54 protein-coding genes (2 of these 54 cut by a window edge) are annotated in these 57,671 nt (G+C 60.5%); 24 read left to right on the top strand and 30 right to left on the bottom strand.

The features are described 5' to 3' along the window. Positions 1-41: the 5' portion of an AraC family transcriptional regulator gene (locus QTL96_RS08290; RefSeq protein ID WP_289727373.1), read on the bottom strand. It extends 568 nt beyond the left edge of the window; only the first 41 of its 609 coding nucleotides appear in the window; its start codon is at positions 39-41; the stop codon falls past the left edge of the window. Positions 42-328: 287 nt separating this feature from the next. Here QTL96_RS08290 and QTL96_RS08295 point away from each other — a divergent pair, with 287 nt between their 5' ends. The 3 genes from QTL96_RS08295 (at position 329) to QTL96_RS08305 (ending at position 3,247) form a co-directional block, all read left to right on the top strand. Then, the gene (locus QTL96_RS08295; protein ID WP_289727374.1) at positions 329-634 is read left to right on the top strand and encodes a UBP-type zinc finger domain-containing protein; all 306 of its coding nucleotides are present in this window, start codon (positions 329-331) and stop codon (positions 632-634) included. A gap of 89 nt (positions 635-723) precedes the next feature. Then, a complete protein-coding gene (locus QTL96_RS08300; RefSeq protein ID WP_113197932.1) occupies positions 724-1,341 on the top strand; it encodes an NAD(P)H-dependent oxidoreductase in 618 nt (205 codons plus the stop codon). Beyond that, on the top strand, positions 1,334-3,247 hold the full coding sequence (locus tag QTL96_RS08305) for a monovalent cation:proton antiporter-2 (CPA2) family protein (protein WP_289727375.1): 1,914 nt from the start codon (positions 1,334-1,336) through the stop codon (positions 3,245-3,247). Before QTL96_RS08300 ends, QTL96_RS08305 begins: the two co-directional genes overlap by 8 nt. Before the next feature lie 39 nt (positions 3,248-3,286). On the opposite strand, the gene QTL96_RS08310 is transcribed toward QTL96_RS08305, so the two are convergent. The 4 genes from QTL96_RS08310 to QTL96_RS08325 all read right to left on the bottom strand — a co-directional run bounded on the left by QTL96_RS08310 (position 3,287) and on the right by QTL96_RS08325 (position 7,317). Then, on the bottom strand, positions 3,287-4,984 hold the full coding sequence (locus QTL96_RS08310; protein ID WP_289727376.1) for an FAD-dependent oxidoreductase: 1,698 nt from the start codon (positions 4,982-4,984) through the stop codon (positions 3,287-3,289). Positions 4,985-5,205: 221 nt separating this feature from the next. Beyond that, the gene (locus tag QTL96_RS08315) at positions 5,206-6,072 is read right to left on the bottom strand and encodes a 3-deoxy-manno-octulosonate cytidylyltransferase (RefSeq protein ID WP_289727377.1); all 867 of its coding nucleotides are present in this window, start codon (positions 6,070-6,072) and stop codon (positions 5,206-5,208) included. After that, complete coding sequence (locus tag QTL96_RS08320) at positions 6,069-6,614, bottom strand: acyltransferase (RefSeq protein ID WP_289727378.1); 546 nt, start codon at positions 6,612-6,614, stop codon at positions 6,069-6,071. Before QTL96_RS08320 ends, QTL96_RS08315 begins: the two co-directional genes overlap by 4 nt. Before the next feature lie 4 nt (positions 6,615-6,618). After that, positions 6,619-7,317, bottom strand: a complete 699-nt coding sequence (locus tag QTL96_RS08325) for a glycosyltransferase (protein ID WP_289727379.1) — start codon at positions 7,315-7,317, stop codon at positions 6,619-6,621. Between the two features lie 384 nt (positions 7,318-7,701). On the opposite strand from QTL96_RS08325, the gene QTL96_RS08330 reads away from it, so the two are divergent. Continuing rightward, the gene (locus tag QTL96_RS08330) at positions 7,702-8,169 is read left to right on the top strand and encodes a GNAT family N-acetyltransferase (protein ID WP_289727380.1); all 468 of its coding nucleotides are present in this window, start codon (positions 7,702-7,704) and stop codon (positions 8,167-8,169) included. Positions 8,170-8,215: 46 nt separating this feature from the next. Here QTL96_RS08330 and QTL96_RS08335 read toward each other — a convergent pair whose 3' ends face one another. The 3 genes from QTL96_RS08335 to QTL96_RS08345 form a co-directional block, all read right to left on the bottom strand. Next, complete coding sequence (locus QTL96_RS08335) at positions 8,216-8,473, bottom strand: hypothetical protein (protein WP_289727381.1); 258 nt, start codon at positions 8,471-8,473, stop codon at positions 8,216-8,218. A 124-nt stretch (positions 8,474-8,597) separates the two neighbouring features. Next, on the bottom strand, positions 8,598-9,752 hold the full coding sequence (locus QTL96_RS08340; protein WP_289727427.1) for a YcaO-like family protein: 1,155 nt from the start codon (positions 9,750-9,752) through the stop codon (positions 8,598-8,600). 115 nt (positions 9,753-9,867) lie between these two features. After that, positions 9,868-10,311: a helix-turn-helix transcriptional regulator gene (locus QTL96_RS08345; protein ID WP_289727382.1), complete on the bottom strand. Its 444-nt coding sequence runs from the start codon at positions 10,309-10,311 to the stop codon at positions 9,868-9,870. A gap of 334 nt (positions 10,312-10,645) precedes the next feature. Between QTL96_RS08345 and QTL96_RS08350 the strand changes: the two genes are divergently transcribed. Together QTL96_RS08350 and QTL96_RS08355 are read left to right on the top strand one after the other, a co-directional pair. Beyond that, complete coding sequence (locus QTL96_RS08350) at positions 10,646-10,861, top strand: hypothetical protein (RefSeq protein ID WP_289727383.1); 216 nt, start codon at positions 10,646-10,648, stop codon at positions 10,859-10,861. 289 nt (positions 10,862-11,150) lie between these two features. Next, complete coding sequence (locus tag QTL96_RS08355) at positions 11,151-12,470, top strand: O-antigen ligase family protein (RefSeq protein ID WP_289727384.1); 1,320 nt, start codon at positions 11,151-11,153, stop codon at positions 12,468-12,470. A gap of 66 nt (positions 12,471-12,536) precedes the next feature. Here QTL96_RS08355 and QTL96_RS08360 read toward each other — a convergent pair whose 3' ends face one another. The 5 genes from QTL96_RS08360 to QTL96_RS08380 all read right to left on the bottom strand — a co-directional run bounded on the left by QTL96_RS08360 (position 12,537) and on the right by QTL96_RS08380 (position 17,743). Continuing rightward, positions 12,537-13,115 (bottom strand): sugar transferase, encoded by a 579-nt coding sequence (locus QTL96_RS08360; RefSeq protein ID WP_112819024.1) that lies wholly within the window; start codon positions 13,113-13,115, stop codon positions 12,537-12,539. Position 13,116: 1 nt separating this feature from the next. Next, complete coding sequence (locus QTL96_RS08365) at positions 13,117-14,067, bottom strand: NAD-dependent epimerase/dehydratase family protein (protein ID WP_289727385.1); 951 nt, start codon at positions 14,065-14,067, stop codon at positions 13,117-13,119. 43 nt (positions 14,068-14,110) lie between these two features. Next, positions 14,111-16,027: a nucleoside-diphosphate sugar epimerase/dehydratase gene (locus QTL96_RS08370; protein ID WP_113200358.1), complete on the bottom strand. Its 1,917-nt coding sequence runs from the start codon at positions 16,025-16,027 to the stop codon at positions 14,111-14,113. Positions 16,028-16,108: 81 nt separating this feature from the next. Then, positions 16,109-16,924, bottom strand: coding sequence for a glycosyltransferase family 25 protein (locus tag QTL96_RS08375; protein WP_112941995.1), 816 nt, complete (start codon positions 16,922-16,924; stop codon positions 16,109-16,111). Positions 16,925-17,275: 351 nt separating this feature from the next. Further along, positions 17,276-17,743 carry an Lrp/AsnC family transcriptional regulator gene (locus QTL96_RS08380; RefSeq protein ID WP_289727386.1) on the bottom strand — a complete coding sequence of 156 codons (468 nt, stop codon included), beginning with the start codon at positions 17,741-17,743 and terminating at the stop codon, positions 17,276-17,278. 130 nt (positions 17,744-17,873) lie between these two features. Here QTL96_RS08380 and alr point away from each other — a divergent pair, with 130 nt between their 5' ends. From alr to lpdA, 8 genes are all read left to right on the top strand, one after another. Beyond that, positions 17,874-18,992 (top strand): alanine racemase, encoded by a 1,119-nt coding sequence (alr, locus tag QTL96_RS08385; protein WP_354669122.1) that lies wholly within the window; start codon positions 17,874-17,876, stop codon positions 18,990-18,992. A gap of 28 nt (positions 18,993-19,020) precedes the next feature. Beyond that, on the top strand, positions 19,021-20,298 hold the full coding sequence (locus tag QTL96_RS08390) for a D-amino acid dehydrogenase (RefSeq protein ID WP_289727388.1): 1,278 nt from the start codon (positions 19,021-19,023) through the stop codon (positions 20,296-20,298). A 328-nt stretch (positions 20,299-20,626) separates the two neighbouring features. Beyond that, positions 20,627-21,814, top strand: coding sequence for an acetyl-CoA C-acyltransferase (locus QTL96_RS08395; protein ID WP_289727389.1), 1,188 nt, complete (start codon positions 20,627-20,629; stop codon positions 21,812-21,814). A gap of 21 nt (positions 21,815-21,835) precedes the next feature. Beyond that, positions 21,836-22,963 carry an acyl-CoA dehydrogenase family protein gene (locus QTL96_RS08400; protein ID WP_289727390.1) on the top strand — a complete coding sequence of 376 codons (1,128 nt, stop codon included), beginning with the start codon at positions 21,836-21,838 and terminating at the stop codon, positions 22,961-22,963. 62 nt (positions 22,964-23,025) lie between these two features. Continuing rightward, positions 23,026-24,258 carry a thiamine pyrophosphate-dependent enzyme gene (locus QTL96_RS08405; protein ID WP_289727391.1) on the top strand — a complete coding sequence of 411 codons (1,233 nt, stop codon included), beginning with the start codon at positions 23,026-23,028 and terminating at the stop codon, positions 24,256-24,258. A 1-nt stretch (position 24,259) separates the two neighbouring features. Continuing rightward, on the top strand, positions 24,260-25,273 hold the full coding sequence (locus QTL96_RS08410; protein WP_289727392.1) for an alpha-ketoacid dehydrogenase subunit beta: 1,014 nt from the start codon (positions 24,260-24,262) through the stop codon (positions 25,271-25,273). 2 nt (positions 25,274-25,275) lie between these two features. Then, positions 25,276-26,535 carry a dihydrolipoamide acetyltransferase family protein gene (locus QTL96_RS08415; protein ID WP_289727393.1) on the top strand — a complete coding sequence of 420 codons (1,260 nt, stop codon included), beginning with the start codon at positions 25,276-25,278 and terminating at the stop codon, positions 26,533-26,535. Positions 26,536-26,540: 5 nt separating this feature from the next. Continuing rightward, on the top strand, positions 26,541-27,938 hold the full coding sequence (gene lpdA, locus QTL96_RS08420; RefSeq protein WP_289727394.1) for a dihydrolipoyl dehydrogenase: 1,398 nt from the start codon (positions 26,541-26,543) through the stop codon (positions 27,936-27,938). A gap of 42 nt (positions 27,939-27,980) precedes the next feature. Here lpdA and recX read toward each other — a convergent pair whose 3' ends face one another. The 6 genes from recX to QTL96_RS08450 all read right to left on the bottom strand — a co-directional run bounded on the left by recX (position 27,981) and on the right by QTL96_RS08450 (position 33,033). Further along, the gene (recX, locus tag QTL96_RS08425; protein WP_289727395.1) at positions 27,981-28,532 is read right to left on the bottom strand and encodes a recombination regulator RecX; all 552 of its coding nucleotides are present in this window, start codon (positions 28,530-28,532) and stop codon (positions 27,981-27,983) included. A gap of 99 nt (positions 28,533-28,631) precedes the next feature. Further along, positions 28,632-28,847 (bottom strand): hypothetical protein, encoded by a 216-nt coding sequence (locus QTL96_RS08430; RefSeq protein ID WP_112819013.1) that lies wholly within the window; start codon positions 28,845-28,847, stop codon positions 28,632-28,634. A gap of 139 nt (positions 28,848-28,986) precedes the next feature. Further along, complete coding sequence (locus QTL96_RS08435; RefSeq protein WP_112819012.1) at positions 28,987-29,829, bottom strand: ABC transporter permease subunit; 843 nt, start codon at positions 29,827-29,829, stop codon at positions 28,987-28,989. Positions 29,830-29,831: 2 nt separating this feature from the next. Continuing rightward, a complete protein-coding gene (locus QTL96_RS08440) occupies positions 29,832-30,710 on the bottom strand; it encodes an ABC transporter permease subunit (RefSeq protein ID WP_289727396.1) in 879 nt (292 codons plus the stop codon). Then, on the bottom strand, positions 30,707-31,789 hold the full coding sequence (locus QTL96_RS08445; RefSeq protein ID WP_289727397.1) for an ABC transporter ATP-binding protein: 1,083 nt from the start codon (positions 31,787-31,789) through the stop codon (positions 30,707-30,709). The genes QTL96_RS08440 and QTL96_RS08445 overlap by 4 nt, the downstream gene beginning before the upstream one ends. A gap of 68 nt (positions 31,790-31,857) precedes the next feature. Continuing rightward, positions 31,858-33,033: an extracellular solute-binding protein gene (locus QTL96_RS08450; protein ID WP_112819009.1), complete on the bottom strand. Its 1,176-nt coding sequence runs from the start codon at positions 33,031-33,033 to the stop codon at positions 31,858-31,860. Between the two features lie 211 nt (positions 33,034-33,244). On the opposite strand from QTL96_RS08450, the gene QTL96_RS08455 reads away from it, so the two are divergent. Together QTL96_RS08455 and uxuA are read left to right on the top strand one after the other, a co-directional pair. Continuing rightward, positions 33,245-33,967 (top strand): GntR family transcriptional regulator, encoded by a 723-nt coding sequence (locus tag QTL96_RS08455; RefSeq protein WP_289727398.1) that lies wholly within the window; start codon positions 33,245-33,247, stop codon positions 33,965-33,967. Between the two features lie 42 nt (positions 33,968-34,009). Then, complete coding sequence (uxuA, locus tag QTL96_RS08460) at positions 34,010-35,197, top strand: mannonate dehydratase (RefSeq protein ID WP_289727399.1); 1,188 nt, start codon at positions 34,010-34,012, stop codon at positions 35,195-35,197. Between the two features lie 18 nt (positions 35,198-35,215). Here the strand turns inward: uxuA and QTL96_RS08465 are convergent, their stop codons facing one another. From QTL96_RS08465 to QTL96_RS08500, 8 genes are all read right to left on the bottom strand, one after another. Then, positions 35,216-35,983 carry an SDR family oxidoreductase gene (locus QTL96_RS08465; protein ID WP_289727400.1) on the bottom strand — a complete coding sequence of 256 codons (768 nt, stop codon included), beginning with the start codon at positions 35,981-35,983 and terminating at the stop codon, positions 35,216-35,218. A gap of 79 nt (positions 35,984-36,062) precedes the next feature. Further along, positions 36,063-36,836, bottom strand: a complete 774-nt coding sequence (locus tag QTL96_RS08470; RefSeq protein ID WP_183794274.1) for a FadR/GntR family transcriptional regulator — start codon at positions 36,834-36,836, stop codon at positions 36,063-36,065. A 4-nt stretch (positions 36,837-36,840) separates the two neighbouring features. Further along, positions 36,841-37,902, bottom strand: a complete 1,062-nt coding sequence (locus QTL96_RS08475; RefSeq protein WP_289727428.1) for a four-carbon acid sugar kinase family protein — start codon at positions 37,900-37,902, stop codon at positions 36,841-36,843. After that, entirely contained in the window at positions 37,899-38,891 is a 993-nt protein-coding gene (locus QTL96_RS08480) for an oligopeptide/dipeptide ABC transporter ATP-binding protein (RefSeq protein ID WP_112819003.1), read from the bottom strand. The genes QTL96_RS08475 and QTL96_RS08480 overlap by 4 nt, the downstream gene beginning before the upstream one ends. Then, the gene (locus QTL96_RS08485; protein ID WP_289727429.1) at positions 38,891-39,898 is read right to left on the bottom strand and encodes an ABC transporter ATP-binding protein; all 1,008 of its coding nucleotides are present in this window, start codon (positions 39,896-39,898) and stop codon (positions 38,891-38,893) included. Before QTL96_RS08485 ends, QTL96_RS08480 begins: the two co-directional genes overlap by 1 nt. A gap of 11 nt (positions 39,899-39,909) precedes the next feature. Then, a complete protein-coding gene (locus QTL96_RS08490; RefSeq protein WP_018901279.1) occupies positions 39,910-40,869 on the bottom strand; it encodes an ABC transporter permease in 960 nt (319 codons plus the stop codon). Between the two features lie 2 nt (positions 40,870-40,871). Next, positions 40,872-41,828 (bottom strand): ABC transporter permease, encoded by a 957-nt coding sequence (locus QTL96_RS08495; RefSeq protein ID WP_026283501.1) that lies wholly within the window; start codon positions 41,826-41,828, stop codon positions 40,872-40,874. 158 nt (positions 41,829-41,986) lie between these two features. Further along, positions 41,987-43,636 (bottom strand): ABC transporter substrate-binding protein, encoded by a 1,650-nt coding sequence (locus QTL96_RS08500; protein ID WP_113010663.1) that lies wholly within the window; start codon positions 43,634-43,636, stop codon positions 41,987-41,989. A gap of 304 nt (positions 43,637-43,940) precedes the next feature. On the opposite strand from QTL96_RS08500, the gene QTL96_RS08505 reads away from it, so the two are divergent. From QTL96_RS08505 to QTL96_RS08530, 6 genes are all read left to right on the top strand, one after another. Next, the gene (locus QTL96_RS08505; protein WP_289727401.1) at positions 43,941-44,846 is read left to right on the top strand and encodes a dihydrodipicolinate synthase family protein; all 906 of its coding nucleotides are present in this window, start codon (positions 43,941-43,943) and stop codon (positions 44,844-44,846) included. A 12-nt stretch (positions 44,847-44,858) separates the two neighbouring features. Beyond that, positions 44,859-46,043: an exo-alpha-sialidase gene (locus QTL96_RS08510; RefSeq protein ID WP_289727402.1), complete on the top strand. Its 1,185-nt coding sequence runs from the start codon at positions 44,859-44,861 to the stop codon at positions 46,041-46,043. A gap of 349 nt (positions 46,044-46,392) precedes the next feature. Continuing rightward, positions 46,393-47,526: an iron-containing alcohol dehydrogenase gene (locus QTL96_RS08515; protein ID WP_289727403.1), complete on the top strand. Its 1,134-nt coding sequence runs from the start codon at positions 46,393-46,395 to the stop codon at positions 47,524-47,526. Between the two features lie 30 nt (positions 47,527-47,556). Further along, positions 47,557-48,546 (top strand): 4-hydroxythreonine-4-phosphate dehydrogenase PdxA, encoded by a 990-nt coding sequence (pdxA, locus tag QTL96_RS08520; RefSeq protein ID WP_289727404.1) that lies wholly within the window; start codon positions 47,557-47,559, stop codon positions 48,544-48,546. Positions 48,547-48,620: 74 nt separating this feature from the next. After that, the gene (locus QTL96_RS08525; protein ID WP_289727405.1) at positions 48,621-49,586 is read left to right on the top strand and encodes a hydroxyacid dehydrogenase; all 966 of its coding nucleotides are present in this window, start codon (positions 48,621-48,623) and stop codon (positions 49,584-49,586) included. Between the two features lie 34 nt (positions 49,587-49,620). Beyond that, positions 49,621-50,682, top strand: coding sequence for an Ldh family oxidoreductase (locus QTL96_RS08530; RefSeq protein WP_289727406.1), 1,062 nt, complete (start codon positions 49,621-49,623; stop codon positions 50,680-50,682). 3 nt (positions 50,683-50,685) lie between these two features. Here the strand turns inward: QTL96_RS08530 and fhuB are convergent, their stop codons facing one another. Genes fhuB through QTL96_RS08545 form a run of 3 tightly spaced genes read right to left on the bottom strand, consistent with a single transcriptional unit; the run spans position 50,686 to position 55,705 of the window. Next, positions 50,686-52,653: a Fe(3+)-hydroxamate ABC transporter permease FhuB gene (fhuB, locus tag QTL96_RS08535; RefSeq protein WP_289727407.1), complete on the bottom strand. Its 1,968-nt coding sequence runs from the start codon at positions 52,651-52,653 to the stop codon at positions 50,686-50,688. Next, entirely contained in the window at positions 52,650-53,555 is a 906-nt protein-coding gene (locus QTL96_RS08540) for an iron-siderophore ABC transporter substrate-binding protein (RefSeq protein WP_289727408.1), read from the bottom strand. The genes fhuB and QTL96_RS08540 overlap by 4 nt, the downstream gene beginning before the upstream one ends. Before the next feature lie 20 nt (positions 53,556-53,575). Further along, entirely contained in the window at positions 53,576-55,705 is a 2,130-nt protein-coding gene (locus QTL96_RS08545) for a TonB-dependent siderophore receptor (protein ID WP_289727430.1), read from the bottom strand. Between the two features lie 174 nt (positions 55,706-55,879). On the opposite strand from QTL96_RS08545, the gene QTL96_RS08550 reads away from it, so the two are divergent. Together QTL96_RS08550 and QTL96_RS08555 are read left to right on the top strand one after the other, a co-directional pair. Further along, entirely contained in the window at positions 55,880-56,809 is a 930-nt protein-coding gene (locus tag QTL96_RS08550; RefSeq protein ID WP_289727409.1) for a LysR substrate-binding domain-containing protein, read from the top strand. A 108-nt stretch (positions 56,810-56,917) separates the two neighbouring features. After that, positions 56,918-57,671 carry the 5' portion of a calcium:proton antiporter gene (locus tag QTL96_RS08555; protein ID WP_289727410.1) on the top strand. Its footprint extends 383 nt past the window's final position, so only the first 754 of its 1,137 coding nucleotides appear in the window; its start codon is at positions 56,918-56,920; its stop codon lies beyond the right edge, outside the window.

Here is a 57,671-nt window from a genome sequence, read left to right on the forward strand (position 1 = left end):
GGCTCGTGGTGTTCCATCGCAATTGTCGTGGTCGCCTGCATCGTCAATCTCCGTCCTGGAACCGGTTGAGGTGTGATTTTCTGGCTCTATTCTGGCGATGGGACCGTGCCGGCGGAATCCTACTATGATCAAGTTTGCATAGACCTGGGTCTTGTGGGGGGCATACTCGGGTATAGTTGCCCGCGCACCAATGGGCTGCATAAGTCTCGTGGGAAAGCTGCTCATCCGTCGTGTCACGGTGCGAGAACTCCGTGCCCGCGAGCTCGCAGAAAGTGATTATAATTGGCCGAAGCCGCTTGCATAAATTCAGCTCACTCGAGGAAAAACCATGTCGCATACTTGCAAGCATGTTCGCCTGGTCCGCAACGTCCGCCCAAGGACGCGCGGTTGTGAAGAGTGCCTGGCGATTGGTCAGGCCTGGGTCCATCTGCGACTGTGCCGGGAATGCGGCCATGTCGGCTGCTGCGATCAGTCGATCGGCAGGCATGCCACCGGTCACTTCCTTCAAACCGATCATCCCGTTATGGAGGGCTATGATCCGCCAGAGGGTTGGGGATGGTGCTACGTGGATGAAATCATGGTTGACTTGCCGGATCAAACCGAACAGGTAGGGCCGATCCCGCACTTCTACTAGGTCTTGCCAAGGCCCTTGTGGATACGGCGCACTTCAGACCGATCCGGCCCTGGATCTCAGGCATTTTGAATTCAGATGGGAGCCCATACATGGCCAAGGTGCTTGTGCTTTTCGCCCACCCCGGACAGCGCCATTCGCGCGTCAATATCCTGATGGCCAAGATCGCCGGCAGCATTGAAGGCGTGACCTTTGTCGATCTCTACGCCGATTATCCAAAGCTCGATATCGACATTGACGTCGAACAGGCCCGGTTGCTGAAGCACGACGTGATCATCTTTCAGTTTCCGATCTACTGGTATTCGACGCCGTCGATTTTGAAGGAGTGGCAGGACCTGGTGTTGGAGTATGGGTTTGCCTACGGCCACACCGGAGACAAGCTTGCAGGCAAGTTGTTCCTGCCGGTCATTACCGCCGGCGGCCCCGACCACGCCTATACCGAACAGGGCAGCAACCATTTCCGCCTCCGGGCGCTGCTATCACCGCTGGAGCAGACGGCAAATCTGTGCCGGATGCGCTTCGTTGCACCGTACGCACTGTTTGCCGCGCACGATGCGCGTGGCGACGGGCGGGCCGAGCCGCATCTGGAGGGTTACCGGCGGCTGCTGGAGGCTCTGCGCGACGAGACCTTCGACATCGACGCCGCCGCCGGCATGGAATTGCTGAGCGCCGAGACGCTTCCGCTTCGTGAGAGCATGCCCCATGAATAGCTTTATCTTCCAGGCCTTCATCTATCTGCTGGCAGCTGTCGTCTCGGTGCTCATCGCCAAGAGACTGGGGCTCGGCTCCGTGCTCGGCTATCTCATCGCCGGCATCGTCATCGGGCCAGCCCTGCATCTGGTTGGCAACGAAACGCAGGATCTGCAGCATTTCGCCGAGTTCGGCGTGGTGATGATGTTGTTTCTCGTCGGCCTCGAACTGCAGCCACGCGCGCTATGGGAGATGCGCTCGAAGCTGCTCGGCCTTGGCGGGCTGCAGGTGATCGTGACCTCACTGGTCGTTACGGGCTGCGCCATGCTTTTCGGTCAGGTCTGGAGCGTCGCGCTGACGATCGGCTTCATCTTCTCGTTATCATCGACCGCAATCGTTCTGCAAACGCTCGGTGAAAAGGGCCTGCTTCGGTCGTCCGGCGGACAGGCGAGCTTCTCGGTGCTCTTGTTCCAGGATATCGCCGTCATTCCGATGCTGGCCTTCATCCCGCTGCTGGCTTTGCCCGAGCTTGTGCGCCATCCCCTCGGCAGCAATGCCGGGAATGGTGGGCACCACTCATTCAGCCTCGTTGAAGGATTGCCGGGCTGGCAGGTGACGCTGGTGACGATTGTTGCCGTCGCCTTCGTCATCGCCGCTGGCCACTATCTGTCGCGCCCGATCTTCCGGCTGATCGCCCGCTCCAAGCTGCGCGAGATCTTCACCGCCGCCGCCCTGCTTCTGATCATAGGTATCGCATTGCTGATGACCGTGGTCGGCCTGTCGCCGGCGCTCGGCACGTTCCTGGCCGGTGTTGTGCTTGCCAACAGCGAATTCCGCCACGAACTCGAAAGCGATATCGAGCCGTTCAAGGGATTGTTGCTCGGCCTGTTCTTCATCACTGTGGGCGCCAGTATCGATTTCTCGCTGCTCTATGCGCAGGTCTGGTCCGTACTCGGGATCACGGTAGGCGTTATGGTGCTGAAGGCGATCGTGCTGCTGGCGCTCGCCTTCGTGTTCAAGCTGCGTGGCACCGATCGCTGGCTTTTCGCGCTGGGGCTGGCGCAGGCTGGCGAATTCGGTTTCGTGCTGATCTCGTTTACCGTGCAAAGCGCCGTGCTGCCGCCCGATCTGGCCGCGGTTTTGTTGCTGGTCGTCGCGGTGTCCATGTTGTTGACGCCGGCACTCTTCATCATTTTCGACAGGCTGATCGTGCCGCGCTTCGACCGCCGGCAGGAGCAGGACGCTGACGAGATTCCCGAACCTGGTTCCGTCATCATCGCCGGCCTTGGCCGCTTCGGGCAGATCGTCAACCGCATGCTTCTCGCCAATGGCTACAAGACCATAGTGCTTGACCACCAGGCTGACGTCATCGAGGGCCTGCGCAAGTTCGGCGTCCGCTCGTTCTTCGGCGACGCCAGCCGGCCGGACCTCCTGCATTCGGCGGGCTTACATGAGGCAAAGGTCCTTGTGGTCGCGATCGACGATCCGGAGCGGGCGATCGAAATCGTCAAGCATGCGCGCCGGGAGAACCCGCATATCCACATCATCGCCCGCGCGTTCGATCGGACGACCGTCTACAGGCTTTATGAGGCCGGCGCCCACGATATCGTCCGTGAGGTGTTCGACAGTTCTGTTCGCGCCGCCGGCTACGCGCTGAAGGGGCTCGGCATGCATCCCTACGACGTCGAAAAGAGCAAGACGGTCTTCGTGCGTCAAGACGTCCGGGGCCTTCGCAAACTCGCACCACTGTGGCGGGAAGAGGTCGCGGTCTTCGACAACAAGGAATACATCGCCAAGGCAAAGGAAATCGCCGACCTGCTGGAGCAGGCAATGATGGGCGACCGCAGCGCGCTTGGCGAAAAGGCCGAACGCGGATGGACCCCACCCGATATCGCAGCCGAACAACTGGAGAAAAACATCGACTGACGGGTCAGCAGTCTGGCGGTCAAGCCGTGGTCGCCGCTTTTATCGCGCAGCGGTCGCGCTCAGTACCGGATCGTCATGTTCGCTTTGGCGCTCACGCTCAAGGAACTGGTGGATCGCCGCAATTACCACTGACCCTTCGCCCACAGCGGAGGCGACGCGCTTGACCGAACCGGCGCGTACATCACCGACCGCGAAGATGCCGTCTTTCGAGGTTGCGTAGGGTGACGCGGGGCTATGCTCCGTCGCAACCATGCCCGTTTTGACGAAGCCGTGCTGGTCGAGATCGAGGCAGCCATCGAGCCAACCGGTGTTCGGGGAAGCGCCGATCATGACGAAGATGTTGGTGGCCGCCAACTCATGGCGTTCTCCTGTCCGATGATCGATCCAGGTCACGCCGTTCAATGACTTTTCGCCATGCAGCGCGGCGATTTCAGCCTGCTGGTAGAGACTGATGCGCGGCGACCGCTCGATGCGCTGAACGAGATAATCCGACATGGTTGACGCGATGCCGCTGCGCATCAGCATGTGTACGTGCCGGACCGTTCGTGACAGAAAGACTGCCGCTTGACCTGCGGAATTGCCACCGCCGACCACGACGATATTGTCATCCGCGCAGATCTGGGCCTCCATGGCTGTTGCCGCGTAGTGGATGCCCTGCCCTTCGAACTTGTCGTAGTTCAACACGTCGAGCTTTCGGTAGCGCGCGCCTGTCGCGATCACGATGGAGCGCGCGCGCAACGACGTTTTGTCGTCAAGAACGAGGCTATAGGGATACGAGGAGCAATCGAGCTTCATGACTTCATGCGAGACCGAAATCCTGGCGCCGAACTTCTGGGCTTGAATATGCGCCCGACCGGCAAGTGCCTGGCCGGAGATACCAGTGGGAAAGCCGAGGTAGTTTTCGATTTTGGATGAGGTGCCCGCCTGCCCGCCAGGCGCCATTGTTTCAAGCACGATGGTGCTAAGACCTTCTGAGGCGCCATAAACCGATGCTGCCAGACCGGCAGGCCCGGCACCGACGACCGCAACGTCATAGATGGTGTCTGCCTCCGGAGGCTCATTGATGCCAACCAAATCGGCGAGTGCGGCGTTGGACGGACGCGACCAGACTTTCCTGTCGGGCGTCACGACGACAGGAAGCGTATCAGATGTCACTGCCAGTTTCTGCATCAACGCCAAAGCCGTCGGCTCGATCGCGGGGTCGACGACTGCGACAGGATAGAGGTTACGCGTGAGAAAGCGCTGAATACGCAGAACGTCACCATGGTGCCGGTCCCCGATCAACAAGACGCCGCCTTCGGAATGGCGCACGAAGCCGGCGCGGCGCAGGATGTAGGATCGAATGATCGTCTCGCCGATATCGGGCTCGCCCGTGATAAAGCTATGGAAGTCGCGATTGGTGATCCGCAACAGGCGCGAACCGGCTTTTGCCAGCCCGGTCAGAAGCATGGGCCGCTTCGTGAAGATGTTCTGTTCGCCGGAAAACTGCCCTGGGTGATAGGTGAAGACCAAGCGGCGACCCCGCCTGACATCATCGATGAACAACTCGATCTCCCCCTCCAGCACAAGGAAGAAGTCGATCGTGCGCTGGCCGCGCTCAAAAACGATGGTATCCTCAGTCACCTTCTCTTCGAGACCATAGGCCTTGGCGCGCTCGATCATCTCGAAGGACAGAACCGGGAATGTCTGCGCCTGGCGCAGCCAGGGATCAGTCGGGTCGATGGGCGTAGCAATCATCATCCGTCTCCGAAGCAGTCAAGATCGATTGCCGCGACATTCTCTGGCTGCCGGCAAGTCGCGCGTCCATTCAGTGGCCGGCTTCGACCACCATCATCAAACATAAAGCGACTGCAGCGGCAGGATTGTACGAATGGACTGCGTTTGCAAGGGTGAGCTTTCCACACGTAGCTCAGGCCATCATCGCGCGGTTCAGACTGAAGATGGCGGCTCGTTGCGGCTCACCGATCAGTTTTCTTCTTTTCCATCTCGTCCCATCGCCGCTGCTTGCGTGATTTTGGCTTCAGGCTCTTCCAGGTCCGATCGACAAAGCGGAGAAAGCGGGTGACATCCATCAGGCGGTCGACGATCGAACTCAGGTTGCCGAGCCGTTCGTCTATGATCTCATTGGCTGTTAGCGCAATATCGGCGGGCGTATACTCCGGAAAGTGAGCTGAAAGGTCCGCATATGGATTGGTCGCGTCTCTTCCGACGATATTGATCTTCCCTTTGCGGAACATCAGACGCAGGAGCACCTGTTCGAAAGTCCAGTCGTGAACATCGAGCACCTTGTAGCGCTCGCTTCGCTTCGACGAGAAACCGGCCAGCGTAATCCTTGCACCGAGATCAATTGTTGTCAGCCAGAAGCAGAGCGCGAAACCGGTCGTGGGCACACCTGTGGGTGGATAAAAAGGTGTAAACACCTCCGTCAGATCAAGGTGTCTGACATGAACGTCGCCGAACGCAGATGCCGGACTAAGTTGCTCATTGGGTCCCGCCTTGACGTTCACCACACCGTGGAAAGTGCGCATATCGAAATAGGGCAGGACCTTGTCGACCTTACCGCTCTTCACGAGGTTGGCACCCAGGGTTCCGCTTCTCGACAGGAGCAGGGAAGGACGGGTGAAGGGCTCATTCAGAACCTTGAAGACCTTGTTGAAGAAGATAAAAAGTGTGGTGTCGGGAAAGCGCGCCTTGAGCTCCTCGATGTTCACTTCATCGCTGTTTGCGACCAAGACAACATCGCTGTATCCTGCCAGGAGAGATTTCCACTCCTCGGCGACAGCGTTCGCCTTTTTTGAACTGGTATCTCCATGCCCGTCGGTCATTGTTCCCTCCTAGTCGTGTTGGGCAGTCCGCGCCTTTTGACCAAACGCGCGGGCGACCCAACATAGACGCCAAACGGCTCCGTTGCCCCCTTGATCACGCTGTTTGCCCCGATCACGCAGCCATCGGCGATCTTGGTGCCGGCAAGCACCTTGGCGCCGGCGCCGATCCAGACGTCCTTACCGATTTCGACCCTGCCTTTTTTGATTGGCTGATCCTTTATGGGGAGCGTGGCGTCGTCATAGCTGTGCTCGAACGAGACAATGACGACGTGCGCCGCAATCCGGGTACCGTCGCCGATCGTGACGCCACCATGTCCGAGCACGATCGAGTAATCGTTTATCGATACCTCGTTGCCGATCTCGATCGCGCCGCTTTGGGCATCGAGGACGACGCCACATCGGGTGAAAAGCCGATCCCCGATCTCAATCCTGCCGTTGCGATAGCGAAGCTTTGGCAGATATCGCATGTTCGCGCCCTTGCCGATCCGCAACGCCCCGCGCGATAAGGTAGCGCGCAGGCGAACAACAAAGCCGAGGTTCACGCGATCACACAGGTGCGAAATGAGGATCGAGCCCGCGAGCCTTTTCTAGCCACACATCCGCGTATTCGACGTCCTGCCAGTTATGGAACCAAGGGCCGCCATTGGTGTAATGGACGCCTTTTGGAAAACCCTGCGAGGGCCTGGTGCTCCAGCCCTCCAGCCAGTTCCACTCTTCCGGGATCTCGCCGATTTCACTGTCCTTGGCCCATTGCAGGCGGTGGAGATAGGCACCGGTCTGTGAATTAACGAGCTCGGGTGTCAGCTGGCGGGTGGAAGGGTGCTCGCAATTGAACAGCATGAACGAGGACCAGTTCTTGCGGGGGTAATTTGTCTGCACCTTGCCATCCATCTTCACGCCTTCCTTGGGCGTGTAGTCGTGGTGGACGCAAGCAACGGCCTTCGTATCGTCCTTGTAGCGCAACAGCTCCGCCACATCCCCGAAGAACAGAAAATCACAGTCGCAAAACAGCGCCCAGCCTTTATAGTTGGCCAGCCAGGGCGTGAAGAAACGGGAATAGGTAAACTCGGTCGATGCAAGCGGATCGACTTCACGGGTGTAGACACCCTGATCAACGAGCTCCTGCAGCTTGATAGGATGGACCTCGACATCGATAGACGCCTTTTCAAGCAAGGTAGCCTTAGCGACCTGATAGGCGATATCTTCGCGGGAATCCCATCCGATATACACTTTTAGTTCGGCCATTCGTCCATTCTCCAAGCGGTCTGAGATCATCAGTTAAGGGAGCCATTTGGAATGCTTGAATGATAAAGTCAACATCTGGACGTTCCCAGCACGTCGGACTTTGATGCCGCATTTCGACCGGTCGGTCGAAAGATGACCGTCCGCCACGACCTCGGAGCGATGCCCGGACGGCTCTAGAGGTAAATCACAGGACATCGTTTTTTCGAAGCCAGCTTGGGCGCGCACAGACGCCCGCTCAGAGCCAACTTCTCCGTAGAGTAAAGTGACCAGCAACAACGGAGGAGCACCGGATGTGTCACGTCGAAGTCACAACATCTGAAGCATCCTTCGTGCATAATTGATCTTGTCGCCGCAACAAGAGCATCGATCAGCAGAAGGTTCGGTATGGCGTTCAGCGTAAGACGAATTGATCAGGCCGAGGCGCTGAGCGGCGCCAATATTCTGGTTCAAGCCTATGGCGAGCCCCCATGGGAAGAGGCTTGGACAATGGAGAACGCCAGGAGGCGGCTCATCGAGCTGTCTTCGCCCGCGGACGCCATCAGGCTCGGCGCGTTCTGTCAGGGCCATCTCGTTGGCTTTGCGTTCGCATCACCGCATACCTCAGCAATCGGCACCGGCTTGTATGTCGCAGAGATTGCAATTTCGCCATCGCACCAGAGAATGGGATTTGGAACGGCCCTACTTACCCACGTCGAGCGTGCCGCGATCCAGCAAGGCTACTTGCAGGTTTGGCTCGTGTCGCGGCAGATAGGTGGTGTTGCAAACTATTATCAGATGAATGGTTATAACCGGTCGAACGCCTTGTGTATCTATTCGAAAATGCTTGCTACAGCTGTGCTACAACCCAGCTAATTCTGGGCCTATCGCCCGTGCCTGCTCACGAATATCACTCACAATATCAATGGGTGCTTCGGCTGTCCGTGACGGTCGGAAGGTGCGGCGCAACGATCTCCAGGTGCGGCGAGGCGAGAATTTCCCGCTTTACAGCCTGCATTGCGAGCTCGAGCCAATGGACTGCGCCGACAAGTTCGACATCTTCCGCAGCAGCGCGCGCGTAGCTGATAAGGCGCGCGAGTGCCGCAAGCTCCTTGATATCCTCTGCCGACCTTGCGTTGTCGCCGTGATCATCCCCGTGGTCTTCAGGCATTGCACTCATTTTTGCTCTCCGCCAATCCTGGGCAACATAAGCCGGAGACACGCGCAGCGCCCGTGAATAAAGTGTGAAACAACTTCAGGGTGTCATCTCGCGGGATTGCCTTGCAGCTGCCAGGATAGAAGACCTAGAAAAGAAAGGCGCTCGAAAGAGCCCGATTGCCGAAACGCCGGGCTCGCTTTCCGTCTGGATTTTCCAGATCCGGTATCAGCACCTTGACCACGGCGAATGGAAGATCCGGGTGACTAAGCTGCACAGCAGCCACCGTTGCGATCCGGGCGGCGCGCAGCTTGTCCGTCGTATGATCCAGATACTGCTGCAAGGATAGACCCTTCGCAACAGACGGTGGCGGGGGCACGGTCGGTCTGCTCGTGAAACTGACACGCAGCTCGGCGGGCAGCAGCGCTTGAAAGGCTGTCGGCGCAATGTCGTCGCGCGCGCCGCTGATAAAGGTCAGGCGCGACTGAGCTGCCTCGGTTATCGCGCGCACGGCTGCGCGCACGGCTGATGGATGGGCACCACTTCCGCCCGTCACTTCGGCAAAACGCACAGCTGCGCCCGACAGGGCGGCCCGTGGTCCGAGCAAGGCGGTAAAACAGGGAATGGCGACATCGCTGGTTATATCAAACAGTTTGAGGACCAGGCCGGCGGATTTTATCCTCTCCAACAGCCGATCAAGAACATCGTCGCAGAACAATGCCGGGTCCACGCATCGGGAGTGCCTGACGCTCTCGTCGCTGATCTGCCATAGCACATATGCATCCCGCTCGATGCGTTCGAGCATGCCATGCAAGATGGCTTCGTCGATAGTGTTTCCCGACGCCAATCCGTCGGACGACATCCAAAAGCGCGTTTGTCTGGTGCGGTTCAAGATAACAGCCTCGAACGGGACATGGATCATCCCGCCCGATATCAATTCGCGCCCTCTCACCCACTCGACCGGCTCGTGCGGACCGATATCTGCTTGGTGCAAGCCGATCAAACACTCGAGCGTTGTCAGTGGATGACCGTTTTCGCGCAATTCCTGGACGGTGGCGCGAAATGTCGACACCGCCGGTCGGCTGGCAACAGCCCGTTCGAGCGCCTCCATGATTGCCGAAACGCGTGCATCAACGTCTGACAGCCCCTTTCCTTGTGCCACGACAGCAGAGGGCGCGTTCGGTGCGTAGGCGCACCATACAGGTATGCCGATATGATCAAGCCCGGTATGGCGGGCCACGCGCGTGATGCCGAATTGCGCCAGAAGCGGGGTGACGCGCGCCAGCGTCGCCGGCGCTGAGATGATCCGATCCGAATAGCTTGGCGGTTCGATGATTGAGGTCAGTGCCAGTCACCCAAAAAAAGACAGGCCGACAACCACTCGCATCATCACGCACACGGGCGATTGGCGCATGTTTCTAGGTGCCTTCGTGCTCCGTCTGGTCCAAGCCGTCGCGATCATTGATCACGATGCCAGACGAGCCGAGGCTGCGTGTCAAAGCGAGCAGTTTCTGCCGCACGTTCGGGTCTTCGATGGCGATGAAGGCCTTGCCGAGCGCCACCCCCTCCTTCGAGGCCATGAAAGCGGCGACTGCGTCCGTCTCCGGACGGCTGCCGTCTTCACCGGCACTGGAGGTGCCGTTTTCGAAGAAATATCCGACGGTTACGCCAAAAATCTCCGCCATTCGCAGAAGACGGCTGGCGCCGATGCGATTGATGCCCTTTTCATATTTCTGGATCTGCTGGAATGTTATGCCCAACGCTTCGGCAAGGCTGGCCTGGCTCATGCCGAGCATCTTGCGACGCAGCCTAACCCGTTCGCCCACATAGCCGTCGATCGCGTTCGTCGATTTCGCCTTCATGGCGTCCCTCGCCTGCAACAATAGAAATGCAGGTGCATAATGAAGCTGCCGCAGAAAAATGCAACCAAAAGTAAAGAGATACCCAAGAAACTTTCGACACCTGTCCGAATGTTGTAGAAACTATCCACAAGCACGTCGCAAAGGCTTGCTTCCGCCACATCACAAGGGCGTATTTTCTTCAAAAACCACTTTAACTGGTGTCACGTCGATTTCACGTGAGCTGCTGGACTTACCCCTCTATACTATCGCCTTAAGATCGGGGCATGCGCTTGGTCGAAGTCAGGTGGGCGACTTCTAGAATTGAAGCAAACACAAAACGGACTTGGCGCAGTATATGGGGAAAAACGTCATGCAGATACCTGCCATTGAGATAAACCACTCCGAGCGATTGTCGGCCTGCCGTCAGCAGATCGAGGAAGCAGTCCATCAGATGATCTTCGACGAAAAGCAGGTTGAGTATTCACCCGCGGAGATCGCTATGGCCATCGCCGACATCGCCGACGATTACATCTTGAGCATTTCCAAGCTTAATCGGGCGGCGACACACTGAATCAATCGAATGCATGTAGCTGTGGGGCGCGTGCAAGGGTCAGCCGTTATTGCGCGCGCTCAGCTGTCTTTGCACGGTGACAAAGCTTTTGCGGTGAACTGTCGCACGAGCGGCTTGTCGGCCACACTTTTTTCGTAAATATCGACTTGGTAATTTGACGCACCGCGCTTGCAACAGGCGTCGGTGCCCGTCATGTTTTCGGTGAGCGGCCATCGACATTGACACGGGAACTCGCGCGCGGGCAGAAGTAGACATCTTGAACATTTCGTTTCGCGCCTCAAGCGCAGCCATGAGCCCGACTCTTAGAATCTTTGGCGGCCTTTTATGGGTGCTCGCATCGTCTGCCCTTCTTGTGGAGAGCGACACCTATCGCTACGCTTGTGCGATCCTGGCGATCATTGCACTGGTCTACTATGTGAGGGAGCCGTTGCGTCCCCGCACGAACTGGCTGGGTTGGCTGTGCATGGGCTGGGCACTCTATGTTCTGGCACGCTTTGCGTTCATCTACCTCACGACCGAACATCATGATATGGGCGGATCCGACTGGCTCTTTGCATTTCCCTTGTTCTTCCCGATCCTCGGGGTCGCATTCGCGCTCTATGAGGGCGAGATGGAAAGGATCATCGCGGCATTTTTCGTCGTCGCTGTTGCCATGCTTGCCGTTACGGTGGCGTTGACGATTGGCACGATTACCACCGGTGTCGCCGTGCGCCCACTCGTCATGAACAACCAGATCCACGGCGCAGTCGCCTGTGGCCTGATTTTCGTGATGTCGACCTTTTGGCTTTTGCACTACCTGACAACCCCTAATGCCGATCGTCGGTTCGCCCGGCTAGCCTATGTGGTATCACCGCTTGTTCTGGTTTTATGCGTAATCGCAATCTATGGCGCCAAGTCCAAGGGCGTCTGGCTCGCCATGGCGTTCACACTGCCGGTTCTCGCCATTGTCGGCATGCGATACATCAAGGTGCGCGCGCGCGGCGGATTGGTGATGGCCTGCGCGATTGCGCTGCTTGGCGTTGGAATCTACGCTGTGCGCCATAATCTCGATCAGACTGCCGGCCCAACGATCAAGGCAACCACGTTGCTCTTTTCTGGTGTTCTGGGCAGCTCGAACCACGCAGAGACGATCACGCAGACCATTCAGTCGGACACGACGCCTGTTGCAATGGACGAGCGCCTGCAGCTCTGGTCGAACGGTTGGGAGCTCTTCTCCTCCGCACCGATCTTCGGCTGGGGCAACGAATGGCTCGAGCGCTGGCAGCACACACGCTACGCCCACGTTTCCTATACGCTGCTACACAATGGATATCTGGAGATACTGGTGCGCTTTGGTCTGTTCGGGGCCGTCGTCATGGCGCTTATCCTGGCGAGCTTCATTGTCTCCGTCTGCAAGGCCTGTCGCCAGGGCATCATCCCGCGTGCGGCCATGCACGCCTATCTTGTCTGCATCTTCTTTTTCGCGCTCACCCTTCTCAGCAACTCCAACAACAGGCTGGCGATCGGAGAAAGTCTTGCGCTCGTGACATCAGCCTTTGCCTGTTGGTGCAATCTGCGCTTGCGGCCAGCGCAGGAAAACCTAGCGGGTCTGCAGGCAGCCGCAGGCTAGTTACTTCGCGAACTCTGTGAGCAGACCGCGCGATAGAGCGACGAAACCGCTCGTCGACGCCAACAGCTATTTCCGCGCTGCGTCGCCTTTTCCCTTGCCCATCACGGAGCCGAGGATCATGGCGATGTCATTCCAAAGGCTGGCGGTCTTGACGTATTCGGCGTCTGCCGCAGCAAGTCGCTCGGGGGTCGACATGTCGATGCCGGCAATCTGCGCCAGACCGGTTATGCCGGGGCGAACAGCAAATACGCCTCGGGCTCTGCGGGCCGCGATGACATCGGGCTGGCTCGGCAGGCATGGGCGCGGGCCAACCAGGCTCATCTCGCCCTTCAAGACGTTGACGAGCTGCGGCAATTCGTCGAGCTTGTAGGCGCGAAGCGTCTTGCCGATCGGCGTGATCCAAGCTTCGGCCGCATCATGGGAGCCCACATCAGGCGTGCCGGCGGCCATGGTCCTGAACTTTAGGCAGGTGAATGGCAATTCGTTTCGGCCCACTCTTTTTTGACGAAACAATGCGCCGCCAGGCGACGAACGCCGGACCATGACGATAAGCACAAGCAAGACGGGAGACAAAACGACGAGCCCACCGGCTGCCGCACAGAAATCGAACGCCCTCTTGATCCCCTGGTCGAGCTTGCTTGTCATGTCAGTCCTTAAAGGGTTGCGGGGCCTTGGCGCTCGTTGCCGGGCCAAGCGTTCGAACCAGTGCTTCGTCCATCGAAAACGGCGGCGTCCAGCCTAACCGCCTGGTTTCAAGAGTGTCGACTTCAAGCGAGCGTGTCAGGCGATGAACCAGTTCGCGTTTTCCAGCAACACTACCAGCAAGTTCCAGCAGCACTGGAGGAAACGGCAGCAGCGAGGCCGACGAGCCGGATGCCGCGGCAATCATGCGCACGAGTTCTGGTGTCGATGGGCTCTTGGCGTCAGCAACCATGAATGTTGCCCCCGCCGCATCCGGGTGGTTTACGGCAGTCACGATAAGATCGGTCAGGTTCTCGAGATAGACCATCGAGCGGCGATTATCGATCGAGGCGAAGGGCAGTGGCAGGCCACGTTGCACGAGCCGCACCAATGCCTGGAAGCTTCCACGCATGCCGGGTCCATAGACGAGCGGCGACCTGATGACGACGACCTGCATTGTCGAGCTGGCGCCAAGGGCAAGCAGCAACCGCTCGGCTTCGAGCTTCGTTCGACCGTAGTCACTTTGCGGGTCGGGTGTGGCCGTCGCTGTAAACGGCGCGCCTCTGGTCGTTGCCTCGCCGTTCGCCTTGATTGAACTTAAGAACACGAACCGTCTTACGCCCGCCGCCGCTGCCTGGCGCGCCAGATTGATCGTGCCCTCAACGTTCACGGACCGATACTGCGCAAGAACCGCCGGCGAGCCTTCGACGACGTTTTGATTGACGGCAGCGAGGTGGACGACGACATCAACCCCTTCAAGGGCAGCCGACCAGTCGGTCGCGCCATCAATGTCGGCGACGGCGAACAGCCCATCACCGCCCCGCCTGCTCGTTGCACGAAACGGAATGGAGCGTTGCTGCAACGTGCGCAAAAGCCCCTGACCGACAAAGCCAGAGGCACCGGTTACGAGAAACATGACGGCCTCCAGCGCAGCAGGCATATCGGCAAGACGAAGGCCCTCACCTGGAAACCTCCTGCCTGAGGGCAACGAGATCCACGACGCGCTCCATGGGACTGTATCCCGGCACCAGATCGCTCAAAGCTTCCTTCAGACGCCTTGCATCGCCATCGCGTGCAAGCTGCGCGAGCGCGTCGAGCTTTCCGGACAGTTGCGACCAGCCAAGGAAGAGTTCGCGCGCGCGCCGGATCTTCGGGTGGTCCGTGACTTCGGGATTGTCGTTGATCAGCAGCTCCTCGTAGAGCTTCTCGCCGGGACGCAGACCGGTTGTTACAATCGCGATGTCGCCGCCCGGATTCAGATCGTCCTGAACCGTCAGCCCGGAGAGTTCGACCATACGGCGCGCAAGATCGATGATCTTGACCGGCTCGCCCATGTCGAGCAGGTAGACATCTCCGCCCGATGCCATCGCACCAGCCTGGATGACGAGCTGGGCGGCTTCGGGAACGGTCATGAAGAAGCGTGTGATCTCCTCATGCGTCAGCGTGATCGGGCCACCGCGGCTGATCTGCTGGCGAAAGAGCGGCACGACGGATCCCGATGAACCCAGGACATTGCCGAAGCGCACCATGGAAAAGGTCGTGTTCCCGTGCTCCTCGGAAAGCGCCTGCAGGATCATTTCGGCCAGGCGCTTCGTCGCACCCATCACATTGGTCGGCCGCACCGCCTTGTCCGTGCTGACAAGGATCATGCGCTCGACGCCGGCGGCGAGAGCTGCCCTGGAGACCGTAAGCGTACCAAAGACGTTCGTCTTGACGCCTTCGGCAGGGTTTTGCTCGACCAGCGGCACGTGCTTGTAGGCGGCCGCATGATAGACGGTCGCAGGCTTCCATGTCTGGATGATCGTGCTGATGCGGTGCTCATCGCACACGTCGGCAAGCAGCGGGACGATCGGAAATGGCGGTTCTGCATCTTCGCCGGCAAGCTCGCCCTGAAGTGAGTAGATGCCGAACTCGTTCTGGTCCAGAAGCAGAAGCGCCTTGGGACGCAGTTTGGCGATCTCGCGGCACAGCTGGCTGCCGATGGAGCCTGCAGCACCGGTGACCAGGACAATGCGGTCGGCGACGTTTTGCTCCAGCAAGGCGGTGTTCGGCAACACCGCGGTACGGCCCAACAGGTCCTCGACATCGAGGTCCTGGAGGTCGGTCAGCTGCGCCTGCCCGGTTGCCAATGCACTGATATCGGGGACGGTGCGAACGGCAACGCGTGCCGAACGCAAGCGTTCGATGATCTCGTTGCGCCGGCCCCGCTCGATCTGTGGCAAGGCCAGAAGAACGGTCTTGACTTCGAGATCCGCGCACACCTTCTCGATGTTTTGAGGGCTATAGATCTTCACCCCGTTGAGCGACATTCCTTTTAGGCCGCGATCATCATCAAGAAAGCCCACGACCTTGAACTCGGCCGAATGGCCCAAGGCGCTGACCAGCTGTCGCCCCTGCGAGCCGGCGCCGTAGACCAGGGTCCGGATCGGCGCGGCCTCGCCGAGAATTTCGCTATAGGCATCGTAGAGAAAGTAGCGTGCCACGAAGCGCGAAAGGCCAACGGCGAGCAACAGCAGCATCGGCTGCAATATGCCGACAGTTCGAGGGATCGTCGGCACGCTGATGACCGTGAAGATCACCATGTAGACGGCGCCATAGATCAGCACGCACTTGATGACTGTCGAAAAGGCGGCCCAGCCCATGAAACGGAAGATGGCGCGGTAAAGACCGAAGGTGATGAACAACGGCAGCGCGATGACGAGCGATACCGGGATCGTCCAGAACTGCACACCCGTGAGCAGGTACCAGTCGTTGAAGCGGAAGCAGAATGCAATCCAAACCGTTATGATGCATAGACAGGCATCAAAAAGCAGCGCGATGACGCGCTTGGCTGGCCGGGGCAAGGCAAGAACCTGCTGCACGTAATTGTCAAACATGGCGCTGGCTCGATTGTGACGGGTTTGGCAATAGCGGCCGACATTGGATGCTACGGCAAAAACTGGCTCGGAGAAAATGGCTCATGAAACTGCGTACCGTACACGGCGAAGGAGTTCCAGCGTGCGCCAGACATGAGTTGGAATTTTGCGAAGCCCGCGCAGCTTCACTGATCGATACCGCGCGCGATCGGCGATCTGGCTCTCCTTGGAGCGAACCGACAGGGAGATCAGATCGTGTTTGAGGGTGTAGACTTCAACGCCGGTTGCCCAACCGCGTTCCAGCGCTATGTCGAACGGGCATGTAATGACCTTGAGAGCGTCGACGAGTTTTTGCGCGCCCGCTCGGGTCACGAGATAGCATGCCGCCGACCCCTGTGGTCCGAACAGGCATTTACCGACGATATCGCCGTCGACGGATCGGGCAACGGGTCGAAACCAGACGACACGATGGTTCAATAATTTCAGCACGTCAGCAAATGGCGCAGCCTTATGTGCGCTATAGCCACGAGAAACGAGGTCGCCGCTGAGGTTGACGTCGTCTTCCATAATGATTGCGCACTCCGCCGCGCTTTCGACAAACGCTTCAAGCGCCTTTAGATGGGCGAGATAGCAACCATATTCCTGCGGCAGCATCGGACGGCCATTGCGGCGAACAAAACCGGCTCGGTCGTAGTCTCGCCATTGCGCGGTGCTCGCCGCATCAATCTCGACGCCTGCGATACGCTGCACATCAAGGCCGAATTCTTCAGCCTGGCTCTTTATATGCTGCCAGCGGTCGATGGAGCGATCGAGATTGATGACGTAGGACACGATTTGCAGCCGAGACAAGGTCTCGCCTGTTGCGGATCGGCGCGTTTGGTCGTCAGCTGCGCTGTCAGTCTGCTGGCGTTCACGCACAGTGGTCTCCTGGGGCATCCATCGGGCGCCAAACTTGCTATAGGTTTCTCGCTGGACACACGTCTTTGCCAACCGCGAAAGCCATTAATATGTATGCGCGGCGTGTGCAAGGATCTACCCAAACGAGCAAAGCGTTTTCACACGAGAGTGGCTCAGGAGCCCGACTACAGCCACCTGCCAAATTAGACGGCATCTTTTCACATGATGGCAAATCAGCCACCTATCGACAAAAGCTTCAGTTGTTTTCGCATTCGACCACACTACGGGGTCGCAATTTTCCTCCCCCAACTCTTGCGAATTGGCCTTTGGCCCATCACGCCGGTGCCGCGCCTGCGCTGCAACCTGAAGGCATCATCCCGATGAGCTCCTTCTTGGTCCCCGCTTCAACACGTCCCTGATAGAGAAGCTCGAATGGATACGTGCGACGCCAGGCAAAGTCGATAAGATATCCTTGTGGATCCGCTCAAAATCGCGCGCACTTTCGACCTCGACCTTGAGAATATAATCCGAACCGCCCGTCATCAGGAAGCACTCCTGGATCTCTGGATAACGGCGGATGGCCGCCTCGAACCTGTTCAGGTGTTCCTCGGTCTGTCGATCGAGCGTGATATTGACGATCACTGCAAGCGCATCGTCGCTGTCGGAGGTACCGATCAGGGCCGTGTACCCCCTGATATGGCCGGATTTTTCCAGTCTTGCGATCCGTCGAAGACATGCTGATGGAGAAAGACCGACTTCGGCTGCAAGTGCTGTGTAGGCGATGCGCGCATTCAATCTGAGTTGCCGGACAATGTTACGATCGATCGCATCCAAGATCATGCGCAATAATTCCTCTTTTGACGCTCGATAATTTCGCAATCATTGACCGATTGCAATATCGCAATGCTGATCACCAGGAAATTGCTCGATTGTTTCGCTATCTTCATGGCAACAATCAAAGGGGATCATGATGGACGCTGCCATCGCAAATACTCTCAGTGAGCGCGCGTTGTCCGGTCTTCTCACGATCGACCTTAGCGCGCTTGCGGCGAATTACCGGCTCCTCGCAAACCAAGTCGCGCCATCGATTTGCGGCGCTGTCGTCAAGGCGGATGCTTATGGCCTGGGAGCCGATCGCGTCGCCGGGGCACTGGCTATCGAAGGGTGCCACCACTTCTTCGTGGCACACCTCGTCGAAGCCAGAAACCTCAAGCGATATTTGCCAGCGGATGCCAAGCTCTTTGTTCTGAATGGGATCATGCCCGGTGGTGAAGAGTTTGCGGCTGCAAACGGGATCATTCCGGTTCTCAACTCGATGGCGCAGCTTCATAACTGGTCTCTCGCCGCCGAACGGCGCGGTGCACCCCTGTCTGCCGTGCTTCAGTTCGATACCGGCATGTCGCGCCTCGGCCTGAGCTTGGACGATGCATCGGTTCTTGCGCAAGGCCCTACATTGCTGCGCAATATCGACGTGCAATTCATCATGAGCCACCTGGCCAGCGCGGATGAGAGTGACAACCCGCAGAACGCCGCGCAGCTTGCCGTCATGCAGGGTCTCGCGGCCCGCTTTCCGCAGGCCAAGCTGTGCTTTGCCAATTCAGGCGGCATTCTCCTCAGCTCTGACTTTCGTGGCGACATGGTGCGGCCGGGGATCGCGCTCTATGGCGGCGCGGCAAGCGATCGCATTGCCAATCCGATGAAGCCGGTTGTTCAACTGAGCGTCCGCGTCGTCCAGACGCACACCGTGCCTGAAGGCGCGCTGGTTGGCTATGCCGGCACTTACCGGGCCCCGTCGGAGATGCGGCTTGCGACGCTCGCCGCTGGCTATGCCGATGGTTTGCCGAGAAGTCTCAGCGGGCGTGGCGCCGCCTATTTCGCTGGCCAGCGCCTGCCGATCGTTGGCCGCGTGTCCATGGATAGCATGACGATCGACATTTCATCTCTTCCAGCAGATGCGATTGGTCTCGGCAGCCTCGTGGAATTGATCGGCGCCGATCAAAGCCTTGAGGACATCGCGCGCGATGCCGGCACGATTTCGTATGAGATACTCACGGGGCTTGGCCAGCGCTACCATCGCCAATACATCTGATAAAAAAGCATACATAAGAGGGGCAAGCATGAAAGTCACAGTTCTCGGCGCCGGCGTCATCGGTGTCACCAGCGCCTACTATCTGGCCAAGGCGGGACATCAGGTCACCGTTATCGATCGCCAGTCCGGCCCGGCTCTCGAAACCAGCTTCGCCAATGCTGGCGAGGTGTCCTTTGGATACTGCTCGCCGTGGGCAGCGCCGGGTATTCCGCAGAAGGCGCTGAAGTGGCTGTTCATGGAACATGCGCCTTTGGTCCTCCGTCCGAAGGTGGACTACGCGATGATCTCCTGGATGATCAGGATGCTCGCCAACTGCACATCCGAGCGCTACGCGATCAACAAGTCGCGTATGCTGCGCCTTGCCGATTACAGCCGCCTGTCGCTCGCCGAGCTGCGCGCCGAAACCGATATCGCCTATGACGAGCGCATGCAGGGAACGCTGCAGCTCTTCCGCACGCAGGCGCAACTCGACGCATCGGCCAAGGATGTGAAGGCGCTGGCGGCTGACGGCATTCCTTACGAAGTGCTGGACCGCGAGGGCTGCATCCGTATGGAACCGGCGTTGCGCCACGTCAGCGACAAGATCGTCGGCGGCCTGCTGACACCCAAGGACGAGACCGGCGATTGCTTCAAATTCACCAATGCGCTCGCCGCCAAGTGCGTTTCGATGGGCGTCACCTTCGACTATGGACGCCAGATCAAGGGCCTCGTGATCGAGGCGGGACAGGCCAAGGGTGTCGTCACCGATACCGGCACCGTCTTCTCCGATGCCGTCGTCGTGGCGCTCGGCAGTTTTTCGCCGCTGCTGTTGAAGCCATTCGGGATCAAGCTCCCCGTTTATCCGGTAAAGGGCTATTCCCTGACCATCCCGATCACCGATGCATCGCGTGCGCCTGAGTCCACGGTGATGGACGAAACCTACAAGATTGCCATCACGCGCTTGGGCGACCGTATCCGGGTCGGCGGCATGGCGGAGATTTCCGGCTATACGAACGACCTCGGCCCCGCGCGCCGGAGAACCCTGGAGCATTCCGTCAGCGATCTCTTCCCCGGCGGCGATCTGAAGGCCGCCAATTATTGGTCCGGGCTGCGGCCGATGACGCCGGATGGCACGCCCGTCATCGGCGCGACCAACATCCGTAATCTGTTCGTCAACACCGGCCACGGCACGCTCGGCTGGACCATGAGCACCGGCTCCGCACGGGTGCTGACGGATGTCGTCGGTGGCCGAAAGGCAGATATCGACGTCAGCGACCTGTCGCTCGCCCGATACGGCCGAGAAAAGGGCGGAATCGCGGGACGATAATGCTGGATCCGAGGCTCAACCCGTTCCAACAGCGCGGCTGAGCCGCGCCGCAACGATCGGTCTGACCCAGCCATTCGTCCGGCAACTTCGTTGCCCGCTGCCGATAAACATCGCAACAATTTGCCATCGCTTTCAACGAAGAGCGCGCATAGACTTTGCGTTATCTTGATTGCCTGACGTGCTGCTGGAGGTTGATGCGGCGAAGTGCAATTCACGAGATGATGCATGGGAGGAGAACCGTGCAGCTTGACGACGTTTGGTCTTCTCGGGGCCAAGTTCGTTATGGCCTACGGTACAGCCCGATGCCGGCTTCGAGGAGGAGGTCGCGATGACGATGCAGGATCCGATTGTGATCACAGGCGCCGCACGCACGCCAATCGGTGGCTTTCAGGGAGCCTTCGCCTCCCTGGCCGCACCGCAGCTGGGAGGACCGGCAATCGCAGCGGCGTTCTCGCAAAGCCAAGTCCCGGCTGAGTGTGTCGATGAGATCATCATGGGCTGCGTCCTTGCGGCTGGCCAGGGACAGGCACCGGCCCGACAGGCGGCGATTGGCGCCGGCCTCCCCTTCTCTACCGCCGCCAGCACCGTCAACAAGATGTGCGGCTCCGGCATGAAAGCCGTGATGATCGGCCATGATCTGCTCGCCGCCGGCAGCGCTTCGGTGGTGATCGCGGGCGGCATGGAAAGCATGACGAATGCGCCCTATCTACTTGATCGCGCTCGTGGCGGCTATCGGCTCGGTCATGGGCGCGTAGTCGATCATATGTTCCTCGATGGGCTCGAGGATGCCTATGAGAAGGGGCGCTTGATGGGGACATTCGCGGAAGACTGCGCCGAAGCCTACCAATTCACGCGCGAGGCGCAGGACGCCTATGCCATTACGTCCCTCACGCGGGCACAGAAGGCGATAGAGGCTGGCTATTTCGATCGCGAGATCGTGCCGGTTTCGGTCATGTCAGGCAAAACCGAAGCGACAATCCGTAACGACGAGCAGCCGGGCAAGGCCAGCATCGACAAGATCCCGAGGCTGAAGCCGGCTTTCCGTGAGGGCGGCACGGTGACGGCAGCCAATGCGAGCTCGATTTCCGACGGAGCTGCCGCGCTGGTGCTGATGCGCCGCTCGCGGGCCGACCAACACGACATCGCACCGCGCGCGACCATTGTCGGGCACGCCACACATTCCCAGGCACCCGGCGAATTCGCCACGGCGCCGATCGGCGCGTTGAGAAAGCTCTTTGAGCGCACCGGATGGCAGCTATCGAATGTCGATCTGTTTGAGATCAACGAAGCCTTCGCCGTCGTGCCGATGGCCGCCATGCGTGATCTCGATATCCCCCACGACAAGGTCAACGTCCACGGCGGCGCTTGCGCACTGGGCCATCCGATCGGCGCGTCCGGAGCCCGTGTCATCGTTACGCTGCTTGCGGCGCTGGAGCGATACGGGATGAAGCGCGGGATGGCGACGCTGTGCATCGGTGGCGGCGAAGCGACCGCCATCGCCATAGAGCGTCAGTGAGCGCAGAAGGGAGGTGCGCTGATGATCTTGTCCGACACGCAGAGCCAAATCCGGGACGTCGCGCGCGATTTTGCACGCGAAAGACTGGCACCCGGGGCCGCCGAGCGGGACCGCACACACAGCTTCCCGCGCGACGAACTGAAGGAGATGGGTGAACTCGGCCTTCTCGGCATGCTGGTGCCGGAGGCCTATGGCGGCTCCGACACGGGAACGGTTGCCTACGCCGCCGCGCTCGAAGAGATCGCCGCCGGCGACGGCCCCTGCTCGACAATCATGAGCGTCCATAGCTCCGTCGGCTGCGTTCCCATCCTCAAATTCGGAAACGAAGAGCAGAAACAGCGTTTCCTGCCCAAGCTTGCCAGCGGCGAGTGGATCGGTGGCTTTGCGCTGACAGAGCCGCAAGCCGGCTCGGATGCCTCCAATTTGCGCACCCGCGCGCGACGAGATGGCGATCACTACGTGCTTGATGGCGCCAAGCAGTTCATCACCTCGGGCAAAAACGGTCAGGTGATCATCGTCTTCGCAGTGACGGACGCGGCGGCAGGCAAGAAGGGCATCACCGCTTTTATTGTGCCGACCGATACACCAGGATACGAGGTCATTCGCGTCGAGCACAAGCTGGGCCTGCATGCCTCCGACACCTGCCAGATCGCCTTCAACGACATGCGCGTTGCCGCCGACCTTCGCCTCGGCGAGGAAGGCGATGGCTACAGGATCGCGCTTGCCAATCTCGAAGGCGGCCGGATCGGGATCGCGGCGCAGGCGGTCGGCATGGCGCGCGCGGCCTATGAGGCAGCGCGCGACTACGCCCGCGAGCGGACGGCGTTCGGCAAGCCGATCGTCGAGCATCAGGCCTTAGCCTTTCGCCTCGCCGACATGGCAACACAGATCGAGGCTGCGCGGCAGTTGGTGTTTCACGCGGCAAGCCTACGCGAGGCGGGTCTGCCCTGCCTTTCAGAGGCATCGATGGCCAAGCTCTTTGCGTCGGAAATGGCCGAGCGCGTCTGTTCCGACGCGATCCAGATCCACGGCGGATACGGCTATATGAGCGATTACCCCGTCGAGCGCATATACCGGGATGTCCGCATTTGCCAGATCTACGAGGGAACGAGTGACGTGCAGCGCATGGTGATCGCCCGCAATCTATAGGGAGAATACGCCGCGTTGCCCCTGAGGAGAGGATCGACGCGAGCGGAGGAGGAACACAGGAAATGCCAGACAGTCAACGACTGAGCCTCTACGTCCCCGAACCCGCCGTCCGCCCTGGCGGTCAGCCCGATTTCTCCAACGTCAAGATCGCCAAGGCAGGCGCCGTGCCGCGCCCGGAGGTGGATGTCGCGTCCGAAGACATTCGCGATCTCGCTTACTCGATCATCCGCGTGCTTAACCAGCAGGGCGAAGCTGTCGGTCCCTGGGCAGGGTTGCTCTCGGACGAGGCGCTTTTGACCGGGTTGCGCAATATGATGAAGCTGCGCGCCTTCGACGCACGCATGCTGATGGCGCAGCGCCAGGGCAAGACGTCCTTTTACATGCAGCATCTTGGTGAAGAGGCGGTTAGTTGCGCCGTGCGCAAGGCGCTGAACAAGGGGGACATGAACTTCCCGACCTATCGGCAGGCAGGCCTCCTCATCGCCGACGACTATCCAATGGTCGAGATGATGAACCAGATTTTCTCCAACGAGAACGATCCCCTGCGGGGACGGCAATTGCCGATCATGTACTCCTCCAAGGAGCACGGCTTCTTCACCATCTCGGGCAACCTTGCCACCCAGTATGTCCAGGCAGTCGGCTGGGCGATGGCGTCTGCGATCAAGAACGACAAGCGCATCGCCGCCGCCTGGATCGGTGACGGTTCGACCGCGGAATCCGATTTTCACTCGGCGCTCGTTTTCGCCTCGACCTACAGGGCGCCGGTGATCTTGAACATCGTCAACAATCAGTGGGCCATCTCCACATTCCAGGGTATTGCGCGCGGCGGTTCCGGCACGTTTGCTGCCCGGGGCTTGGGCTTTGGCATCCCGGCGCTGCGCGTCGATGGCAACGATTATCTGGCCGTCTATGCGGTCGCCCGATGGGCGGCGGAGCGGGCGCGACGCAACCTTGGCCCGACACTGATCGAATATGTCACCTATCGGGTCGGCGCCCACTCGACCTCCGACGATCCAAGCGCTTACCGCCCGAAAACCGAGTCCGACGCATGGCCGCTTGGAGATCCCGTGCTGCGGCTGAAGAAGCATCTTATTCTCAAGGGCGTCTGGTCCGAGGAGCGTCACGTTCAGGCCGAGGCCGAGATCCTGGACGAGGTGATCGATGCGCAAAAGCGCGCCGAGGAACACGGAACGCTGCATGCAGGCGGCAAGCCTTCGGTGCGCGATATTTTCGAGGGCGTCTATGCCGAGATGCCGCCGCATATCCGCCGCCAGCGGCAGAAAGCGGGGTATTGATATGGCGCGCATGACCATGATCGAGGCGGTGCGCAGCGCCATGGATGTCTCGATGGCCCGAGACGATGACGTCGTCGTGTTCGGCGAGGATGTTGGCTATTTCGGCGGTGTGTTCCGGTGCACGCAGGGGCTTCAGGCGAAATACGGCAAAACCCGCTGTTTCGACACCCCGATCAGCGAATCCGGCATCGTCGGCACGGCGATCGGCATGGCGGCTTATGGGCTAAAGCCCTGTGTCGAGATCCAGTTTGCCGATTACATGTATCCGGCCTACGACCAGATTACACAGGAAGCGGCACGCATTCGCTATCGATCGAATGGTGACTTCACATGTCCGATCGTCCTCAGAATGCCGACGGGCGGCGGGATATTCGGCGGGCAGACGCATAGTCAGAGCCCGGAAGCGCTGTTTACACATGTGTGCGGCCTGAAGGTGGTCGTTCCCTCCAACCCCTACGACGCCAAGGGGCTGCTCATCGCCGCGATCGAGGATCCGGACCCGGTGATGTTCCTAGAGCCAAAGCGCCTTTATAACGGTCCATTCGACGGCCATCACGAGCGCCCGGTTACGCCATGGTCGAAGCACGAACTGGGTGAAGTGCCCGAAGACCACTATGTCATCCCGATCGGCAAGGCGGAGATCCGTCGCGCTGGAAGCGGGGTCACTGTCATAGCCTACGGTACGATGGTGCATGTGGCGCTCGCAGCCGTCGAAGATACCGGTGTCGATGCCGAGGTCGTCGACCTGCGAAGCCTATTGCCGCTCGATCTCGATACCATCGTTCAATCCGTATCGAAGACCGGCCGTTGCGTTGTGGTCCACGAGGCAACGCTGACCTCGGGCTTCGGAGCCGAAATTGCAGCGCTGATCCAGGAACATTGCTTCTACCATCTGGAGGCGCCGATCGTGCGTGTCGCAGGCTGGGATACGCCCTATCCGCACGCGCAAGAGTGGGACTATTTCCCCGGCCCCGCGCGCGTCGGACGGGCACTTGGCGAAGTCATGGAGGCGTGAGGATGGGCGAGTTCACGATCAAGATGCCTGGTGTCGGAGAAGGCGTGGCCGAGGCGGAGCTGGTGGAGTGGCATGTGAAGGCTGGCGATCCGGTTCGCGAGGACATGGTGATCGCAGCTGTGATGACCGACAAGGCAACAGTCGAGATCCCCTCACCGGTCAATGGCACGGTGACCTGGCTGGGTGCGGAAGTGGGCGACACCGTGGCTGTGAAGGCACCGTTGGTGAGGATAGAGACAGACGGCAAGGGTGGAGACGATGCGAAGGCACCCGATCAGTCAGCGCCGCTTGTGGCAAAGACCCAGTCCGGCGCCGAGGAAGCACCCGCTCGGCTGCAGCCCCCGCGTGCAAAGCCATTGCCGTCCCCGACACCAAGTCTCGCGCCACAAGAAAAGCCGCTGGCGTCGCCTTCCGTGCGCCTGTTCGCACTCGAAAGCGGGGTCGATCTCCGGCAAGTGCCACCGACCCGTTCGGACGGGCGCATCCAGCGAGAAGATGTCGAGCATTATCTCGCGCGTGGTGGGTCTTCCCTCGCCGCCCCTGCCCCGTTCGCCAGGAATAGCTCGACCGAAGAGGTCAAACTGACCGGCATGCGGCGGCGGATCGCCGAGAAGATGTCGCTTTCCACCTCGCGCATCCCGCATATCACCTATGTCGAGGAAATCGACATGACGGCGCTGGAGGATCTGCGGGCGACGATGAACAGGGACCGCAAGCCGGAGCATCCGAAACTGACGATCCTTCCCTTCCTGATGCGGGCGATCGTCAAGGCCGTCGCCGATCAGCCGGATATAAACGCCACCTTCAACGACGATGCCGGCATCCTCACTCGCTCCGGCGGCGTTCACGTCGGCATCGCGGCGCAGACGCCGGCGGGCCTTGTGGTGCCGGTGGTGCGCCACGCTGAGGCCCGCACGATCTGGGACTGCGCCGGCGAGATGGCGCGCTTGGCGGAGGCGGCGCGCAATGGAACCGCGACGCGTGACGAACTCAAGGGTTCAACCATCACCATCAGCTCGCTGGGCGCACTGGGAGGGATCGTCTCGACGCCTGTCATCAACCACCCGGAAGTCGCAATCATCGGCGTCAACAAGATCGCCACCCGCCCCGCCTGGGATGGAGCGCAATTCGTGCCGCGCAAGATGATGAACCTTTCCTCCAGCTTCGACCATCGCATCATCGACGGCTGGGATGCCGCGACCTTCATCCAGCGCATCCGCGTGCTGCTTGAGACGCCGGCGCTGATTTTCATCGAAGGCTGAGGGCCATGAAAGAGATCATCTGCAAATTGCTGGTCATCGGCGCTGGGCCCGGCGGCTACGTCTGCGCAATCCGCGCCGGTCAGTTGGGCATCGACACGGTGATCGTCGAAATGGAAAAGCCTGGAGGCACCTGCCTCAATATCGGCTGCATTCCCTCCAAGGCGATCATCCATGCCGCCGACGAATTCGATGCCGCGCGGCGGATGGCGAGCGGTCAAGATCCACTTGGCATTCGTGCCGAAGGCGTGGCAATCGATCTCGCCAGGACGATCGCCTGGAAGGACGGGATTGTCAGGCGCCTCACTGGTGGCGTTGCCGCCTTGCTGCAGAAGGCAAGGGTGAAGCAGGTCCATGGCCGGGCGCGGTTTCGCGACGGAAAAACGGTGGAAGTCGAGACTGAGACCGGCGCACAGCTCATCCGCGCGGAGAATATCGTGATCGCGACGGGCTCCGAGCCGGTTGAGCTGCCGGGGCTTCCGTTCGGCGGACGGGTGATCTCCTCCACGGAGGCGCTGGCATTGCACAGTGTACCGGAAAGACTGGTGGTTGTCGGCGCCGGCTACATCGGCCTGGAACTCGGCACGGCCTTCGCCAAGCTTGGCTCTTCGGTCATCATCGTCGAGGCAACGGGCCAGATCCTGCCGCAATATGACGCCGAACTCGTGCGGCCTGTAGCAAAGGCGCTGAAGGAGCGCGGCATCGAGCTTCATCTGGCGGCCAAGGCAAAGGTGCTGTCCGATGCCGGCGAAAGCCTGATCATCGAGCAAGCCGACGGCCGCGAGGTCAAGCTGTCGGCTGACAGGATACTCGTCACTGTCGGCCGCAGGCCACAAACATCAGGCGCGGGATTGGAGGAACTCGATCTCGATCGCGCCGGGCCATATCTACGCATTGACGACCGGTGCCGCACCTCGATGCGCGGTGTTTACGCCATTGGTGACATTACTGGCGAACCGATGCTTGCACACAGGGCGATGGCGCAGGGCGAGATGGTGGCAGAAATCATCGCCGGCCGGCCGCGAAGCTTCGACAAACGCTGCATTCCCGCCGTTTGCTTTACGGACCCAGAGATCGTCAGCGCCGGGCTGTCACCGGAAGAGGCCCGCGCGCAGGGTTACGAGGTCAGGCTTGGCCAGTTTCCGTTCTCCGCCAATGGCCGCGCCATGACCACACAATCCGAGGATGGCTTCGTGCGGGTGGTGGCGCGTGCCGACACCAATTTGGTCCTCGGCCTTCACGCGGTCGGCCGTGGCGTTTCCGAATTGTCGGCAGCATTTGCGCTTGCGATCGAAATGTGCGTCCGCCTCGAGGATATCGCCGGCACGATTCACGCGCATCCGACACGCAGCGAAGCAGTTCAGGAAGCGGCGCTGAAGGCGCTCGGCCACCCATTGCATTTGTAAGGCGCGCGGGCCGCGAACCGACATAACTGATGGCGCCATTGTCTACGATCGTCGCTCGTCGAGCAGTGTCTCGGCTTCTTCACGGCTCATGGCGAGGACCGAGCGTCCCAATTCGAAACCGAAGCCATTGCGGGCGAAGGCCGACATTTCCTTGTTATAGCGTTTTTCGTCGGCTTCCCCGCGCCGGAAGGGGCCGAAGGCGCGTTTGCGGGCGAAGTTGATCGCCGCCACGAGATCGTCGCTTCCCTCAAGCGCGATGACGGCGGTCTCGCGGTCTATGCCTTTGATCGCGAGCTTCTGGGCCATGATCCGCTTTGACCGGCCGCTGCGCACGCCGGAGCGCACGCTGATCTCGGCATAGGCGACATCATTCAATCCGCCCTGCTCGTAACCGAATTTCACCGCGAGATCGGCGAGCGCCCTCACCTGGGCTTGCGATATATCCTCGAATTTCTGTTTGGCCTTGCGCGAAATCGCATCGGACAACTGCTTTTCAGTCATCATCTGCCGGCCGAGGCGATAGATGGTCGAGTTGCGCGCCCAGCTTTGCATCCGGTTGGTGGGTGTATCAGATTGGTTGTCTTCGTCGGCCATGGGTTTCCGGATCGCATCCAGAATCGCCTGGCGCAGGACTAAGGCTCCAGTTAAAGCCATCCGGCCGGAATTTCCAGCACTCGACTGGCACATCCCGCCTCAGGCGACATGCAAGACTTCCGCTGACATAAGCAGAAGGAAGGTATCGTCATCCAGCCGCTCGGCGATCTCGCCGGTGTCAGTAACGTAATCGGTGCGCGGGCTTGCTCCGACATCAAGCGCCAAACGCGATGTCAGGATCTGTTCGATAACAACATAATGCGCGCCGGAACTGCTCTCACAGTGAAAGCGGTTGGTCTCTTTGTACTGCGCCATGATCAACTTCCTCAAGAAATGACCGTCACGCCGTCAATACTTGGCCGCCCATTGCCGATAGTCAAGAACACACGCCCTACCCAATAAGTTTTCTGTTAACAGAAACTCCAGAGCGATGACGTGCTCCAGGCGCGTCCGTTCAGTGGGCGGACTGCTGTTTTGCCCTTGCGACGATTTGCGTCGGGTTGACGAACTGAAGCGCGATCACCAGCCAGAACAATGTCGTCACCATGTAGACAACGGCCATGGCGTCAATCGATTGGCCAGCCCTCACGCCAGAGGCAAAAACGGCATAATAGAGCGAGACCACGAGGGTCTGCGTGGTCGGGCCGGCAATCAGGAAGGTGAGCTCGAACATCGCTATCGTGCGAACCAGAACCAAAAGCAGTGCCGCCAGCATGCCTGGCAGAAGCAACGGCAGGAGAATGCGCACGAACAGGCTGGTGGTGCCTGCGCCAAAGACGCGGGCAGCGGCTTCGATGCGCGGATCGATCTGCTCAATGAAGGGGATCATCACCAGCACCACGAAGGGAAGCGACGGCACGACGTTGATGAGAACGACGCCCCAGAAGGTTCCACCCAGCCCCAGTTGATAGAGCACCGTCGCCAGCGGAATGCCGTAGGTAAGCGGTGGGATGAGCAGGGGGAGAAGGAAGAGTAGAATGACCAGCCGCTTGCCGGCGAACTCGCGACGTGCAAGGGCATAGGCGGTCGTCACGCCAAGAATACCGGAGATGATGACCACGGTGAAAACGATCTCGAAGGTAACGAGGACGACACTGGAAAGCTGAAATTCCTTCCAGGCGCTAAAATACCATTTGGTCGTCCAGCCAGCCGGCAGCCATGTACCGAGCCATCGTGTCGCAAACGAGTTGACGACGACGGCGGCGATGACGGCCAGGAGATTGAGGACGAAGAGTGTGGCCAGTGCCCATATGGCAAAACGCCAGATCTTCGAGGTGAGGCCTTGGTCGCGGATCATGGTCAGCCTTTCGTGCCGCCGGCGGGGCCGCGGTAAAAGAATGAGCGTGCGCCGAGAACGGCCAGCACGACAGCCAGTTCTACACCACCCATGATCAGCGCAATCGCAGAGCCCAGCGAGTGATCATACTGCTCGAACGCGGCCTGATAGGCAGCAATCGAAATGACACGGGTCGGGCCTGCCGGTGCACCGAGAAGCACGGCCGACGGGAACACGGCGAATGCCTGAACGAAGGCAAGGCAGAATGTCACAGCAAGACCCGGCACCAGCAGCGGGAGAAAGACCCGCACGAAACGCTGCCTTGGGCCAGCCCCGAGCGTTGCGGCTGCCTGCTCGATCGCTGGATCGATCCCGCTGATGTAAGAAAGGGTCAGAAGGAACGCGAAGGGAAAGCCGGTGATCAGCAGTGATGCGAATACCCCCCAGTAGTTGTTGGTCAGCTTGATCGGATTGTCGATGATGCCGATCATGAGAAGCGTGTGGTTGAACCAGCCGCGGGGTCCCAAAAATGTCAGCAACCCATCTGCGACGAAAACCGTGCCAAGCGTTATGGGCAGAACCAGAATGGTCGTCAGCAGACGCTGCCGGCGCATCAATCGCACACGAAAGGCAACAGGCACGGCGAAGGCGAGATTGATGATCGTCACCGGCAGGGCCAGCCAGAGTGTCGCACCGATGGTGTTGTACTGGAAGGGATCGCTGAAGAACTTGGCATAATTGGCGTACCAAGCGCCATCCTTGGGGGTGAGTGAATCCACGACGCCGTAAAAAAAAGGATAGACGAACAGCGCGATCATGAAGCCAAGGCCAGGCATGATCAGCATGGTGGTACCGTCAAAGCCTCTGGCGGCCAGCCGCGTTCGAAGCGATGGCGCGCTCATCGTGCGCTGTCTCCGAACAAAAGCGCCCTGCCCGCGATCGGCTTCAGCCGCGTCGGCGTTCCGCGCGCAAGCGCATCGTCAGCCCGGAAGTAGAGGTCGGAGCCGTCATCCGAGCGCGCCAGCCCGAAGAAGGCGCGGCCACGATACTCCATGCTTGAGACGGTCGCGGCAATCCCCTCGTCGGCGGCCACCAGATCCTCGGGTCGCACCGAGAGGATAGCGGCGTCGCCGGGCTTGAGCGGCGTGCGCATCGTCCCGGTGATACGCGCGCCGGCGACATCGATCTCCGCCTCCTCGCCGGAGACCGAGACGACCTTGCCGGGGACACGGGTCCGAAACCCCATGAAATCGGCAACCCCAACATTAACGGGCCGCTGATAAAGATCCTGTGGTGAGCCGATCTGCTCGATGTGTCCCTGGCTCATGACCACGATGCGGTCGGCCAGCGACAGCGCCTCGTCCTGGTCGTGCGTAACGTAAATCGTCGTCGAGCCGATCTGATCGTGGATGCCGCGGATTTCGGCGCGCATCTCCAGGCGTAGCTTGGCGTCGAGATTGGACAATGGCTCGTCCATGAGGACAACCGGCGGGCGGATGACGATGGCGCGCGCGATTGCCACGCGCTGCTGCTGACCGCCTGAAAGCTGCCCCGGAAGTTTGTCCGCCTGGCTTTCCAACCGCACCAGCGCCAGAGCGTCACTGATGCGCTTGTCGGCCTCCTGCCCCTTGATACCCTGCATGGTCAGACCAAAGCCGACATTCTTGCGCACACTCATATGTGGAAAGAGCGCGTAGCTTTGAAACACCATTCCGAACCCTCGGCGTTCGGGCTCGAGCTGGTCGATGCGGCTTCCGCCCAGACGGATCTCGCCGCCAGACAACCCCAAAAGGCCGGCGATGCAATTAAGCGCCGTAGACTTGCCGCAGCCTGACGGACCAAGCAGCGCCACGAATTCACCAGGCTCGATTGCAAGATCAATACCATCAAGCGCATTGTAGGCGCCGAAGGAGCGGCTGAGCCCATCGAGTTCAAGACGCGCAGTGCTGCGCGAAGAGACCTTATTCGCTACCGAGTTCAAACCACTCTCCGTGTCAGCATGGAAGTAGCCGGCCCGGCTGTTGCAGCCGGTGCCGGCAATGTCAGGGATCAGCCCTTCTTGGCGCCGATCTTTTCGTCCCAGATCCGGAATGCTTCAACGAGCTGCTTCGGCTCGAGCGGCACTTCCAGCGGATTGTTGGCGATCCAGTCGGCATATTCTGGACGGCCGAACTCCTTGATCGTGTCCTGGCTTTCCTGCGGCGCCATATCGATCGTAACGTCCTTGACGGCGGGACCCGGATAGAAATAGCCGGCGTCATAGGCGATCGCCTGCTGCTTTGGCTGCAAGATGTAATTCAAGACGTCGATCAGCACCGCGATCTTCTCGTCGGAGACGCCCTTGGGGATAACGGCGTAGTGCGCATCCGTCACCCAATGGAAGCCTTCCAGCTTCTGCACTTTCGCCTCAGCAGGAACAATGCCGAGCGCACGCGGATTGATGTCCCAGCCAGTGGTTGAAACAACGATGTCGCGCGTCCCCTCGCCAAGTTCCTTCATCACCTGACCGGTGCCGGTCGGGTAGTATTCGATATGCTCGCCGAGCGCTGAAAGATATTCCCAGGTCTTGTCCCAGCCCTTGACCGGATCACGAGGATCGCTGTCACCGAGCAAATAGGGCAACCCCATGAGGAAGGTGCGGCCGGGACCGGAATTGGCAGGGCGGGCGTAGATAAAACGGTTCTTGTTGGTCTTTGCCCATTCCAGCAATTCGGGTGCCGATTTCGGCGGATTGGCGACCTTGTCGGGCATGTATTCGATCAAGGGGCCGGAGGGATAATAGGTAATGACAATACCCTGGTCCTTGGCGAGCGCCTGCATCTTGAATGCCTGCGGTTGCAGGATCTTCTCGATATCAGGCAGGTCGGCCTTGTGCGCGGACAGATCCAGCCATAGCCCCTGGTCGAGACCCGCCGACAGCGCATCGGTGCCGGTCAGCACGAGATCAATATCGACCTTACCGGCTGCCTGCTGTGCCTTGATCTTGCCAGGCAATTCAGGAGCCGGCGCCTTGGTGAAGGCAAAGTTGGAAACCCAGTCGGCTTTCTCGGAGGCATAGGCCTCAAACATGCCTTGCGTCAGCGCCAGGTTGCCGGCGACGTCGGCGATTGTGATGGTCACGGGGCTTGCGGGCTTCTTGGCCTGCGCCCACACCTTGACCGGAAGCATGGTGGCAACAGCCGCACTTGCTGCGGTTGCGACGAATGTTCTGCGGGTAAATTTCATTCTGATTTCTCCTCCTCTTTTGGCTGCACGAGCACGATAATTCCGCGCACGTGCGTATCCTGATCCATTTATGCGGTCGGATTTTCTGGCCGTTCTTGTTTGGAACCTCCTGAATTTCTTGCCAGAAACACCGTTCCTCCGCGGTGGATCTTGGCAGCCATGTAGAATTGATATACTAGTATGCACAGTCAAGTCAACGTTGGGACTTTTCATGCAATCAGGCGCAGTCACCGCCACCCCTGACCTTTCGGCGCCGGCCGAACGGCCGGCAAAGCTTCGGCGCGTCACGACGGCGGACGCAATATTCGAACAGCTCTACAACGATATCGTGTCGCTCAAGATGCCGCCCGGGATCGCCTTGCAGGAAAAGCGTATCGCCGAGGATTTCGCGGTCAGCCGGACACCCGTTCGCGAAGCACTGCTCCGCTTGTCGGAAGGCGGGCTGGTCGATATTTACCCGCAGTCGGGCACCGTCGTGTCGCGCGTACCGGTTTCGGCGATCCCCGAGGCCGTCGTGGTGCGCAAGGCGCTGGAGGGAACGACGGTCGAGCGCGCAGCAGAGATCGCTTCGGCGTCTGATCTTGCTCGCCTCGATGCCATCATCATCCGCCAAAGAGCGCTTTCCATCCTGGGCGACACGTCGGGCTTCCACGAAGAGGATGAGGCTTTTCACGAGGCAATTGCGCAGGTCGCCGGCTATCCCGGGATCTGGAGCATCCTCAAATCTGTCAAGGTCCAGATCGACCGCGCTCGGCGGCTGACGTTGCCGGTGCTCGGCCGCATGGAGAATGTAGTCGGCGAGCACGCCGTCATCCGCGACGCAATCGCAGCTCATGACGTCGAGGCTGCACGCGCCGCAATGACCCATCATCTAAGTGCTGTCATCCCTGACGTGGCGGAACTGCGCACACGCTACCCCGACTATTTCTGCTGACGACGGCGACACCAAAACAAAAGGCATTGAAGGAGGAAACAGATGCGGCAAGGTTGGAGATGGTTCGGACCGGATGCGCCGGTGGACCTCGACGAGGTGAGACAGGCCGGAGCGACCAACATCGTGTCATCGCTGCACCAGGTGCCGATCGGCCGCGCCTGGACCGAGGCCGAGGTGCGCGAGCGCCAGGCGATGATCGAGACCACTCCACCGGGGCGTTCATCGCTTACATGGTCGGTGGTCGAGAGCATTCCCATTCCCGATGCCGTGAAGCGCAAGGGTGGGCAGGCGAAGGCCGAGATCGAGGCGTGGATCGCAAGCCTTGAAGCGGTCGCGGCCTGCAACATCCCGATCGTCTGCTACAATTTCATGCCTGTCGTCGACTGGACGCGCACCGACCTCGACCACGAGATCGACACCGGCGCGACGGCGATGCGGTTTGACCACGAGAAGTTCGCCGCCTTTGATCTCTTCATTCTTCAGCGCGACGGCGCCGATGCGGCCTATTCGGCGCAAGACAAGGCCCGCGCCCGCGCCGCCTTCGAGGCCATGTCTGAGGACGACATCGCCGATATCACCCGCAACATCACTTCGGCCTTGCCGGGATCGACCACCGAGCCGCTAACCATCCCGGAGTTTCGCGACCGTCTCGCCGCCTATGCCGGCATCGATGCCGGCCGCCTGCGCCAGCATCTGATCGAGTTTCTGGAGGCCGTGGCTCCAGTGGCGGAAGCCCGTGGCGTCAAGCTGACGCTTCATCCCGACGATCCGCCGCGCTCGCTGTTTGGCCTGCCGCGCATCGCGTCCACCGCCGAGGATTATGCGGCGCTGTTCAATGCGGTCGCGTCGCCAGCGAACGGCATGTGTTACTGCACCGGCAGTCTCGGCGTACGTGCTGACAACGACCTGCCCGCCATCGCACGGCGGTTTGCCTCGCGCATTCATTTCGCGCATTTGCGAGCGACCAAACGCGAAGGCGACGGCCGCAGCTTCCACGAAAGCGCGCATCTCGAAGGCGATGTCGACATGGTCGCCGTATTGAAGGAACTGGTCGCGGAAGACCGCAACCGCACGGTCAATGAGACGATCGTTTTCCGCTCGGACCATGGCCACCGCATGCTCGACGACCTCACCAAGACCACCACGCCTGGCTATCCGGCGATCGGTCGATTGAGAGGGCTTGCCGAGCTTCGCGGCATCCTGCACGCATTGGGCGCGCCGCCGACCTGACGGAAGCGCGACCACCTCTCACAAAGAGGTGGTGATGCCGCCATCGACATAAAGCGTATGGCCATTGACGAAAGAGGATGCCGGCGCTCCCAGAAACACAGCGGCGCCGATCAGTTCGTCAATGTTGCCCCAGCGCCCGGCGGGCGTGCGCTTTTCCAGCCACGCGGTGAATTCCGCGCTATCGACGAGCGCCTGATTGAGCGGCGTGTCGAAATAGCCAGGCGCGATAGCGTTTGCCTGCAGGCCGTGTTTGGCCCAATCGGCCGACATCCCGCGCGTCAGGTTCTTTACCGCGCCCTTGGTTGCCGTATAGGGTGCGATGCCCGGGCGAGCCAACTCACTTTGCACGGACGCGATGTTGATAATCTTGCCGTAGCCACGTGTAATCATGTGCGTTGCGACCGCCTGGCTGACGTAGAACACGCTGGAAATGTTTGTGCGCAGCAGCTGATCCCATTTGTCCGATGGAAACACATCAAGCGGCGCGCGAAACTGCATGCCGGCATTGTTGACGAGGATGTCAATCGGCCCGATATCACGCTCGATCGCATCGACGGCGCTCTTCACCTCGTCATGATCCGTGACATCGAAGGTTGAGACATGAACATCGTGTCCGGCTTCCGACAGACTGAGCGATGCCATGGCAAGCTTGCCTGCGTCGCGGCCGTTGATCACGACCGAAGCGCCATGTTCGGCCAGACCACGCGCTAAGGTCAACCCAATGCCTTGCGACGATCCCGTCACCAGTGCGCGCTTTCCTGTGAGGTCGAACAGCGGAAATGTCATGCCAAGTCTCCATGCAGCCTGATCCAGTCTACATGAGCGCGAAACGCTGTGGCAGCAAGCCACTCGATGCCTAAAAGCGTCAGAACGACAGATCGAGCGCCCTGCCCTCGAACAATCGATCTCGAGACCCTTCGAGATGCGACTGCATCAGGTCGCGCGCTTCCTCGGCCCGGCCCTCGGCAATCGCCTTGTAGATGGTGTTGTGCTCCTGGAAGACCTGTTCGAGCCCGGGTCTCGGTCCCAGCAAGGATAGCCCGTGGAGATGCATGCCAACTGCGATATGGGCTTTCAACGCATCGATCGAGGCTGTGTAATAGTGGTTGTTGGCGGCTTCAGTCACGGCGCGGTGGAAATTGAAGTCCGCATCGGTCCGGTGCAACTGATGACTTGTCGCTTCCCTGAGATCGGCAAGCGCCGAGGCGATCTTCTGGATCGCAGCCTCGTCGCGGCGCTTGGCCGCGAAATAGGCGGCGGCAGGCTCGATCGTAAGGCGAAATTCGTAGCAGCGCTGGATATCTGCGATCGTCTTGACCGGCGAATAGGAAAGATGCGTGGTTGGCGAACTGTTGGCGCTGACGAAGGTTCCGGCTCCCTGACGGGCATAGACCATGCCCTGATCGCGCAGCTTTGCCAACGCATCACGAACGATAGGCCGGGAAACGCCAAGCATGGACGCCAGCTCGTGCTCGCCCGGCAACCTTGAATCCGGCGGATAGTTTCCGGCACGAATACGCTCCTGCAACTGATCGAACACGCGGTCCACCAGTTTCATAGGCTTGCCGCGCTCCGGCTTCGGCGCCGGGGTTGCCGGCGCACCGTTTGCTTCATCCACGTCTATTCTCCCCGCCGGCATTGATTCACGCCGCCTGATTCTGCGAAATCAGTCTTAGCAAACTATCGGAATTCCCAAAGCCCCCGGATTTTACCGCACTACGGAAATGGCGACCATCGGCATCAGTCACGTCAAACCAGGGAATACCTGCCTCTATTTCACCCTTGGGCAAAAGTGTGCGCACACCGAGCGCGCGAAACACCGCCAGCGCCGTGTCGCCGCCACCGACCATCAGCATATCGGGACGTGTCTGCTCGATCGCCGATCTCACGCCCTCTGCGAAACGATCCGCAACGATAACCGCATCCTCGGACATATCGCCGGTGCAAAACAAAAGCGCCGGCAAGCTCAGTGTGCTGTCCTCTTCGAGCACGCCCATCGGCGCGGGGATCGACGCATGCAAAGCACCCGACGTATTGAGCCGGGCCATTTGCGCACCGGTGATCGGGTCTCTGGAACCGAAAGCAAAGAGCGTGTTGCGCGCCGGTTCAAACGCAGTCGCCGCATCGCGTGAACGGCGAAGACGACGCGCAAAAGCGCTGCCGAGGCCACGCGCGCCGACGCCAAGCGTCTTATGCCAATCGAACTTGGATACGATCCGGTCGAGATCCGCATCGCTATCGGCATCGGCGAGCGTGACCGCGTCGTGACGGCCCTCGAAAAGGGCGGCAACGGGCAGCGGCTGCTCGACCCCGCGCCCAACCACATGGCCGTCGCGGGTAAAGCGTTCCTGATCGGGAATTGCAGGGGCTACAGTGATTTCGTCGTGGCCGAAGATCGCGGCAATCGCAATGCTTTCGGCCGCCACATTGCCCTTCAGTCGGGAATCGATCTTCTTCAAGACGATCTCAGGGTGTGCGGCAAGAAGAGCACTGGCTGCAAGGCCGACCCTTCTCGCCGCGTCCCCCTCCGGGAGGGCGCGCGAGGCGGTGTTGACCACCACCACCTCACAACCAGTTGCCAGAGCATCTTTGATGGCTTCGATCTCGATCGCCACGGCAACGGAAAGACCGGCGTCGACGAAGGGTGTTCCCGTATCGAGCGCGCCGGTCAGATCGTCTGCGATGATCGCGACCTTCAACTTCATGCAGTCTGTCCCGTGTTGACCGCATGGCAGGCAACGAGATGGCCGGGCTTTGCCTCCTTCCACTCCGGGACGACCTTGCTGCACACATCCATGGCGATTGGACAGCGTGAATGGAAGCGGCAGCCGCTCGGTGGATTGAGCGGGCTCGGGACGTCGCCTTGGAGGATCTGCCGTGTCCGGGTGCGTTCAAGCTCTGGATCGGTTTCCGGTACGGCCGACAGCAGCGCTTTGGTATAGGGGTGAAGCGGGTTTTCGAACAGTTCCTCGCGGGTCGCGAGTTCGGCCAGGCGCCCGAGATACATGACGCCGACGCGGGTGCTGATGTGTCGCACGACGGCGAGGTCATGAGCGATAAACAGGTATGTGAGGCCGTATTTTTCCTGCAGATCGAGCAGGAGATTGATGATCTGTGCCTGGATAGACACGTCGAGCGCCGAAATCGCCTCGTCACAAACTATGAATTTCGGCTGGCAGGCGAGCGCGCGGGCGATGACGACGCGCTGACGCTGGCCGCCGGAAAGCTCGTGCGGATAGCGCTGCGCAAAGCGGGTCGGCAGGCCGACGTCGGTCAAAAGCGCTGCGACGCGATCTTTTAGCTCGGCCTTGGAGCAAAGCTTGTGGAAGAGGATTGGCTCACCGACGGCCTCCCCGATCGTCATGCGCGGGTTGAGCGTCGAATAGGGGTCCTGGAAGACGATCTGCAGGTCGCGGCGGAAGGGCCGCATCTGCTTTTCATCCAGCGTCGCCAAATCCTGTCCCTTGTAGACGACCTTGCCTGATGTCGCCTTGTAAAGGTTGAGGATGGTGAAGCCCGTTGTCGACTTGCCGCAGCCGGATTCGCCGACGAGCGAGAGCGTCTCCCCCTCCATGATGTCTAGATTGACGTTGTCGAGCGCGTAAACGGTTGCCGAGCGCTCACCGAATGCACCGAGCTTGACGTGGAAATGCTTGACGAGATTTTCGACCTTGAGCAGCGGTTGGGCACCCATCACGCGGCCTCCTGCATTTTCTGAACGACGAAGCAGGCGGTGCGGTGGTTTGTAGCGCCCGCAATCGGTTCGAGTTTCGGCACGCTCTCATGGCAGACGGCTTCCGCCAACGGACAGCGCGGGGCAAAAGGGCAGCCCTTGGGGCGGCGTCCTGGCTCTGGCGGTGTACCACCGATCGAGCTCAGCCGGCTTGCCGGCGCATCCGACAGCTTCGGAATCGAGGCAAGCAGGCCGCGCGTATAGGGATGGCTCGGGCGGGCATAGAGTTCGTCGACTGGTGCATCTTCAACCACGGTGCCGGCGTAAAGCACAGCAACACGGTCGACCAGACCAGCGATCAATGCCAGATCGTGGGTGATCCAGACGACCGACATGCCGAGCTTGGCGCGCAGGTCCTTGACGAGGTCGACGATCTGCGCCTGGATGGTAACGTCAAGCGCTGTTGTCGGTTCGTCGGCAATCAGGAGCTTCGGATTGCAGGCAAGGCCGATCGCGATCATGACGCGTTGGCGCATGCCGCCAGAGAGTTCGTGAGGATAGGCTTGAAGCCGCTCTTCCGGTCCAGGGATACCCACGAGGCGCAAAAGCTCTATGGCGCGTGCGCGTGCCTGCGCCTTCTTCATGCCGCGGTGGTAGATCAGCGGTTCGCAGATCTGGTCGCCGATGCGCATCACCGGGTTCAGCGAGGTCATCGGATCCTGGAAAACGAAGCCAATGTCGCCGCCACGGACCTTGCGCAGCTCCTTGTTCGACATCTTCTGCAGGTCGTGGCCGTCAAAGCTCGCAGAGCCCTTGGTGACCTTGATCTTGTTCGGCAAGAGCCGCATCAGGCTCAGCATGGTCAGGCTCTTGCCGCAACCGGATTCGCCGACGACGCCGAGCGTTTCGCCCTTGTTGACGTGAAGGTCGATACCATCGACCACGACTGCCGGGCCGTTCCTGCCGTCAATCTCGACTGTCAGGCCGCGGACATCGAGCAATTTCTCGTTGGATCGCGTCGTGTTCATCACCTGGGTCATTACTTGGAACCCCGCGGATTGAGGGCGTCGTTGAGGCCATCGCCGAGGAAGCTGAAGGCGACCGAGGCAAGCCCGAGGACGGCGGCCGGAGCGGCCAGCAGATGCGGATAGTGCTGCCAGACACGCAGACCGTCGGAGATCATGTTGCCCCAGCTGGGCGTGGGCGGATTGACACCGACACCGAGGAAGCTGAAGGCGCTTTCGAGCACCATGGCCGTGCCAAGACCGGCACTAACCGAGACGATCAGAGGACCAAGCGCGTTCGGAATGACGTAGCGCTTCATGATGATCCAATTCGACAGACCGAGCGCTTGGGCAGCAGTGATATAGGGACGGCTGCGGATCGACAGGACTTGAGCGCGAACGAGGCGTGCATAAGGCGGCCAGGAGATAAGCGCCATCGAGCCGAAGACCAGCATGAAATCGACCCAGATCGTCTGGCGATAGAAGGGATTGAGGGTCGCCAGATACTGCGCCTCCATCCACTTGGTGATCGGCGACTTCAGCGATGCGTTGATGACGACGACCAGGAGCAGGTTCGGCACCGACATCGTCATGTCGGTCAACCACATGATGACGCGATCGAACGGATTGCCGAAGAAGCCGGCAATCGCCCCGAGTAGGGTCCCGATGAACACTGCGATGACGGTCACGATGACAGCAACCAGGAAGGCCGTGCGGGTGCCGAAGACAACACGGCTGAAGACGTCGCGGCCGAGATCGTCGGTACCGAAGAGATGCGTCAGCGACGGGACGGCGTTGCGGGCCTGCAGGTCCTGGCTCAGATAGTCATAAGGCGTCAGATAGGGGCCGAAGATCGCGGCGAAGGCCAAGATGAGCACAACTGCGAGACCGAAGACGGCAAGCTTGTTGCGCTTCAGGCGATACCACGCATCGCGCCACAGGCTGACGGGTGCTTCTTCCTGTTGGGCGACGGGAGAGAGAGGGATGGCGGACATGGTCAGCGGCTCCTTCTTGCATCGTTGGCACGCGGATCGAGCAGCGGGTAGAGAACGTCGACCAGAAGATTCGACATCATCACCAGGAAAGATCCGATAAGCGTGATCGCCAGAATGACGGGATAGTCCGAATTGGTCAGCGCCTGTACGGTCAGGCGGCCAAGACCTGGCAGACCGAAGACGAGCTCGACGAAGATCGCGCCGTTGACGATGGTGATCATGATAAGGCCGAGCTGGGTGACGACGGGTGTCAACACCGGGCGCAGGATATGGCGCAGCGCCACGACCATTTCAGGCACGCCCTTGGCGCGAGCGGTGCGGACGAAATCCTCCGATAGGACCTCGATGACGGCGGCACGCGTCTGGCGCACGATCAGTGCGATCGGCTGGAAGGAAAGGACGATCAGCGGCAACAAGATGCGCACATCGAAGACGCCGCCCCAGCCATAGGGAACCTTGATCATCGGCATCAGCACGATGAGGCCAACCATCAAAAGCGGGCCGGCGACATAGGCTGGGATTGCCCAGAGGAACAGCGCCGAGCCGAGGATGGTGTAGTCGAGGCGGCTGTTCTGGTTCATCGCGGCGATCATGCCGAGCGGAATGGCAATGACCGTCGTGAGGATGATGGAACAGAGCGCCAGCTTGAAGGAAACGGGAGCGGCAGCCGAAACCATGGCCCAGACAGAGCGTCCCGATGTCAGCGAGTTGCCAAACTGGCCATGCAGCAGGTTCCAGATGTAAAGGCCGAACTGCTCGATGAAGGGCCGGTTCAGGCCGGCACTTTCGCGGATGGCTTCGATGCGCTGCGGGTTATAGGCGACGTCGCCGGGTGCGCGCAGAAAGATCAGCTTGATCGGATCGCCAGCACCATAGAACGCCAGCGCATAGACGGCCAGCATGACGATAAGGACTGACGGAATCCAGATGGCAAACCGGGTTAGCACGTAGCGTAACAAGGTCACCTCCCACCGGTTGGCAGACACGTTTCCGCTTTCACGCGGACATGCGATGTCTTCTTGAAACTTGCGCGAAGGCCTTGCGGTCTTCGCGCGGTTGCTAGGTTGCCCAAAATCCGATTACGGGTGGGCTATCTGTTCTTAGGTTTCGGACCGGCTCAGCCGATCGAAATGTCCCAGGGCGCCACGACCTGCCAGTCGAGGTTCTTCTCCATGCCCTTGACCTCCTTGGTGGCCCAGCGCGACATCGCCTGAGAGTACCACGGAATGAAGGCCCAATCTTCGCGGAATGCCTTCTGGGCATCCTGGGCGAGCTTGATGCGATCGGGATCGTCGGCCGCCTTGGTCGCGGCTTCCGCAAGTGCGGCATCGACCTTGTCATTCTTGTAGCCGCCGAGCTTGTTCTGGGCGTTGGACGAGGTCGAGGCGATGCAGCCGGCGAGATAGGAGACTGCGTCAGGAACACGGGTGCCGACGTCGTCGCGGAAGATCTGCACCGCGTTCTGGTCCGGGCCGGCATAGGAGTCCTGCTGCGGCTTCATGTCGACGGCAGTGATGCCGAGGTTCTGGCGCCACTGCTCGGCGATATACTGCGCCGCCGCCTGGATGGCCGGGGCAGAGATGCCGACGAAGAGGATCTTCGGCAGGCGTTCTGGACCACCGTAACTGGATTCGGCGAGCAGCTTCTTGGCGGCGGCCGGATCATAAGGATAGGGCTCGAAGCCGGAGTTGTCGGCGCCGGGTACGGAGTTCAGGATCTGGTCGGCCTTTTTGTGCGGACCATCAGGATAGGACGCCTTGAAGAGACCGTCACGGTCGATCGCCATGATCAGCGCCTGACGAACCTTCGGATCGTCCATCGGTGCGCGGGTGACGTTGAACCAGAAGTGCTGGCTTGTCGGGATCAGCGGACCGGCGGAGAATTCGGGGCCAAGATCCTGGATGATCGTCGAGGTCACCAATTCGGTATGCGCGTTGAATTCGCCGGACTTGATCAGCGACGTCGCCGTTACATTGTCTTCAATCGAGGTGATCTCGATGCGGGCCAGCTTTGGCTTCGGGCCGAAGAAGTTCTCGTTTGGCTCGAATACCAGCTTGCCTGCGTCGATATCGATGCTGGTGAGCTTGAACGGGCCGGAATAGACGGCGCTGCTGTCGGGCTTGTACCAATCCGCCACTTCCTCGCCGTCGCTGCCGCGAGACTGCGCGGCCTTGGTGATCGGCGCGATGTGGTTGGCAAGGCGCATGAAGAAGATCGGATCAGCTTCCGTCAGCGTCACGACGACAGTGCCTTCATCAGGGGTTGCGACACCCGTCAGCTCGTTGCCGGAACCGGCACCGATTTCCTTGTAGCCCTCAACCTTGCTCAGCACCTGATCTGCGCGCTGGCTCTTGGTGTTGGGCATGGAGGCGACTTCCCAGGAGCCCTTGACGTCAGCCGAGGTAATCTTGCTTCCGTCGGAGAAGGTTGCCTTGGGATCGATCTTGAAGGTCCAGACTTTGTTGTCCGGAGATTCCCAGCTGGTGAAGACGTAAGGCTTGATCTTGCCTTCGCTGTCGAAATACATCGGCGATGCCCACCAGATCGAGTTCCAGCGGAACGGAACACCACCGCCGCGCAACGGCGACCAATCCTGGTTAAACGCCGGGTTGGCGACCTTGAGCACCTGCCCGTCATCTGCAAGCACGATTTTGGCGTTCAGGCCGAAAACGGTGAGCCCAACACCTGCGGCGAGGCCGAGCTTCAGCGCCTCGCGGCGCGACAATCCCTTTTCCTGGCCCTTATTCTCATTCGTCCGATCAGTCATTCCATCCTCCCATGACAAAATCGATGACGCTTGCCTCTTTCGCTCCATCCCGAAAGTGCGTCATGACATGGCGCAGACACTCGCTCGTTAATGTAAATATGTCAACAAAAATTAATTCTTCCACACTTCTGCGAAATCGACAAAAATTTTAATGTGTTATTTCAATGCGTTGAAAAATACGATCGATTGAAATGCTTATTGTCATATTGACAACATGCAAGACGAGGATGAAGAAAACCGCATCTTGCAGGCCGGGTTTCCCGCCTTTTGCCGCGATATGCGGCGTTCATCCGAGGAGGACGACATGAACAAGCACAAGATCACTGGTGTCTATAGCGCCGCCGCAACCCCGCTCAATGCCGACGGAAGTCCGGATCTCGGCCTCTTCACCGAACATTGCCAGCGACTGCTATCCGAAGGATGCCACGGCGTGGCGCTGCTGGGCACCACGGGCGAGGCAAACTCATTCTCGTCGAGCGAGCGCAAGGCGATCCTCGAGGCAGCGCTAAAAGCCGGCATTCCTGCCGACAAGCTGCTGCCGGGCACCGGCGTCGTCGCTATACAGGAAACGGTCGATCTCACCAAGCATGCCCTATCACTCGGCGTCACCAAGGTCGTGATGCTGCCACCCTTCTACTACAAGGGCGTTTCCGACGACGGCCTGTTTACCGCCTATTCGCAGATTTTGGAAAAGATCTCCGACAGCAAGCTTCATCTCATCCTCTATCATATTCCGCAGGTTTCCGGCGTTCCGCTGTCGGTTCCGCTGATTGGTCGACTGATCGAAGCCTTCCCTGACACTGTTGTCGGCATCAAGGAATCAGCTGGCGATTTCAACAACATGCAGGCGATCATCGCCGCCTATCCCGGCTTCTCGGTTCTCGCCGGGGCCGATCCGCTTCTGCTGCCACTGCTCAAGGCAGGCGGCGCCGGCTGCATCACCGCCACCTCCAACCTGGTCGCGGGCTCGCTGCGCACCGTCTATGACAAGGTCCACGACGAAAGCGGCGCTGAGGCGGTCGAGACAGCGCAAGCGCGCATCAACGCTTATCGCACGTTGTCCAACTCCTATGTACAGATACCGACGATCAAGGCAATGGTCGGCCTGAAGACCGGCAACCCGGCCTGGAAGCGCACGCGCGCACCGCTGATGCCGATCAGCGACGCCGACTACACATCGCTTGCCGACGCCTACAAGACACTGCCCTAAAGGAGGACGACCATGGCCTTCACGGGTTTGCAACCGGATGCCGTTCCTGATCTGATGACCGGCGAAATCATCGCCAATCCCGCTAAGAGCGGGCGTTTCGATGCCTATCTCCCCTCCCCATGCATACAGAACCACGCTGCCAACCTGGCCTTCCTGCCGGATGGGACACTGACCTGCGTCTGGTTCGGCGGCACGATGGAAGGCATGGGCGACATATCGATTTACATGTCGCGCCTGACACCCGGCGCCATACAATGGTCGCAGCCGGAGAAAATGTCCGACGATCCGACTAAATCCGAGCAGAACCCGTTGATTTTCAACGCGCCTGGCGGAAATGTCTGGTTGCTATACACGTCACAGACATCCGGGAACCAGGATGGCTCTGTTGTCAAATGTCGTATCTCCGCTGATGGCGGCCGCACCTTTGGCAAGGTCCGCGTGCTATGCGATATCCCCGGCACATTCGTGCGCCAACCGATCGTCGTGAACGGCGCCGGCACCTGGCTGCTGCCGGTCTTTCGCTGCGTCGGACTGCCGGGCGAACGCTGGACGGGTGACGCCGATACCGCGGGCGTGCTGATCTCGCGCGACGCTGGCAAAAGCTGGACGATGGCCGAGGTACCTCACAGCATCGGCGCGGTTCACATGAACATCGTGCCCCTGCCGGAAGGTGAATTCGTCGCCTTCTATCGCAACCGTTTCGCCGAATACGTGCTGTCCAGCCGCTCGAGCGATGGCGAGAACTGGAGTGCACCGGAGCCGATTGACCTACCTAACAACAACTCCTCCATCCAGGCAGTCAAGCTGGAAAGTGACACGATCGCAATAGTTTACAATCATTGCAACGCCTCGATGTCCGACGCCCGTCGCCTGTCGCTTTATGACGAAATCGAGGGGGACGAGGTGGCAGTACCCGTTGCCAGTGAGCCAAGCCAGAGGCGCAAGGCAATCTGGGGCGTGCCACGTGCGCCACTCAGCCTCGCCTTTTCGACGGATGGCGGCCGCAGCTTTCCACGCCGGATCGACCTCGATGCGGGCGATGGCTATTGCTTGAGCAACAACTCAAAAGACGCGGTCAACCGCGAATTTTCCTACCCGTCGATCATCCAAGGGGCCGATGGCACGGTGCATGTCGCCTACACCTACTACCGGCGCGCAATCAAATATGTGCGGCTGTCTCAGGATGCGCTTGGCTGACGCCGGAATTGCGCTTCGCTTGTCAACTCGGCGTGCCGGCAAATCGAGCTAGGCACGCTGACCCTGCGGATTATTGCTTGGGAGTTTACAAATTTGGGTCTGGCGACGGCGCATGCCGCTTGAAGCGCGACGAGCAGACGGCAGTTTCCTCTCTTCGCTAATTAATCGTTTTATATCAATATTTTGCGACGCATTAACAGTGAGCACAATGGCCAAGAAAAGCCAGCGCAGGGCATTTTTCCAGCCAAAAGCAATGTCCAAGCTTGCCAAGGCGAATGAGCTGGTATAACAAATTTACATCTTGGGGGCGTCGGAAGATGCCGCAATACCGCAGGGGAGGAGTCATCCGGTGGTCAGCTTGGATTCGCCTATCACAATCATCCGGCCTGAAATCATCGAGTTCGGCGTGGGGACGGCGGAACGCCTGGGCAAATGGGCGAGCGACAAGGGCTACGCCCGCATCCTCGTCATTTCCGATGCATTCAATGCCACACGCGTCGAAGCGCTGGGCCTCAGGGGTGAAATCACGGTCTTTGCGGATGTAACCCCGGAGCCCGACACCGCCAATCTCGACAAGGTGCTTGCGGCTGCCAATGCAGCCGATGCGCAACTGGTCGTCGGCTTTGGTGGCGGTAGCGCCATGGATCTTGCAAAACTGGCAGCCGTACTCGCCGGGTCGTCGCAGTCATTGCGCGACGTCGTCGGCCCGAACAAGGTTCACGGGCCCCGCCGCGTCGCGCTGGCGCAAGTGCCGACAACGGCCGGGACGGGAAGCGAGGCGGGCATCCGCGCGCTGGTGACCGACCCCGAGACGATGGCCAAGCTCGCCGTCGAGAGCATTCACATGCTGGCCGATATCGCTGTCATCGACCCGTCGCTGACCTTCACGGTTCCGGCCCGCACGACCGCGGCAACCGGTGTCGATGCCATGGCGCATTGCGTGGAGGCCTTCACCAACCGCAAGGCGCATCCAATGATCGACCTATACGCGATCGAGGGGACGCGGCTGGTCGGTAAATACCTCGCCCGTGCCGTCAAGGATGGCTCCGACGCGGAAGCGCGCGCCGGGCTTGCGCTTGCCTCGCTCTATGGTGGCTTCTGTCTTGGTCCGGTCAACACCGCCGGCGGCCATGCGCTGGCCTATCCGCTCGGCACGCGCTGGCATATCGCGCATGGTGCGGCAAACGCGCTGATCTTCCCGCATGTGCTGGCGTTCAACACGCCTTCGGTCCCCGAGAAAACGCGCGCGGTGATGGACGCGCTTGGCCGCAAGACATCGGACGACGTACAATCGGTCTTCGATGCGGCTTATGGTTTCTGCGCCGATCTCGGCATCGAAATGAAGCTCTCCGCGCTTGGCGTGCCGGATAGCGATCTCGACGCCATGGCGGATGACGCCTTTGTCATTCGTCGTCTCCTCGACAACAACCCGCGTGATCTCACGCACGCCGACATACGTTCGATATACGAAGCTGCCTACTAGGTGCGTTTGATCCAATAAGGAATGGGACTGATGGACAGAAATGCAAAAGTCGCGGTGACGCTGGGTGATCCCGCTGGTGTCGGCCCCGAGGTGATCGTCAAGGCGCTGGCGACGTTGCCGGAGATCGAACGCCGCGATTTCGTCATCGTGGGCAACACCGAGGCGCTTGAGCGTGCCAACCGCTCGGCCGAGACAGGTCTGCAGTTTTCCCCTGCCGGCTCCGCCGGTGCGAACAAGATCGCCGTCGATGAAGTGGACCTGGGTGCTGCCCTGCCCGAGATCGGCAAGGTCAGCCCGGTCGCCGGCGACGCCTCGGTTCGCTATATCACACGCGCCGTGGAACTTGCGATGTCAGGCGAGGCCGATGTCATCGTGACCGCGCCGATCAACAAGGAGGCGATGAATCTCGCCGGCCATCACTTCGATGGTCATACGGGGCTTCTGGCACATCTGACCGGATCGAAAAGCTCTTTCATGCTGCTGGCTTCCGAGCGTCTCAACACCATTCACGTCTCCACGCATATTTCGCTGAAGGGCGCGATCGAACGGGCGCGCACCGAGCGCGTGCTGGCGACCATCGAAGCCGGCCACAAGCATTTCCTCAGGCTCCGGAAGAAGGCCCGCATCGCCGTTGCCGGTCTCAACCCGCATTGCGGCGAAAACGGCCTGTTCGGCACCGAAGACACCGAATTCCTGGCGCCCGCCGTCGAACTGGCGCGGGCCAAGGGCATCGACGTGGTCGGGCCGATCTCGGCCGACACCGTCTTCGCACGGGCCTATAACGGCGCCTTCGATCTGGTGATCGCGCAATATCACGACCAGGGGCATATCCCGATCAAGCTCGTGGCATTTGAGACGGCCGTCAACGTGTCGCTCGGCCTGCCGATCGATCGCGTATCTGTCGATCACGGCACGGCGTTCGATATTGCCGGCACCGGCCAGGCCAATCACGTCAACATGCTCTCGGCGATCGCCTATGCCCGACTGATGGCCCGTTCGCCGCGTCGTCAGGCAGCCTGATCCGAACGGAGATCTGAAACGACCTGGCGCCATCGCGCGCCGCGGCCTGCCATTCTCTCGGGAGGAGATGCGCAATGGACAAGACGGTTATCGTGCTCGGCGGCCAGTTGGCGCCGGAGGGATTTTCTTTGCTGGTCGAAGCCGGCGCCACGGTCGTGACGACGGAACCCTATATCGACAGACGGGCCGTGATCGACATCATGAAGGCCCACAGGCCGGAGGCTGTGATCATTCGCCTGCTGGCCGACAAGCTTGGCCCTGAGGAGATGAAGGCCGGCGGAAGGCTCAAGCATATCGCCAAGCACGGCGTTGGGACCAACGACATCGACGTCGCGGCGGCCACCGAGCTCGGCATTCCCGTATCGATGACAACAGGCAGCAACGGCCACTCGGTCGCCGAACACGCGCTTGCTATGATCATGGCGCTCTCCAAGGATCTCCCGCGACAGGACGCGCTGATCCGCGACGGCATATGGGACAAGAACCAGTACCACGGCCGCGAGCTGCGCGGCCAAACGCTCGGCATCGTCGGCTTCGGCTTCATCGGCCAGACGCTCGCGAAAATGGCCGGCGCCATAGGCATGGCGGTTATCGCCTTTGATCCGCATACGCCGGAAAGCGCCTTTGTCTCGGGCATTCGCCGCGAGATCGATCTGGATACGCTGCTTACGTCGTCGGATATCGTCAGCCTGCACTGTCCGCTGACGCCGGAAACAAACAAGCTCATCGATGCCCGCCGCATCGGGTTGATGAAACCTGGCGCGCTGCTGATCAATACGGCCCGCGGCGAAGTTGTCGATGAAGCAGCCCTCGTCCGCGCGCTACAGGATGGCCATCTCGCCGGCGCTGGCCTCGATAGCTTTGAGCAAGAACCGCCCGGCGTCGACAATCCGCTGTTCCAGCTGCCCAACACGCTTGTTTCGCCGCATGTGGCGGGCGTGACTGTCGACGCCAAGCGGGCGGTCTCGGTGATGTCGGCAAGGAATGTTCTGGATGCGCTGGATGGAAAAGCGCTCGAGCCGCGCTTTCTCGCGCGCTGAGCACATCGCAGCTTCAACAACGACGGAGAGACTGGTGAACGACACCAACGATATCCGCTACGCGCCGGACGCGCTGCGCAGCTTTGCCAAAGACCTGTACGCGGCCACCGGACTTGAGGACGCCAAAGCCGAGGCCGTGGCCCGCTATCTCGTTGAAGCGGATCTGATGGGGCACACGACCCATGGCCTGGCGCTCGCCGGCTGGTATCTGCAGAGCATCGCCGACGGTGTGATGACGCGTGAGGGCAGCCCCGAGATCATATCGGATCGTGGGCCTGCGGTTGCCTGGGCCGGAAGGCGCCTGCCCGGCGCATGGCTGACGTCGGAGGCCGTCAAGCTCGCCTGCGACCGAGCGGAAGCCTACGGCACAGCGACGATCACCATCGCAAACAGCCACCATATTGGCTGCCTTGCCGCCTATCTGTCGATCGCGACTGACCGGGGCTACATGGTGAGCATTGCAAGCTCGAGCCCTTCGGGCGCACAGGTCGCTCCATTCGGCGGGCGCAAGGGCGTCTACACGCCAAACCCGGTTGCGCACGGCATCCCCACATCTGGAGATCCGATCCTCATCGATATCAGCGCCTCGATCACGACGGTCAACATGGCGCAACGCCTGATCCGGGAAGGCCGCCAGTACGAGCACGAATGGCTGATGGATAAAGACGGCAATCCCAGCCGCGACCCCAAAGTCATCGAAAGCGGCGGCACGCTGCTCCCGACCGGCGGGCTGGACCACGGCCAGAAAGGATACGGCATGGCGCTGCATGTCGAAGCCTTCACTCAGGCGCTATCGGGCTATGGCCGCGCCGATGCGCCGAAGGGGACGAATGCCGCCGTCACTGTGCAAGTGTTCGATCCAGCTGCATTCGGCGGTCGCGAGGCTTTCCTGCGCCAGACCGGCTGGCTCGTCGATGCCTGTCACGACAACCCGCCGCGCCCCGGCGTCGAACGCGTCCGCTTGCCTGGGGAAAACGGGCTGGCGCGCAAGCGCGGCGCGCTCGCCGAGGGCGTGCGCCTGTTTCCCGGGATTATCGATGGGCTACGCGATCATGCCGAGCGGCTCGGCGTTGCGATGCCGCCGGTATTGTCTTGACGCTCATCGCCTGCGGGCGATGAGCCAGACGAGATAGGGCGCGCCGGCGAGCGCCGCGAACAGACCCAGCGGCAGCTCGTAGGGGAAGGTTGCCGTGCGCGCGCCGAGATCGGCGACGATCATCAGCAGTGCCCCAATCGCCGATGACGCCAACAGCTGATGCGCCGGTTTTATGAAGCCCGCGCGGTGCGCAATATGCGGCCCCATCAGCCCGACGAAGCTCAAGGGTCCAACCAGCAGCGACGCGGCGCCGGTCGCGAGCCCGGCCACGAAGATCATCGCGGTACGCGCCGAGCGCACCGGCACGCCGAGCGCAACCGGCACCGCGCTGCCGAGCGGCAGGATCGTCAGCCAGCGCGTGAAGAAAAGCACGATGCCAGTGCAGACAATCGCCAGAACTGCGAGCACGGTTGACGATGCCGGCGTCGCCGTGTTGGACGAGCCGCCGAGCCAGGACAGGATCTGCCACGAGCGCTGATCGCCGATCGCAAGCAGCGCCGACAGAATAGCTGAGGTCAGCGAACTGACGGCGATGCCGGCCAGCAACAGACGTTCGGGCGAGAGCTGGCGCCGGCTGGCAAAGGCGACGACAATGATCATGACGATCATGGAGCCGATACCGGCGCCTGCGAAAAGCTCGGCGACACCTGCGGCCGGCGCGATCGTAATCGCCGCCGCGAAGCCGATACCGGCGCCGCCGCTGACGCCCAGCACCTCGGGGCTTGCCATCGGATTGCCCGTCAGGCGTTGCAGAATAGTGCCGGCTATCGCAAGCAGGCTGCCCGCAGCGGCCGAAGCGAGCAGCCTTGGCCAGCGCATGGGGAGAAGATCGGTGAAGTCCTGCGCCGAAAGCAGTGTGAACCCTGCCGGCGTCCGCGCCAGGAAAAGCACCAAGAGAGCGAGCGCCGGCAAGAAAGCGAGGAGCAGGATCAGCCATGTGCGCGGCGCCCTCGCCTCGGTCACATGTGCACGCTCCTCATGCAGCTCGACCGGCTTGACCTTCGGCAGCAGCCAGAGCAACAGCGGGCCGCCGATCAGAGCCGTCATCGCCCCTGTCGGAAACGTCTCGCTGGTGGTGGAGCCAAGGAATTGCACCAGGCCGTCGCACAGCCAGAGCAACAGGCCACCCGCGATGGGTGATGCGAGAATGATGGCATGTGGCTTCCTGACACCAAGGCCGCGCACCAGGGCCGGCCCGGCAAGCCCGACGAAGCTGACCAGGCCGACGCTCGCCGCAACCCCGGCCGCCAGCCCGACCGCGATCACAGCGACTGCCACGCGTATGCCAACCAGCCCCACGCCGAGCGATTTCGCGCCGCTATCGCCGAGGCCGAACAGCGCCAGCGGCCGCAGCAGCAGAATGCTGGCCAAAAGGCCCGCGAGCAGTTCGAGCGCCAGTGTCGAGGCGACGGACCAGTCTTGCTGACCGAGCGCGCCGCCGTTCCATGTCACCAGAGACATCAAATACTCGCCCTGCGAAAGGGTCATCGCAGCCGACAGCGCGCCGCAGGTGATACCGACGAGCAGCCCGGAAACGACCATGGTGACTGGGTCGAAGTTGCGGCGCCAGCCAAGCAGGAAGACCAGCGCCGTTGCACCGGTGGCACCCGCGAGCGCGACCAGCGCACGATATCCATCGAGGATCGCGGGATAAAACAGCGTCGTCGCGACAATGGCGAGCTGGGCGCCGGCCGAAACGCCCAGGGTCGAGGGATCTGCGATCGGGTTTCGGAGCAGCCGCTGCAGCAAGGCACCGGCGAGGCCGAGGGCGGCGCCTGCCAGTATGGCGACGACGGCTCTTGGGAAGACACCGTAGGCCAGGATGATCTGCTCGGTCGTCATGCCGTCAGGTACGATCGGCAGCGTTGGCCAGTCGGCAAGCGGCAGGAAGGCGAGCGCCTGCTGCAGGAAAAGCAGGATCGCAAGCGCGGTCGCGGCGGCGAAGAATGTCCAGGCTGTACGTGATGTCAAAGCGTTTCTCCGCCTTTGACGAGCGCTTCGCTCAAGAGCCGCGCGAAGCGAAGGCCGGCTGTTATGCCGCCATAGGGGTTGACGTTGCCGATGTTGACAACGCGTCCTGCTTTCACCGGTTTGAGCGAATTCCAGATCATGCTGTCGCGCAGGCTGCTGCGCGCCTCGACGGGGATATCGGAGACGATGACGATACGCGCCTCAGGATTGGCGGCGAGGTTTTCCATGGGTACCGGTGCTGCGAAGGTGAAGCGCGATCGGTCCGTCCAGGCGTTCGGAAGAGCGAGCCGCTGCAGGATGTCTCCGAACATGCTGTCGGCGCCGAAGGCGCGAAAGTGACGGGAATCGCCGATATTGATGATGTAGGTCGGCCGTGCCGCGAACGGAACGAGTTGCTGGCGAAGGCCCGCCAGCAATGCCTCTTGATCGGCCAGCTCCTTGGCCGCGGCATCCGTCCGGCCAAGCAGATCGCCCAGTTGCGAGACTGCGTTGAGCGCCTTGGCATAGGGCGGCTCGCCCTGGACATAAAAAGGCAACGAGTAGACGGGAGCGATCGCCTCAAGGGCCGGCTGATGCCGGACATAGAAGGGCGAGATAAGGATGAGTTCGGGCTTCAGCAGGTGCAGCAGCTCGAAGTTGGGCGAGCCGCGCAGGCCGAGATCGACGACGGAAGACGGGATCTGCGGCTCGACAGCGTCGCTGCGGAACTGCAGGAGCTCGGTGGCCGCAATCGGGGTCACGCCGAGCGCCATCAGGGTTTCAAGCATCGCCCAGTCGATTGCCGCGATGCGGCTTGGCCTTGCCGCCGCCTTCGCATCCCATGCAACGGCAAGGGCAGCGAGCAGGCCAAGAGCCTGCCGCCGCCCGATCAGAGCTGACCTGTTGGAATTGTCTGAAATCATACGCCCACTTTATCTGCCAACTACCAGGCAAAACTCAACCTGGCCATGACCGTGCGGCCATCACCATAGGTGCAACCGAACGAGGAGCAGCTTGAGACATAGTTCTTGTCCGCAATGTTCTTGAGATTGAGTGACGCGGTAACACCATCCTTCTTGTAGCGGATCGCCGCGTCGAGGAGAGCGACACCACCGAGATCGAATGTGTTGGCCGTATCGCCATAGCGCTGTCCCACATATCTCACGCCACCGCCAATGCCGAAGCCATCGAGATCGCTTCCCTCCTGGAAGGTGTAGTCGAGCCAGAGGCTTGCTGCGTTCGCCGGAACGTTGTCAAGGCGCTTGCCATTGTCCGTACGCCCTAAGATTTCCGTGTCCATGTACGTGTAGGCGGCGTGCAGGTCCAGTCCTTCGGTGAGACTGGCCACACCTTCGAGTTCCACGCCTCTGGCATGCACCTCACCGATCTGGGCAATCGTCGTTCCGCCACCGGGAAGAGCAACCGTATTGGACACGTTGTTCTGGCGAAGATCAAAGACGGCAGCAGAGAAGAAGCCGTTCCAGCCCTCGGGCTGATACTTGACGCCGATTTCCACCTGCCTGCCCGTCGTCGGGTCGAGCAACTGGCCTGTTGTCGGCACAGGAACCGGCTCGAAGGATGTGGCGTAGCTGATATAGGGTGCAATGCCGTTATCGAAGACGTAACCCAGCCCGGCGCGACCGGTCAGCTTGTGATCATCCTTTTCGAGCGGCCGCGCGACATTGGTTCTTCCATTCAACGAGGTGCCGCTTGTGCTCGCCCAATCCTGCCTGAGGCCAAGCGTCGCGCGCCAATTGTTGTAGGCCATCTCGTCCTGGATATAGATGCCAAGCTGCTGCAGGTCGGAGACGACATGCGCGTCGGTGGTCTTAGAGGTGAGCCTGATCGGACCACCATCGACGGGATTGAACGCGTCAAGCGGCGTCGCGCTCCAGAACTGTGTGCTGGCATCGTTGGAGAAGTACCTGTAGTCGAGACCAACAAGCAGCTTGTGATCGACGTCACCAGTATCGAACTCGGCCAGGAAGTTGTTGTCGATGTTGAACGTGTTGAGATTTTCATCCTGAAAGGTCGCATTGCGATTGATGGTCCGGCCATCGGCTGCGAGACCTGACGTGGCCATGCCGAGCGCCTGGTAATTCCAGTCGAAATTGGAATAGCGAACATTCTGGCGGAAGGTCCAGACGTCGTTCAGGCGATGTTCGAACTCGTAGCCGAGGTTTGTCAGTGTCCGCGAGGAACGGTCGAAGCTTTCATCACCCACGAAGAAGTCGCGGGAGAGCCGATTGTTCGTCGCGTTGAGTGTCAGCTGGGCCGGCAGGCTGGATGGGGTGCTCGGGTTGTCGTGCTGGACGCTGGTGAGGATCGTCAGCTTTGTGTCGTCATCGGGCTGCCATGTCACCGCCGGAGCGATGAAGTAACGATCGTTATCGATATTGTCTGTCTGGGCACCGGCTGCGCGCACCAGGCCCGTGACGCGATAGGCGAAGTCCGAGCCGTCGCTGAGCGGACCGCCGACATCGAAGTACGAGCCGTAGGTGTCATAGCTTCCAGCCTGCAGGCCAACCTCTCCGAAGCGCTCGAACACCGGCCGCTTGCTGATCAGATTGATCATGCCGCCGGGATTGCCCTGGCCGTACATGACCGATGCCGGTCCCCTCAGGACCTCGATGCGCTCCAGCTGATAGGGATCGACAGCAGGCGCGCCGGCGGTGCGCATCATCTTCAGGCCATTCAGATATTGCGACTGGCGGCCATCAAAGCCCCGAATCCTCGGCGAATCGAAGCGTGGATCGGAACCATAAGGCGTGCCGGAAACACCAGGTGTGTATTCGACCGCCTGCCCGACCGTTTCGGCGCCCTGTGCGCGCATCTGATCGGATGTGACGACCGAAATGGATTGCTGGGTTTCCAAAATCGGCGTCCCGGTCTTGGTCGCGGTCGAACTTGTTTTCGCGACGAAGCCTTTGACGGGGCCCTTCGGATCTTCCGCGCCCTTGGCTTGAACCGTGATCGGAGCAAGCGCTGTTGCGCTGTCGCCATCTTCAGCGCGCAACTGGCCCGGAGCCGCTACCGATACGCCTACCACCGCCGTTGCTGCCAGCGCTTCCATGAAACTAAGGTGTCTTGTCACTTTACCGCCCAATCCAGTCACGATCCGAAAACTGGACTTGTTTAGTCACCTTATCCTATTTCATCCAATAAATAACAGGGGGTATTTTCATCATTTCTGATTATGATATTTTTTGATCGCCATAGTTTTTAATTATTCTGAAGCGCATCGCACATGACGAACACGGACGCTCGAAGACCTATCCGCAATCCTTCTTTCGAACTCCGCCATCTCAGATACTTCGTGGCGCTTGTTGAGGAGCGTAACTTCGAGCGCGCGGCCGCAAGGCTTGGCATCGCCCAACCGGGGCTGAGCCAGCAAATCATGGCACTTGAGGAGATCCTGGGAACGTCGCTTCTCGATCGCACGAGACGTTCCGTCCATCTCACCCAGTCCGGGCAGGTGCTTTACGACGAGGCGACGAAAATCCTCGCGCAGGCGGATGTCGCGATGGTGGCGGTCAACAGAGTCAGTCGCGGCGAGACCGGGCGCGTCTCGATCGGATACGTAGCATCGGCGGCCTATTCCGGTGCCGTCGTGCAGTCGATCAAGGCCTACAAGCGCGATCACCCCGGTGTCGAGATCGAACTGACGGAGATGGAACTGCGCAAGCAGCTCGCTCGCATCGTCGAAGGACTGCTTGATTTCGCCTTCATCCGCGGCCCTGCCCCTATCCCGGATGGCCTTGCGACCCACATCATCCGCCGCGAGCCCATCGTTCTGATGGTGCCGGATGGACATCCGCTGACGCTGGAGCGCGGCGCCGCCAATCTCGCCGGTCTAACGAGTGAAACTTTCCTGACGCCGCAGCAACCGCGCGACGTCGGTTTCCACGGCACGACCTTTGCTGCCTGCAAGGAAGCGGGGTTCGAGCCTAACATCAATTCCACCTCCTGGGACTTCACAGGTATCGGCAGCATGGTTGCGATTGGGGCAGGCGTGGCGATCGTACCGAAATCGCTTGAATGCGTCAGGCTGCCCGGCATCCGGTACGTGCCGCTGCCTTATGCCAACGTTACATCCGACCTTGTCGTCGCCTACAGGAAGACCGAGGCGTCGCCGGCCGTGAGAGCATTTATCGCTCACAGCAAGCGCAACCTGTGACCCCAAAAACAAGGGCCTCCCGCGAAACGCTCGGTTGATTTGAGCTTGAGGCTGGTCAAGGCACGTGCTTTCATCATCTTGGGCGGAAACCTGTGGGAGAATTGCGACGTGACAGCAGATGCGGGAACGCTGCACCGTCCTCCCACTGGCAGTTTGCTGCAGCGGGAGTGGTTCCTTGCGATCAGCGCGCTCACCAGTGTCGCTTTTCTGTTTCGCGGTCAGGCGCTGTTTGCGCTGCTTGCCAATCCCTTCTGGCTTACACTCATCTTTATCTGGCTGTTCTCCGTCGTTCTCGGCTCGGCACTATCAGTTGTGCGACACGCCGATCACTTGGCCGAGCGCCTGGGCGAGCCCTATGGAACGCTTATCCTGACGCTCGCCATCACAACAATCGAGGTAGTGGCGATCACCGCCGTGATGCAGCACGGCGAGAACAACCCCACACTGGTGCGCGATACCCTGTTTGCTGTCGTCATGATCATCCTGAACGGCATGGTGGGACTGTCACTGCTCCTAGGTGCCTGGCGACGGCATGAGCAGCGGCATAATTTACAGGGTGCGAACGCCTATCTCGGCGTGATCGTACCATTGGCAACGCTCAGCATGATCATGCCGAACTTTACTCATCCCGGCGGCGGGCCGGGCTATTCGACCGTTCAGCAGACCGTCCTGGCCTTCATCTCGGTCGGGCTCTATGGCGTCTTCCTGATGCTGCAAACAGGGCGCCACCGGGGCTTTTTCATCGACGACACCGAAGAAGCGCTACCTCAAACTCGCCACCACGATCATCAAGGGCCGCTTTGGTGGCCAATCGTGATGCTCGCCCTTTATATGTCGCTGGTCGTGTTCCTGGTCGAGCAAC

It is taken from the genome of Rhizobium sp. S163 (genome assembly GCF_030380805.1).
Taxonomy (GTDB): Bacteria; Pseudomonadota; Alphaproteobacteria; order Rhizobiales; family Rhizobiaceae; genus Rhizobium.

Coding starts and splice junctions, on each gene's coding strand:
- QTL96_RS08335 (WP_289727381.1), bottom strand. CDS start 8,473: ATGAGTGCAATGCCTGAAGACCACGGGGATGATCACGGCGACAACGCA.
- QTL96_RS08325 (WP_289727379.1), bottom strand. CDS start 7,317: ATGGCCGAACTAAAAGTGTATATCGGATGGGATTCCCGCGAAGATATC.
- QTL96_RS08365 (WP_289727385.1), bottom strand. CDS start 14,067: ATGTTTCTCGTAACCGGTGCCTCTGGCTTTGTCGGTCAGGGGCTTTTG.
- alr (WP_354669122.1), top strand. CDS start 17,874: ATGGACGCTGCCATCGCAAATACTCTCAGTGAGCGCGCGTTGTCCGGT.
- QTL96_RS08295 (WP_289727374.1), top strand. CDS start 329: ATGTCGCATACTTGCAAGCATGTTCGCCTGGTCCGCAACGTCCGCCCA.
- pdxA (WP_289727404.1), top strand. CDS start 47,557: ATGGACAGAAATGCAAAAGTCGCGGTGACGCTGGGTGATCCCGCTGGT.
- QTL96_RS08500 (WP_113010663.1), bottom strand. CDS start 43,636: ATGACTGATCGGACGAATGAGAATAAGGGCCAGGAAAAGGGATTGTCG.
- QTL96_RS08430 (WP_112819013.1), bottom strand. CDS start 28,847: ATGGCGCAGTACAAAGAGACCAACCGCTTTCACTGTGAGAGCAGTTCC.
- QTL96_RS08490 (WP_018901279.1), bottom strand. CDS start 40,869: ATGTCCGCCATCCCTCTCTCTCCCGTCGCCCAACAGGAAGAAGCACCC.
- QTL96_RS08540 (WP_289727408.1), bottom strand. CDS start 53,555: ATGATTTCAGACAATTCCAACAGGTCAGCTCTGATCGGGCGGCGGCAG.
- QTL96_RS08405 (WP_289727391.1), top strand. CDS start 23,026: ATGCCAGACAGTCAACGACTGAGCCTCTACGTCCCCGAACCCGCCGTC.
- QTL96_RS08450 (WP_112819009.1), bottom strand. CDS start 33,033: ATGAAATTTACCCGCAGAACATTCGTCGCAACCGCAGCAAGTGCGGCT.
- QTL96_RS08380 (WP_289727386.1), bottom strand. CDS start 17,743: ATGATCTTGGATGCGATCGATCGTAACATTGTCCGGCAACTCAGATTG.
- QTL96_RS08510 (WP_289727402.1), top strand. CDS start 44,859: ATGGCCTTCACGGGTTTGCAACCGGATGCCGTTCCTGATCTGATGACC.
- QTL96_RS08395 (WP_289727389.1), top strand. CDS start 20,627: ATGACGATGCAGGATCCGATTGTGATCACAGGCGCCGCACGCACGCCA.
- QTL96_RS08465 (WP_289727400.1), bottom strand. CDS start 35,983: ATGACATTTCCGCTGTTCGACCTCACAGGAAAGCGCGCACTGGTGACG.
- QTL96_RS08350 (WP_289727383.1), top strand. CDS start 10,646: ATGGGGAAAAACGTCATGCAGATACCTGCCATTGAGATAAACCACTCC.
- QTL96_RS08550 (WP_289727409.1), top strand. CDS start 55,880: ATGACGAACACGGACGCTCGAAGACCTATCCGCAATCCTTCTTTCGAA.
- QTL96_RS08300 (WP_113197932.1), top strand. CDS start 724: ATGGCCAAGGTGCTTGTGCTTTTCGCCCACCCCGGACAGCGCCATTCG.
- uxuA (WP_289727399.1), top strand. CDS start 34,010: ATGCGGCAAGGTTGGAGATGGTTCGGACCGGATGCGCCGGTGGACCTC.
- QTL96_RS08410 (WP_289727392.1), top strand. CDS start 24,260: ATGGCGCGCATGACCATGATCGAGGCGGTGCGCAGCGCCATGGATGTC.
- QTL96_RS08545 (WP_289727430.1), bottom strand. CDS start 55,705: ATGGAAGCGCTGGCAGCAACGGCGGTGGTAGGCGTATCGGTAGCGGCT.
- QTL96_RS08360 (WP_112819024.1), bottom strand. CDS start 13,115: ATGACAAGCAAGCTCGACCAGGGGATCAAGAGGGCGTTCGATTTCTGT.
- QTL96_RS08525 (WP_289727405.1), top strand. CDS start 48,621: ATGGACAAGACGGTTATCGTGCTCGGCGGCCAGTTGGCGCCGGAGGGA.
- recX (WP_289727395.1), bottom strand. CDS start 28,532: ATGGCCGACGAAGACAACCAATCTGATACACCCACCAACCGGATGCAA.
- QTL96_RS08305 (WP_289727375.1), top strand. CDS start 1,334: ATGAATAGCTTTATCTTCCAGGCCTTCATCTATCTGCTGGCAGCTGTC.
- QTL96_RS08310 (WP_289727376.1), bottom strand. CDS start 4,984: ATGATTGCTACGCCCATCGACCCGACTGATCCCTGGCTGCGCCAGGCG.
- QTL96_RS08480 (WP_112819003.1), bottom strand. CDS start 38,891: ATGGGTGCCCAACCGCTGCTCAAGGTCGAAAATCTCGTCAAGCATTTC.
- QTL96_RS08345 (WP_289727382.1), bottom strand. CDS start 10,311: ATGAAGGCGAAATCGACGAACGCGATCGACGGCTATGTGGGCGAACGG.
- QTL96_RS08400 (WP_289727390.1), top strand. CDS start 21,836: ATGATCTTGTCCGACACGCAGAGCCAAATCCGGGACGTCGCGCGCGAT.
- QTL96_RS08435 (WP_112819012.1), bottom strand. CDS start 29,829: ATGATCCGCGACCAAGGCCTCACCTCGAAGATCTGGCGTTTTGCCATA.
- QTL96_RS08470 (WP_183794274.1), bottom strand. CDS start 36,836: ATGCCGGCGGGGAGAATAGACGTGGATGAAGCAAACGGTGCGCCGGCA.
- QTL96_RS08315 (WP_289727377.1), bottom strand. CDS start 6,072: ATGACCGACGGGCATGGAGATACCAGTTCAAAAAAGGCGAACGCTGTC.
- lpdA (WP_289727394.1), top strand. CDS start 26,541: ATGAAAGAGATCATCTGCAAATTGCTGGTCATCGGCGCTGGGCCCGGC.
- QTL96_RS08485 (WP_289727429.1), bottom strand. CDS start 39,898: ATGAACACGACGCGATCCAACGAGAAATTGCTCGATGTCCGCGGCCTG.
- QTL96_RS08370 (WP_113200358.1), bottom strand. CDS start 16,027: ATGTTTGACAATTACGTGCAGCAGGTTCTTGCCTTGCCCCGGCCAGCC.
- QTL96_RS08475 (WP_289727428.1), bottom strand. CDS start 37,902: ATGAAGTTGAAGGTCGCGATCATCGCAGACGATCTGACCGGCGCGCTC.
- QTL96_RS08415 (WP_289727393.1), top strand. CDS start 25,276: ATGGGCGAGTTCACGATCAAGATGCCTGGTGTCGGAGAAGGCGTGGCC.
- QTL96_RS08440 (WP_289727396.1), bottom strand. CDS start 30,710: ATGAGCGCGCCATCGCTTCGAACGCGGCTGGCCGCCAGAGGCTTTGAC.
- QTL96_RS08355 (WP_289727384.1), top strand. CDS start 11,151: ATGAGCCCGACTCTTAGAATCTTTGGCGGCCTTTTATGGGTGCTCGCA.
- QTL96_RS08330 (WP_289727380.1), top strand. CDS start 7,702: ATGGCGTTCAGCGTAAGACGAATTGATCAGGCCGAGGCGCTGAGCGGC.
- QTL96_RS08505 (WP_289727401.1), top strand. CDS start 43,941: ATGAACAAGCACAAGATCACTGGTGTCTATAGCGCCGCCGCAACCCCG.
- QTL96_RS08390 (WP_289727388.1), top strand. CDS start 19,021: ATGAAAGTCACAGTTCTCGGCGCCGGCGTCATCGGTGTCACCAGCGCC.
- QTL96_RS08455 (WP_289727398.1), top strand. CDS start 33,245: ATGCAATCAGGCGCAGTCACCGCCACCCCTGACCTTTCGGCGCCGGCC.